This window comes from Kineococcus rubinsiae (assembly GCF_011839805.1).
Classification (GTDB): domain Bacteria; phylum Actinomycetota; class Actinomycetes; order Actinomycetales; family Kineococcaceae; genus Kineococcus; species Kineococcus rubinsiae.
In genome coordinates, this window is the sequence record NZ_VWPY01000007.1 from 57,672 (window position 1) to 114,485 (window position 56,814).

The window sequence follows — 56,814 nt, forward strand, 5'->3', positions numbered from 1 at the left end:
TTCGTGAGCGAGACCTCGCAGCAGAACTTCGTGGAGATCTACGACGTGCTGCACCCGCTGCAGCCCAGGACCTCCCCGCGGGGCCTGCGGCTCTCCCCGTTCCACGCCCGCGAGGTGGAGCTGGGGGCGGTGTTCACCGAGGGCGGCGGCTGGGAGCGGCCGCTCTGGTACGAGGCGAACGCCGCGCTGCTGCCGGAGGTGCCTGACGCGTGGCGCGAACCCGAGCGCGAACCGTGGGCCGCGCAGTTCCACTCGCCCGTCGTGGCCGTCGAGGCCTGGAAGACCCGCACGGCCGTGGCGCTGTACGACATGACGCCGCTGCGCCGGGTCCGGGTCGACGGGCCGGGCGCCCTCGCCCTGCTGCAGCGCCTCACGACGAACCAGCTGGACAGGAAGGTCGGGTCCGTCACCTACACGCTGGCGCTGGAGGCCGCGGGCGGGGTGCGGTCGGACTGGACCGTGGCGCGCCTGGCCGCCGACGAGTTCCAGGTCGGCGTGAACACCGGGACCGACGAGGACCTCCTGCGCCGCGCGGCCCGCGAGCAGCGCGAGGAGCACCCGGAGCTCGGCTGGGTCGACGTGCGCGACGTCACCGGGGGCACGTGCTGCGTCGGCGTCTGGGGCCCGCTGGCCCGGGAGCTGGTGGAACCGCTGACCCGCGACGACGTCTCGCACCGCGGGTTCCGCTACTTCGGCGCCCGCCGGATCGTCGTGGCCGGGATCCCCGTCACGGCGCTGCGCGTCTCCTACGTCGGCGAGCTCGGCTGGGAGCTGTACGCGTCGGCGGAGAACGGCGCGGCGCTCTGGGACGCGCTGTTCGCGGCGGGGCAGCCGCTGGGCGTCGTGGCGGCCGGGCGGGCCGCGTTCTCGAGCCTGCGGCTGGAGAAGGGCTACCGGCTCTCCGGCGGCGACGTCACGTCCGAGCACCAGCCGCCCGAGGCCGGCCTGGAGTTCGCGGTCAAGCTCGACAAGGGGGACTTCGTCGGCCGCGACGCCCTCCTGGCGGCGGCCGGGACACCGCCGGCGCGCCGGCTGTGCGCGCTGACCGTCGACGACCGGAGCACCGTCGTGCTGGGCAGGGAGCCGGTGTTCGTGGCCGGCGGGGCCGACGCGGTCGGCTACGTGACGTCCGCGGCGTGGAGCCACACCCTCGGTACGCCGATCGCCTGCGCGTGGCTGCCGGCGGCCGCCGCGGAGGTCGGGACGGCCGTCGAGGTCGAGTACTTCGGGCGCCGCGTGGCCGCCACCGTGGCCGCGGAACCCCTCGTCGACCCGGGGATGGAGCGCCTGCGCCGCTGAGGCGCCGCCGCCCGCCCGCGTGCGCTCCGGAGGTGGGCGCCGCGGGCGCGGTGGCATGCTGGCGCCATGAGCGCGCAGCCGGACGACGCCTCCGGCGTGCGGCCGCGCCCGGCGGTGGTGCCCGCCGTCCCCGCGGTGCGCGTCAGCCCCGTGCAGTCCGTCGACCGAGCCGTGACGATCCTCGAGGTCCTCGCCGAGCTCGGGGAGGCGGGCGTCACGGAGATCGCCGCCCGCCTGGACGTGCACAAGTCGACGGCCTTCCGGCTCGTGACGGCCCTGGAGGGCCGGGGGCTCGTCGAGCAGATCGGCGACCGCGGCAAGTACCGGCTCGGCATGGGCGTCGTGCGCCTCGCCGGGGCCGTCGCCGACCAGCTCGAGGTGACCCGGCGCAGCCGCCCCGCGTGCGAGGAGCTCGCGACCCTCGTCGGGGAGACCGTGAACGTGGCCGTCGCCGACGGCGACGCCGCCATCAACGTGGACCAGGTCCGCGGGGCCTCGTCGGTGATCACCCACAACTGGGTGGGGGAGCGGACCCCGCTGCACGCCACGTCCAGCGGCAAGGTCCTGCTGGCCTTCTGCCCGCCCGTGCGCCGCACCGGCCTGCCCGCGCGGCTGGCGCGGCTGACCGAGCGCACCCTGGTGCGGCGCAAGGACCTCGACGCCGAGCTGGCCCGCGTCGAGGCCGCCGGGTACGCCACGACGTCGGAGGAGCTGGAGCTCGGCCTGAACGCCGTCGCCGCCCCGGTCCGCGGCCCCGACGGCGTCGTCGTCGCCGCGATCAGCGTCTCCGGCCCCGCCTACCGCCTCAGCGAGCAGCGGATGGCCGAGGTCGTGCCCGCCGTCGTCGCGGCGGCCGACGCGGCCTCCGCGGCCCTGGGGTGGCGCGGCAGGCCCTGACGGCCCACCGCGCCCTCCGCCTCAGCTGCGGGGCGTGCCCACGTGGACGACGACGTCGCCGTCGACGACGGAGACCGCGTGCGTGCGGACCGGGACGATCGCGGGCGGGCCCGACGGGGCGCCCGTGCGCAGGTCGAACGTCGCGGCGTGCAGGGGGCACTCCACCTGGCAGTCCTCGACCCAGCCCTCGGACAGCGAGGCGTCCTGGTGCGTGCAGGTGTCGTCGAGGGCGTACAGCTCGCCCTCGACGTTGAAGACGACGACGGGGACGTCGAGGTCGACGCGGACCGCTTCGCCGTCGGGGAGGTCGCTCAGGGCACAGGCGACGACGTCGTTCGACACGCTCGGGTTCCTCTCGTGGGGGTCCTGCTCTCGCAGGAGATGGTGCCTCACCCCGGGCCCCGGCGCCCCGCCGGGAGCGGACGCGCGGGCTGGGCGCGTGTTGCGGGCCTGTGACGTCCTGGCCGGAGTCATTGCGCGTGACGCAACGCGGTTCGTACAGTGCACCACCGACGCGGGCGAAGATCACCGACCGCGCAGCAGCACCGCGAACCACCGTGGAGGACACGTGCCCGAGCTCTTCGTGGACGGCGAGTGGCGCTCCGCTGCCGAGGGCGGAACCCGCGACCTCGTCAACCCCTACGACGGCGAGGTGTTCCGCACCGTCGACGAGGCGAGCGCCGCGGACGCCGAGGCCGCCGTCCTCGCCGCCCGCCGCTGCTTCGACGAGGGCGCCTGGCCCGCGACACCGGTCGCCGAGCGCGCCGCCCTGCTGCAGCGGACCGCGGACCTGCTGCAGCGCGACCGCGAGGAGATCGCCCGCACCGAGACCCTCGACACCGGCAAGACCCTGGCCGAGAGCCGCATCGACGTCGACGACGTCACCGCCGTGTTCCGCTACTACGCCGAGCAGGTCCTCGTCGAGGTCGACCGCACGGTCGACGCGGGCCGCGGCGACGTCGTGAGCCGCGTCGTGCACCTGCCCGTCGGCGTGTGCAGCCTCATCGCACCCTGGAACTACCCGCTGCTGCAGATGTCGTGGAAGGTCGCGCCCGCGCTGGCCGCCGGCAACACCGTCGTCCTCAAGCCCAGCGAGGTCACCCCGCTCACGACCGTCCACCTGGTCCGGCTCCTCGCCGAGGCCGGCGTGCCGGACGGCGCCGTGAACCTCGTGCTCGGCGGCGGGGCCGCGGTCGGGCCCGTCCTCACGAGCCACCCGGCCGTCGACCTCGTGTCGTTCACGGGTGGCCTCGCCACCGGGCGGGGGATCCTCAAGGCGGCCGCGGACACCGTCAAGCGCGTCACGGTCGAGCTGGGCGGCAAGAACCCGAACATCGTCTTCGCCGACGTCGACCTCGACACCGCGATCGACGTCGTGCTCACGGGGGTGTTCCTGCACTCGGGCCAGGTGTGCTCCTCCGGCACCCGCCTCATCGTCGAGGACTCCATCGCCGACGCCCTCCTCGCGGGCGTGGCCGAGCGCGCGCCGCGCATCCGGTTCGGCAACGGCTTCACCGAGGGCGTCGAGTCGGGTCCGCTCGTCTCCGCGGCCCACCGGGAGAAGGTCGAGAGCTACGTCGCCATCGGGCTCGCCGAGGGCGCGCAGCTGGTCACCGGCGGCAAGCGGCCGGACGACCCCGAGCTGCAGCGGGGCTTCTTCTTCGAACCGACGATCTTCGACCGCTGCGACCGGTCCATGCGGATCGTGCGGGAGGAGAACTTCGGGCCCATCCTCACGGTCGAGCGGTTCACGACCGAGGCCGAGGCGATCGAGCTCGGCAACGACACCGAGTACGGGCTCGCGGGCGGCGTCCAGACCGCCGACGTCGAGCGGGGCGAGCGCGTCGCCGCGGCGCTGCGCCACGGGACCGTCTGGATCAACGACTTCGGGCCGTACGTCCCCCAGGCGGAGTGGGGCGGCATGAAGATGTCCGGCAACGGCCGCGAACTGGGCCCCGCGGGGCTCGCGGAGTACCGGGAGACCAAGCACGTGTGGCGCAACACCACGCCTGCAGTCGCAGGGTGGTTCAAGGGCTGACTCCCCCCACGGAGGACACGATGGACAGCTCGGCAACGGGTTCGCCGGCCAAGCCGGTCGGCACCGAGGACTCGCACGGTCTCGACGAGTACGGCTACAAGCCCGGGCTGGAACGCAGCATCGGGTCGTTCGCGAGCTTCGCCGCGGGCGTCAGCTACATCTCCATCCTCACCGGGACGTTCCAGCTGTTCTACTTCGGCTACGGCACCGGCGGCCCGGCCTACCTGTGGTCCTGGCCGATGGTGTTCGTGGGCCAGCTGATGGTCGCGCTGTGCTTCGCCGAGCTCTCCAGCCGCTACGCCGTCGCCGGCTCCCTCTACAACTGGACCAAGCGCCTCGCGTCGCCGACGGTCGCGTGGGCCGCCGGCTGGACGATGCTCGTGGCGTCCATCGTCACGCTCGCGGCCGTCGTCCTCGCCGTGCAGCTGACGCTGCCGCAGCTGTGGTCGGGGTTCCAGTTCTTCGACACCGGTGACGCCACCCGCGACTACGCGCTGAACGCCGTCGTCCTCGGCACGGTGGTCATCGTGTTCACGACCCTCGTCAACGCCTTCGGGGTCAAGCTCATGTCCCGCATCAACTCCTCGGGCGTGTTCATCGAGCTCATCGCGGCCGTCGTCATCGTGGTGCTGCTGGCCGTGCACGTGACGCGCGGCCCGGACGTCGTCCTGGAGAACCGGGGCGTCGGCACCGACCACGTCGGCGGCTACTTCGGCGCCTTCCTCGTCGCGGCCCTCGCCTCGGGCTACGTCATGTACGGGTTCGACACCGCCAGCTCGCTGGGCGAGGAGACGAAGGACCCGCGGCGCACCGCCCCCCGGGCCGTCCTGCGCGCCGTCATCGCCTCCTTCGTCCTGGGCGGGCTCATCCTGCTCCTCGGCCTCATGGCCGTGCCGGACCTGGACGACCCGGAGCTCGCCAGCGCGTCCGGCGGCCTGCAGCACCTCGTGCTCACCACGGTCGGCTCGGGGTTCGGCAAGCCGTTCCTCGTCTGCGTCGTCGTCGCCGTCCTCGTGTGCTCCCTGGCCGTGCACACCGCGACGATCCGCATGATGTTCGCCATGGCCCGCGACAACAACCTCCCCGCCGGGGAGCGGCTGGCCCGCGTCAGCCCGAAGCACCACACGCCCGTCGTGCCCGCGGTGGTCATCGGGGTCCTGGCGATCCTCGTGCTCGTCGTGAACGTCGGGCAGCCCGCGATCTTCCTCGTGCTCACGAGCCTCGCGGTCGGCATGATCTACCTGGCCTACCTGCTGGTGACGATCCCGCTGCTCGTCGCGCGGCTGCGCGGGCGCTGGCCGGCGGACATGCCCGACGGCAGCAAGGCGCCGTTCAGCCTCGGCCGCTGGGGCCTGCCCGTCAACGTGCTCGCGGTGCTGTGGGGCGTGGGCATGATGGTCAACCTGCTCTGGCCCCGGCGCGAGGTCTACAACCCCGAACCGGCCGCCTACCACTGGTACCTGACCTACGGCGCGGTCCTGTTCATCGCCGTCGTCCTCGGAGGGGGAGTCCTGTACTACCGCGCCAAGCTCCGCCACACCTCGGGCACCCTGGAGAGCCACCGCAGCGAGGCGACCCGGTGAGCGGGTTCCTGGGCGAGCGGTCCCTCGACGAGTTCGACTACGTCATCGCGGGCGGCGGCACCGCGGGGTGCGTCGTCGCGGCCCGGCTGTCGGAGGACCCGGACGTCACCGTCTGCCTCCTCGAGGCGGGCCCCAGCGACGTGGGGGACGAGAACATCCTCGTCCTCGCCGACTGGATGCACCTGCTCGACTCCGGCTACGACTGGGACTACCCCGTCGAGCCGCAGGAGAACGGCAACAGCTTCCTGCGCCACGCCCGCGCGAAGGTCCTGGGCGGCTGCTCCTCGCACAACTCCTGCATCGCCTTCCACCCGCCCCGCGAGGGCCTCGACGCCTGGGAGGCCGCGGGCTGCACGGGCTGGGGCGCCGACGCGGTGCTGCCCCTGGTGCGGCGGCTGGAGAACAACGCCGGCCCGGGCGAGCACCACGGCCGCAGCGGGCCCGTCCGGCTGCGGACCATCCCGCCCGTCGACCCGTGCGGCGTCGCGCTGCTCGAGGCCGCGGCCGCGGCCGGCCTGCCCACCGTGCAGTTCAACGAGGGCCCGACGGTGCTCAACGGCGCCGGGTGGTTCCAGATCAACGCCGGCGAGGCGGGGGACCGGATGTCGTCCTCCCACGCCTACCTGCACCCCGTGCTCGACCAGCGCCCCAACCTCGAGGTCCGCACCGGGCACTGGGTGGAGCGCGTCGTCGTCGAGCCGGGCCCCGACGGGGCGCTGCGCGCCACGGGCGTCGAGTTCCTGGCCCCGGACCTCGTGCACCACGGCCGGGTCACCGCGCGCCGCGAGGTGATCGTGTCGGCGGGGTCCATCGACACCCCGAAGCTGCTGATGCTCTCGGGCATCGGGCCCGCGACCCAGCTGAAGGAGTTCGGCCTCGACGTCCTCGTCGACGCCCCCGGGGTGGGGGAGAACCTCGACGACCACGTCGAGGGGCTGGTGTTCTGGGACGCCCTGCAGCCGATGGTCACCGCGTCCTCGCAGTGGTGGGAGATCGGCGTCTTCGCGACCACGGAACCGGGCCTGCGGGTGCCCGACCTGATGATGCACTACGGCTCGGTGCCCTTCGACATGAACACCGTGCGCTGGGGCTACCCGACCACGGACAACGGATTCTGCCTGACCCCCAACGTCACTCAGGGCCGGTCGCGGGGGACGGTGAAGCTGCGCTCGCGCGACTTCCGGGACCGCCCGAAGGTGGACCCCCGCTACTTCACCGACCCCGAGGGTCACGACCTGCGGGTCATGACGGCGGGGGTGCGGCTGGCGCGGACCATCGTCGAGCAGTCGCCGATGGCGGCCTGGGCCGGCGTCGAGCTCGCGCCCGGAAGGGACGTCGTCACCGACGATGAGATCGCCGACTACGTCGTCAAGACGCACAACACCGTCTACCACCCCAGCTGCACGGCGAAGATGGGCAGCGACGACGACCCGATGGCCGTGTGCGACCCGCGCCTGCGCGTCCGCGGCGTCGCGGGCCTGCGCATCGCCGACGGCTCGGTCATGCCGTTCCTCGGTGCGGTGAACCCCAACATCACGACGATGGCGATCGGGGAGAAGTGCGCGGACATGCTCAAGGAGGACGCGCGCGGCTGACCGCCGGGACGGGCTGACAGTTCCGCTGCACGCGAGCTCCGCGGGGCGCTCCGCAAGCGTTTACCGGCACCTTGCGAGCAGCGGAACTGTCAGCCGCGCCGCCTGCCGGTGCCGGGCGTGCGACGTCCGGCCCGGCCGCCGCGGGAAGAGGGCGAACGGAGGGCTCGACGGGTCAGACCGCGGCGGTCTGCTTCGCGAGCTGGCGACGCCACTTGGTGAAGGTGCGGGAGCTCGACAGGGCCAGCACCGCGGTGGGGACGCCGTCGCGCTCCCAGACCACGACGAACTTCTCCTCGTCGGCGCTGCCCTCGACGAAGACGGGGACGTCGCCGGGCTCGCGGTGGCCCGCGAACTGCAGCCGCTCGCCGTAGAGGTCGGACCAGAAGTAGGGGATCCCGGTGAAGCGGCCCTCGGCCGAGCCGCCGGAGAGCAGCGTCCGGACCGCGACGGCGGGGCGCTCCGCGGCCGTCGTCCAGTGCTCGTGGCGGACGGCCCCGCCCTCGGGGTCGACCACGGTGGCGCAATCGCCGACGGCCACCACGAGGGGCGAGCTCGTGGCGCCGCGGTCGTCGGTGCGGACGCCGTCCACGACCTCGATGCCGCTGCCGCGCAGCCACTCCACGTTGGGGTGCGCGCCCACCGCGACGAGCACGACGTCGGCCGGGACGACCTCACCGCCGGCGAGCTCCACGCCGGTGACGCGGGGCGCGCCGTCGGGTCCCGGCTCGCTCGCGAAGCCGGCCACGTCGACCCCGCCGCGCACGGTGGTGCCGCCGCGGGCGTGCAGCGCGCCGATCAGGGCGCCGACGTCCTCGCCGAACTGGCGCGCGAACGGCCGGGTGCCGCGCTCGAGGACGGTGACCTCCACGTCGCGCGTGCGGGCGGCGGCCGCGACCTCGCTGCCGAGGAAGCCGCCGCCGATCACGACGAGGCGCCGCCCGGGCTGCAGCTCCCCGCCCAGCGCGGCGGCGTCGTCGAGGGTCCGCAGCACGTGCACGCCCGCGGTCCCGTCCGCGCCCGGCAGGCGGCGGGCGCGGGCCCCGGTCGCCAGGACGAAGCCGTCGGCGACCAGGCGGGTGCCGTCGGCGAGGGTCAGCGTGCGGGTGGTGAGGTCGAGGCCGGTCGCGGGGACGCCGAGCACCCACCGCGCGTCCAGGCCCTCGTCGGCGGCCTCGAGGGCGAGCTGGTCCGTCGTCCAGGTGCCCAGCAGGAGCTGCTTGGACAGCGGCGGCCGGTCGTAGGGGCGGTGGACCTCCTCGCCGACGACCACCACCTCGCCGTCGTAGCCCTCGGCGCGCAGCGCGCGGACGGCACCCAGCCCGGCGAGCGAGGCGCCGACCACCACGATCCGGCGCACGTCGTCCATCGGGCCAGCATCGACGGCGCCCGCGCCGGTGGTCAAGCCGGTGGTCGAGCCGGTGGTCGAGCCGGTCCCGGACGCCCCCGCGGTGTTTCCCGCCCGTCAGCTCTTCGTTGCGATCGTGTGTCGGGTGTTGCCCATGGCGGAACGGAGTTCGTACTGTGCAACGAGCACCGTCGCTGTGATCCACCTCACCACCCCTCACCACCCTGCATCCCCCCGACGTCCGAGGTGAAGTCCGATGAGCACCGACACCACGCGCGCCCCCCTGTCCGAGAGCCTCATGCCCACGCTGGGCGGCCGCTGGTACACGGATCCCGAGATCTTCGCCCGGGAGCAGGAGCGGATCTTCGAGCAGATGTGGTTCTGCGCCGTGCGCGCCGCGGACCTCGACGCCCCGGGGCGCTTCCAGACGGTGCAGGTGGGCCGGGAGTCGATCCTCGTCACGCGCACCCGCAAGGGCGCGATCAAGGCCTTCTTCAACGTCTGCCGGCACCGCGGCGTCCAGCTGTGCACGGAGGAGTCGGGCACCCACCGGCGCAACATCCAGTGCATGTACCACGCGTGGACCTACGACCTGGACGGCAAGCTCGTCGCCGCCCCCAACCTCACGAAGATGCCCGACGTGGGTCGCGAGGAGTACGGGCTGCGCGCCGTGCACGTGCGCGAGTGGCTCGGCTACGTCTGGCTGTGCCTGGCCGAGGAGCCGCCGAGCTTCGAGGCGGACGTCGAGGGCGCCGTCGTGGAGCGTCTGGGCGACCTGGGCCTCATCGACGCGTACGGGGTGGAGACGCTCGGCCTCGGCCGCCGGATCACCTACGACGTGAAGGCCAACTGGAAGCTCATCATCGAGAACTTCATGGAGTGCTACCACTGCGCCACGATCCACCCCGAGCTCACCGAGGTGCTGCCCGAGTTCGCCGACGGCTACGCGGCCCAGTACTTCGTGGGGCACGGCGCCGAGTTCGGCGCGGACGTGCAGGGCTTCACCGTGGACGGCTCCGAGGGCTTCGACCGCATCGCGACCATCTCCGAGGACCAGGACCGGCGCTACTACGCGATCACGGTCAAGCCGACGGTCTTCATCAACCTGGTGCCCGACCACGTGATCGTGCACCGGATGTTCCCCACCGCGCACGACCGCACCACGGTGGTCTGCGACTGGCTCTACACCCGCGACGTGGTCGAGCAGGGGCGCGACGTCGAGCGCTCGGTCGAGCTGTTCCACCGCGTGAACGAGCAGGACTTCGACGCCTGCGAGCGCTGCCAGCCCGGGATGTCCTCGCGCGTGTACCGCGACGGCGGCGTCCTCGTGCCCTCCGAGCACCACATCGGAGCGTTCCACGCGTGGGTGGAGCAGCGACTAGCCTGACGCACCACCGACCGCAGCAACCGCACCAGCGCGCCGCGAGAGTGGTGACGCCAGCAGCTGGAGAGGACCGCTCATGGCCGTCAAGGAACCCGAAGGACGTCTCGCCCCACCGGGCACCCGCGAGGGGGTGGGCCACCGGCGCAGGCCGGTCGACCGCCCCGTGCTCGTCGTCTCCCTCGCCGTGGTGCTCGTGCTCCTCGTCATCGGCGTCACGATCCCTGAGCAGCTGGCCTCGGGCAGCGCGACGCTGCTCACCGGCATCACCACCAACGTCGGCTGGGCCTTCGTCATCGGCGCGTCGGGTTTCGTGGTCTTCGCCCTGGTGCTGGCGTTCAGCCGGATCGGCACGATCCGCCTCGGGTCCGACGACGAGCGGCCCGAGCACTCCCGCGCGTCGTGGATCGCCATGATGTTCTCCGCGGGCATGGGCATCGGGCTGATGTTCTACGGCGTCACCGAACCCGCCACGCACCTCATGACGCCGCCCGAGGCGGGCGTCGTCGCGGGCAGCGACGCGGCCGCGGCGATGTCGATGAACTACTCGCTCTTCCACTGGGGCCTGCACCCCTGGGCGATCTACGCCGTCGTCGGGCTCGCGCTGGCGTACTCCAGCTACCGCAAGGGCCGCCACGGCGGGTTCAGCGCCGCGTTCGCACCGCTGCTGCGCGGCCGCCGCGCCAAGGGGGCGGCGCGCGCCATCGACGTCCTCGCCATCTTCGCGACGATCTTCGGGTCCGCAGTCTCGCTCGGACTCGGTGCGGCGCAGATGAACGGCGGCCTGACCGAGCTGTTCGGCACGGCCAGCGGCACGGGCGTCCAGATCGCGATCATCGCCGTCCTGACCCTGTGCTTCGTGATCTCGGCGATCAGCGGCATCGAGCGCGGCGTGAAGTGGCTGTCCAACACCAACATGGTGCTCGCGCTGGCCCTGCTGTTCTTCCTGTTCGTCGTCGGCCCGACGGTCTACATCCTCGACCTGATCCCGAACGCGGCGGGCGACTACCTCGCCGCGCTGCCCGGCATGAGCGTGCGGACCGGTGCCTTCGGCGGCGGCGAGTGGCTGTCCGGCTGGACGATCTTCTACTGGGCGTGGTGGATCTCGTGGACGCCCTTCGTCGGCGCGTTCCTCGCGAAGATCTCCCGCGGCCGCACGATCCGCGAGTTCGTCGTGGGCGTCATGCTCGTCCCGACGCTGGTCAGCCTCGTCTGGTTCGGCGTCTTCGGCGGCACCGCGATGAACCTGCAGATGAGCGGTGCGCTCGACGTCCTCGGCCAGGGGGCGCAGGAGTCGCAGATGTTCGCGGTCCTGCAGCAGTACCCGATCGCGACGGTCACGTCCGCGGTCGTCGTGCTCCTCGTCGCGATCTTCTTCGTCTCGGGTGCGGACGCGGCCAGCATCGTCATGGCCTCGCTGTGCTCCTTCGGCGACGACGAGCCGCGCCGCTGGCTCATCGCGCTGTGGGGTCTGCTCACCGGCGCCGTCGCGGTCGTGCTCCTGCAGGCCGGCGGACTCGCCGCGCTGCAGAACGTCACGATCATCGTCGCGACGCCGTTCCTCGTGGTCATGGTCGCGCTCTGCGTCGCCATCGTCCGCGACCTGCGGACCGAGCCCGCCCTGAAGCTCGTCAAGCTCGCCCCGGGGCAGCGCGTGGTCACGCTCCCCGAGCACGAGCGCGAGGACTCCCACCGCTGAACCCGTCCACTGCGCGGTCGTGCCGGAACCTCGGCACGGCCGCGCAGCCGCGTCGGCGGGGCACGTCCGGCCGTAGGGTCGTCGCGTGCGCACCGGTGACCTCCTGCACCCCGACGCCGCCGCGGTCTGGGCCGCGCTGCACGAGGTCTACGCCGGGTACCTGACGGGCGACCCGGCGCGGGGCGACGCCCACCTGCACCCCGACGTCACGCTCTGGGACTCCGCGAGCGAGCCGCTCGTCCTCGGGCTCGACGGCCTCGCCCGGCTGCGCGCCCAGCGCCCCGGGGCTGACACGAGCGAAGTGGGCGCCGCCGAGGTGGGCGCCGCGCAGGTGACGGCGATCGAGGCCACCGACCCGCTGCTGGACCTGCTGGGGGACACCGCCGTCCTGCGGCACCGGCTGACGGTGCGCCTGTCCGCCGGCCCCGACGAGCGGGTGCGCAACACGAGCGTCTGGCGCCGCGTCGAGGGCCGCTGGCTGATGCTGCACAACCACGAGGACGTCCTGACCTGACGGCTGTGGCCCCGGCCCGGACGCGGAACGGCGCCGCCCCCCGGACCGGGGGACGGCGCCGCGTGCGGTCGGGTCAGCCCAGGCGGAAGCCCGCGACCAGGTCGTTCAGCTCCGTCGCGGCGCGGGAGACCTCGCCGGCGGTCGTGGCCGTCTGCGACGCACCCGAGGTCGTCTGGTCGGCGGCCGCGGCGATGCCGGAGATGTTCGTGGCGATCTCCTGCGAGCCGGTGGACACCTCGTTGACGTTGCGGACCATCTCCGAGGTGGTGGCCGACTGCTCCTCCACGGCGGCGGCGATGGTGGCCTGCAGGCCGTCGATGCGGGCGATGACCTCGCTGATCTCGGCGATCGCGGCGGCGGCCTCGGTCGCGTCGGTCTGCGTCGCGTTGACGCGGGTGATGATCGACTCGGTGGCGCGGGCCGTCTGCTGGGCGAGCTCCTTGACCTCGCCGGCGACGACCGCGAAGCCCTTGCCCATCTCGCCGGCGCGGGCCGCCTCGATGGTCGCGTTCAGGGCCAGCAGGTTGGTCTGCTCGGCGATCGAGGTGATGAGCTTGACGACGTCGCCGATCTCGCGGCTGGAGGCCGACAGGCGCTCCAGCGTGGTGCCGGCGCTGGTCGCGGCGCTGACCGCGGAGGCGGCGGTGGCCGACGCCTCGGAGGTGGAGGCGGCGATCTCGCGGATGGCGGAGGTCATCTGCTCACCGGCCGCGGCGACGGTGGAGATGTTCGCGGAGATCTCCTCGGTGGCCGCGGACACGACCTGGGTCTGGGCGGAGGACTCCTCCGCGCCGGAGGACAGCTGCGTGGCGACGGCGGACAGCTCCTCGCTGGACGCGGCCAGCGTCACGGCCGAGCCGGTGATGCGGCGCATCGTGTCGCTGAGGCGCTCCATGGTGGCGTCCAGCGCGGCGGCCACGCGGCCGACCTCGTCGGCGCTGCTGATGCCGACGCGCTGGTCCAGGCGGCCGTCGGCGAGGCCGGTGACCACCGTCAGGGTGCGGGCCAGGGGGCCGGCGATCGAGCGGGAGATGACGACGGCGACGGCGACCGCGACGGCGATGGCGGCGGCGCCGATGATCAGCATCAGGACGACCGCGCTGCGGTAGGACGAGGCGCCCTCGGCGGCCATGGTCGCGGCCGCGTCCTGCTCGGTGGTGGCGATCGCGTCCAGCTGGGCGTTCAGCGCCTTGATCAGCGGAGCCGACGTCTTCGAGCGCGCGTTCCAGAAGCCCAGCGCGTCGTTCGCCTTCACGAACGGCAGGAGCGTCTCGCGGTCGGCCCGGTACTGGGCCATGAGGTCCTGGGCCTTGGCCCGGTCGGCGTCCGAGGAGTACGGGGAGGACTTCAGGTACTGCGCCCAGGCGGCGTCGTAGGCGGCGTCGTCGTCGCCCATCGTCTTCAGGGCTGCGTCGGTCGAGGCGGCATCGGGGGCCAGAGCGGCGCTCAGCAGGTCGATCCGCGCGCTGGAGAACACGGTCTTGGCGGTGCCGATGCTCTGCACGCCGGCGATGCCGCTCGACGACATCGACGCGAGGTCGTCCTGCGCGGAGCCGAGGCGGGAGATGCCGAGGGCCACGACCGCGGCCAGCAGGAGGCAGACCACGCCGAAGCCGGCGAAGAGCTTGGGGGCGACGTTCAGGTTTCTCAGGGCGTTCATCGAGAACGGACTCCTCTGGTTCAAGAGCACTCGCGGCGCGGGACGACCACGCGCCTGTCCCTCCTCCATCGGCCGCCGGCTCCTCCGGCTGAGCCCCCCCTCCCCGGGAACCGACGCGGTCACGTCACCGACGCCGCGGTGCCGTGGCCGGGACGCGCCCGACCTGAGCGGCGGGCCGGGTGGCCTCGGTCACCCGGGTGGTCGGTGCAGCCGGGTGCCGCAGCCGCCGATGTCCTCCCCGAACCCTCCCGTCGGCGAGGGGAGGGAGCTCCGCCCCCGCGGGTGGCGGAGCGTCCCGGTGACGTCGGACGAGCGGCAGGGGAGTGCGTGTTCCAGGAGTTCGCGGTCCGAGGTGACGCGGCCGGTCCCGTCCCGATCGCCGGGGAGCCCGCCACCCACCCGGCCCCGCACGCGGCCCCCCACGCGGCCCCGCACCTGGCCCCGCTGCACCCGCAGGAGGACGACCGCCGGGCCAGCGTCCTCAGCTACCGCGTCGAGGACGCCGTGGACGACCCGTCCCTGCAGGCCCTGGTCACCGCGGTCAGCCGCGTGCTGGACGTCCCCGTCGCCGGGATCGTGGTCATGGGCCTGGAGCAGCACTACCTGGCGCGGGTCGGCGTCCCCGTCGTGAACCTGCCGCGGGAGCTGTCCCTGTGCACCCACACCGTCCACGACGCCCGGCCCGTCGTCGTCGCCGACACCCGCGCCGACGCCCGCTTCGCCACCCACCCCCTCGTGGTGGGGGAGCCGCAGGTGCGCGCCTACGCGGGGGTGCCGCTGCTGACCCGCGACGGGCTGCCGCTGGGCACCCTGTGCGCGGTGGACGTGCGGCCCCGCGACTTCACGGCCGAGGACGTGGCCCTGATGCAGCAGCTGGCCCGCGCCGCGACCGGGGTGCTGGAGCTGCTGCGGCACAACGCCGGCGCGGGCCTGGCCGGCCGCGACGTGCTCGGCGAGGGCCTGCGGCTGCGCCGCGGCATCGACGACGGTGAGCTGCGGGTGCACTACCAGCCCGTCCTCGACCTGCAGCGCGGACGGCTCGCGGGGGTGGAGGCGCTGGTGCGCTGGCAGCACCCGGAGCGCGGGCTGCTGCCCCCGGCGGCGTTCGTGCCCGTCGCGGAGGTCAGCAACCTCGTCGTCGCGCTGGGGCGCGAGGTGCTGGGCGCCGCCTGCCGGCAGGTGGCGCGGTGGCGACGCGCTCACCCCCACGCGAGCGACCTGACCGTGGCCGTCAACGTCTCCGGCCGGCAGCTCGTCGACCCCGACTTCGCGGCGACCGTCGAGGAGGCCCTCGCGGGCAGCGGGCTGCCGCCGTCGGCGCTCACGCTCGAGCTGACCGAGACGGCGCTCGTCGGCGGCGACCGGGTGCAGCCGGTGCTCCAGCGGCTGCGCGCCCGAGGGGTGCGGCTGGCCCTGGACGACTTCGGCACCGGGTACTCCTCGCTGGCGTACCTGCGCGACTTCCCCGTCGACGAGGTGAAGATCGACCGTGGGTTCACCACCGCGCTCGGCGGCGGTTCCCCCAGCGACGTCATCACCGCCGCGGCCGTCGGGCTGGCCCACGAGCTCGGCTGCGACGTCGTGGTCGAGGGCGTCGAGGACCGGCTCCAGCTCGAGCACGTCCGGCGGCTCGGGGCGCGCTACGCCCAGGGTTACCTGTTCTCCCGGCCCCGTTCCGCGGAGGACTTCACGCGCTACCTCGCGGAGGGCCCGCAGCCCGTCTGAGGGTCAGGCGGACTTGCGGGCCGTCGTCTTGCGGGGCGTCGACGTGCTCTTCGCGGTCGTCGCCTTCTTGGTGGTGCTCTTCGCGGCGGTCTTCTTCGCCGGGGCCTTCTTCGCCGCCGTCTTGGTGGCGGCCGTCTTCTTCGCCGGAGCGCTCGTCCGCTTCGCGGCGGCCGGCGGCGCGTCCTCCTCCGCCACCTCGGCGGAGCGCTCCTGCGCCTTCGGGGCCGCTCCGCGCGCGCGGTCCACGCTGCGCTGCAGCGCGGTGAGCAGGTCGACGACCTCGCCGCCTCGGTTGCCCCCGTCGTCCGCGGCCGCGACGGCCGGCGCCGCGTCGGCGTCCTCCAGGCGGGCGTCGATGAGGTTGCGCACCGCGACGGAGTACTCGTCCTCGAACTCCTCGGGGTGGAAGTCCGCCGCGAGGGACTCCACGAGCGAGGCGGCCATCTGCATCTCCTGGGGACGCAGCTCGACCTCGCTGTCGAGGACCTCGAACTCCGCCTCGCGCACCTCGTCCGGCCACAGCATGGTCTGCAGGACGATGGCCTTGCCGCGCACGCGCAGCACCGCGAGGGTCTCGCGCTGGCGCAGCGCGACCTTGACCACGGCCATCCGGTCGGTCTCCGCCAGCGCCTCGCGCAGCAGCGCGTAGGGCTTGGCGGCGCGCGCCTCGGGCTCCAGGTAGTACGGCTTCGCCAGCAGCACGGGGTCGACCTGGTCGGCGGGCACGAACTGGATCACGTCGATCTCGTGGCCGCTCGCGACCGGCAGCTCCGCCAGGTCCTCGTCGGTGAGCACGACGAGCTTGCCGTCCGGGCTCTCGTAGCCCTTGGCGACCTGGTCGTAGCCGACCTCCTCGCCGTCCACCGAGCAGGTCCGCTTCATCTTGATGCGGCCACCGTCGCTACGGTGGACCTGGTGGAAGCGGATGTCGTGCTCGCCGGTGGCGGCGTAGAGCCGCACGGGCACGTTGACCAGGCCGAAGGACACCGCGCCCTTCCAGATCGCGCGCATGTTGCACCCCTTCGGACGTCCGGATCACCACCGTACGGCTCAGACCCCGCAGGCGCCCGGGATTCATCGTTGGACGAGGCTGTCTGGACCGCGCGCGCCGCCGCCCACGCCGAGCGCGCCGACGCCCTCACCGCCGGGGCCCGCGAACGCCGCCAGCGCCACGAGGCCCACCCCGTCGAGGACTTCCTGCACACCTACTACAGCTGGGCGCCGGGCCGGCTGCGCCGCTGGCACCCCGGCCTGGGCGTCGAGCTGCTCGGGGACGGGCCGGACGTCGAGGAGCGCGCGGGCTGGGCCCACCACCGCCGCACCCGCGACGGGGTCGTCGTCGACGGCGCCTCGCTGGTGGCGCAGCGCGGTGCGACGGTCCGCCAGGCGCGCGCGGTGCTCGCCGGGACCCTCGGCCGCCCCGCGCAGCTGGGCTGCTTCGGGCTGCACGAGTGGGCGATGGTGCACCGCGCGACGCCGGAGGAGGTCCGGCACGCGGGCCTGCCGCTGCGCCTGGGCCACGCGGGCACCGACGAGGTCGTGGAGACCCACCGCCTCCGGTGCAGCCACATCGACGCGTTCCGCTTCTTCACGCCGAGCGCCGTGCCCCGCAACGAGCTGCAGCCCACCCGGGCGACGCAGGCCGCGCTGGAGCAGCCGGGCTGCCTGCACGCCACGATGGACTGCTACCGCTGGGCCATGAAGCTCTCGCCGGCCGTGCCGGGGGAGGTGGTGCTGGACTGCTACGAGCTCGCGCGCGACGTCCGCGTCCTGGACATGCGGGCCTCGCCGTACGACGTCACCTCGCTGGGCCTGGAGCCGGTCGCCATCGAGACGCCGGACGGCAAGGCCGCCTACGTGCGCGCCCAGCGGGCCTTCGCGGCCCGCGCGGAGCCGTTGCGGCGCGCGCTGCTCGCGGTGTGCGACGCGCTGCTCGCGGGACCCGCCTGAGCCGTGCGGCCCCGGCGGGTCCCGCGTCGCGTCAGGACTCCGCGCCCTCCTGCGTGAGCGCCCCGGCGCCGCGGCCGGGCTGCAGGACGTCGGTGCCGGGGCCGCCCACGAGGACGTCGTCGCCGTTGTCGCCCGCGAGGACGTCGTCGCCGAACCCGCCGAGCAGCGTGTCGCCCCCGTTGCCGCCCGCGAGCCGGTCGGAGCCGGCGCCGCCGCACAGCACGTCGTCGCCGTTGCCGCCGGTGATCGTGTCGTTCCCGCCGAGACCCACGATCACGTCGCGGCCGTTGGTGCCCTTGAGCACGTCGTCGCGCGCGGTGCCGCGGATCGTCGGCACCAGGCCGCCGCAGCGCTCGTCGAGGTCGAGGCCGAGGACCAGCGGGTCGTGGTCGCTGGCGCGGTAGGGGTTCGGCGCGTACAGCGCCTCGTCGCCCGCGTACTGGTAGGCGAAGGACTCCACCGAGTTGATGTTCCAGTGCGTCACCCCGGTCACCTTCGCCGTGAGCTCCTTCGTGCCCAGCGCGTGGTCGAGGGAGCCGGAGCGCGCGTCGAAGACGTAGCTGTAGCGGCCCGGGTCGAACGTGCTGCCGAGGTCGGTGAGCCCAGCCCCGCGCAGCGTCTCGATCGGGTCCTCGCGCGTGTACGCGTTGAAGTCGCCGAGGGCGACGACGTCGGGGTCGCCGCTGCTCGCGCGCAGCCGCTGCACGAAGGCCGCGAGCGAGCGGGCCTGGCGGACCCGGTCGCCGTTCCACTGCCCCTGCCCGTCACCCGCGTCGACGTTGTCGCCCGTGGCCGCGCCCGTGCTCTTGGACTTGAAGTGGTTGGCCACCACGGTGAAGCGGTCCCCGTCCTTCGCGAACGTCTGGGCGATCGGCTCGCGGGCGTTGGACCAGACGGTCTCGTCGACCAGGCCGACGGGGGCGCCGACGGGCTGCACGACCCCGGGCTTGTAGATGATCGCGCTGCGGATGACGTCGCGGTCGACGGCGTACAGCTCGGCGGGCATCGGCACGTACGCCCACTCCGTCGTCCCGGCCGCGGCGTTCAGCCGCCGGACCAGGTCGGCCAGCGCGCCGTCTGCGTTCCCGGGGCTCGCGCCGGTGGAGTCGGTGTCCTCGATCTCCATGAGGGTCACGACGTCCGCGCCCAGCGCGCGGATCGCCGGGACGATCTTCCCGGCCTGCTGCTCGAACTCGGCCGGGCTCGTCGCACCCCGGCCGGGCTCCTGCAGCGTCGTGAAGTAGTTCAGGACGTTGAACGCCCCGACGTGGACGTCCCCGCCGACCTTCGCGGGGGTCGCCGGGCGGGTGTCCTGCGGCGCGAAGACGCCGTCGGCGGTGCCGTCGGCCGGGATCAGCCGCCAGGCCGAGAACCCGTAGCCGAGCACGAGCGGCTCGGTGAACCGCACCTCGTCACCCACCCGCACGGGGGTGGTGGGACTCAGGTACGGACGCGACGTGGTGCTCGTGCGCGCGCCGGCGGCGTCGTCGAGCAGGATCGAGCGGGCGGTGTTCGCGGCGGCGATCGCGGCCGCCTCGGGGGTGCCCGGGCGCGCGAGCTCGGTGGGCTGCACCAGCAGCCCGCCCTCGGACAGGGTCAGCTCCCCGTAGCTCGTCAGCGCGAACACCTCGCTGACCGTGAGCCGGTCGACCGGCGCCACGCGCATGCCCTCGACGCGCTCGCGGGCCGCGTCGTCGGCGGGCAGGTCCAGCGGGGCCGCGGCGGGCAGGTCCGCGGCGCTGCCCGGGGTGACGACCGCGACGGTGGAGGCCGTGACCTGGGTCTGGCCGAACGCCTCCTCCGCCCGGCCGGTGACCGTGACGGTGTCGCCGAGGGCGACCGCGGCCGAGCTCGCGACGAAGACGCCGTCCGAGGTGGCCGCGTCGCCGTCGCCGTCGCGGTCCTGCAGGAAGAAGCCGGCCAGGCCCGGGGTGTCGCCGACCACGACGCCCGTGACGGCGACCTGCTTCCCGGCCAGCGGCGTCGCCGCGCCGCGGCCCTGCACGGCGCCGATCTCGACGGGCGTCGCGGGGGCGGGCGGCTGCGGAGCGGCGGCCGGGGCGTTGACCTGGCCACGCGTGGCGGCGGCCGGGCCGGACCACACGAGCGCGTCGGCGGTGACGTCGTAGGTGCGGGAGAGCGACTGCCCAGCGGGCGTGGTCGTGCTCTCCTTCACGCCGATGTCGGTGCTCGTCCGCCCCGCGGCGGCGCCGCCGACCGCGGTGAACGTGCCGCCGTAGGAGAGCAGCTCGAGCACCTGCCCATCGCGCACGAGGGCGACGGCGTCCGGGTCGCCGTTCTGCAGACCGGGGAAGTCGACGACGGCGACGGCCGAGGCGTCGGCAGGGGCGTTGACCGCCGGCAGGGCGCGGGTGCCGTACGAGGTGCCGTTGCTGCCGTTGTAGGCGACGACCGACAACCCGGCGGAGGAGGTGCCGGCGGGCAGCTGGACCTCGACGAACTCCCCGGTGTCGGTGCCGGCGTTGTCGTAGTGCAGCTCGGCGATGAACGGGGTGGCGGGGGCGGCGGCGACGGCCGCCGCGGGCAGGCCGAGCGCGGTGAGCGAGAGGGCGCCGACGACGGCGCAGGCGCGGCCGAGCCGGGCGCGCCCCGGACGGCTCGCGAGGACGGGGGGCAGGGCGGGCATGACGGGTCCTTCCGGCAGGTACACGGACAGTGCGACCCTAGGTGCGCACAGCGACAGCACAGCGCCCGCAGGGTGAACACCGGGAGCCGCCTCAGGAGGCTCCGGGAATGGATCGTGGCCGCGTGACCGTTGTCACCCTCGCCCCGTGGACGTGGAGCCACGGGCCCCCTGCGCGCGCGGCGCCCGCCTCAGCCCGCGACGGAAGACCCCCCATGACCTCCTCCACGGACCTCACCGCCGCCCCCGACGCGCCTCCCACCGAGCCCGCCGCTCCGAGCCGGGGCCGCACCGCCCTCGTCCTGGGCACGTTCGTCGCCGTCGGGCCGCTGACCATCGACATGTACCTGCCGGCCCTGCCGACGATCGTCACCGAGCTGCAGACGACCGAGGCTGCGGTGCAGCTGACGCTCACCGGCACCCTGGTCGGCCTGGCCCTCGGTCAGCTCGTGATCGGCCCGCTCTCCGACGCGCTGGGCCGGCGGCGGCCGCTGCTGGCCGGGACCGCCCTGCACGTCATCGCCTCGCTGCTCGTCCTGCTGGCGCCGAACGTCGCGACCCTGGGGATCCTGCGCGTGCTGCAGGGCGTCGGCGCGGCGGCCGGCGGCGTCATCGCCCTCGCGATCGTGCGCGACCTCTACGACGGCCGCGCCGCGGCGACCATGCTGTCCCGGCTGTTCCTCGTGATGGGTGCGGCGCCCGTGCTCGCCCCCACCATCGGCGGTGAGGTGCTGCGCTTCACGTCCTGGCGCGGGGTCTTCGTGCTCCTCGCCGTCTACGGGGTCGTCCTGCTCGCGGCCGGGGGCCGGGCGCTGCGCGAGACCCTGCCGCCTGCGCGCCGCCGCCCGCTGCGCCTGGGCGCCACCCTGGCGACGTACCGCGACCTGCTGGGTGACCGCACCTACCTCGGCCTGGTCCTCGTGGCCGGCCTCACCATGGCCGCGCTCTTCAGCTACGTCGCCGGCGCCTCGTTCGTCTACCAGGACGAGTACGGCCTGGACCAGCAGCAGTTCGGGCTCCTCTTCGGCGCCGGCGCGGTGTGGCTGATCGCCGCGACGCAGCTCAACCCGCTCGCCCTGCGCCGCTTCGCGCCGTCCCAGGTGCTGCTCGCCGGGGTGGCCGTCGGCCTGCTCGCCGGGGTCGTGCTGCTCGTGCTCGCCGCCACCTCCACCGGGGGCCTGGCCGGGGTGGTCGCGCCCCTGTGGGTGATCCTCTTCTCCTCGGGGCTGGCGCTGCCGAACGCCCCGGCGCTCGCGCTGTCCCGCCACGGCGAGGCGGCCGGCGCGGCCGCGGCGCTGCTCGGCGCCGTCCAGTTCGGCGTCGGCGCGCTGGTGTCGCCCCTCGTGGGCCTGCTCGGCAACGACGCCCGCGCCCTGGGGATCGTCATCGTCGCCTCGCTCGCGCTGGCCGTGGTCGTGCTGGTGGTGCTGGTGAAGCCCTGGCGGCTCGAGGTCGACGCCGACGTCGAGGTCGCCGTCGCGCACTGAGGCCGCGGACTGCTGGAGGTCGCTGCCGGTCACCCTCCGGCGGCGGCCGTCAGGCGCGCGGCCGTGGCGCGCACGAGGTCGCGCAGGGCCTCGGGACCCTCCACGACGACGGGGACGCCCAGCCCGGCGAGCAGGCCGGGGACCCAGTCGAGGCGCTCGGCCCGGAACGTGACCCGCACCCACCCGGGGTGCTCGGGCACGGGCTCGACGGTGACCAGCCCGGCGGGGAACAGCGCCGCGGCCTCCTCCGCGGGGCTGCGCACCCGCAGGGACACCCCGTGCCGCCAGGGGACCCGGGCGAGCGCGGCCGCCACCTCCTCGGCGGCGTCCACGCCCGGCGGCGGGTCGAAGCGGCTCGCCAGCACCTCGGCCGCGTCGACGCGGTCCACCCGGAAGGTCCGCACGTCACCGCCCGCGGGGTCGCCGGCGCTCAGGTACCAGTGCCCGGACCGGGCGACGAGCCCGTGCGGGTGCACCGTGCGCCGGGTGCGCCGGCCGTCGGCGGCGGTGTGGGTCAGGTCCACCGCCCGCCGCTCGCGCACCGCGTCGGCCAGGGCCAGCAGGACGTCGGTCGGAGCGGCGCCCCCGCGCGCCGGGGGGAGCGCGGCGTCCGCCGTCGCGAGCAGGCCGTCCAGGCGGTCCTGCAGGGCGACCGGCAGGACCCGCCGCACCTTGGCGACGGCGCTGTCGACGACCCCCGCGGACGCCGCGACGACGCCCGCCCGGCGGCCGGCCACCAGCCCCAGCAGGACGGCGAGCGCCTCCTCGCCGGTGAGCATCAGCGGGGGCATCCGGTACCCCGGCTCGAGCCGGATGCCGCCGTGCGGGCCGCGCACCGAGCGGACGGGGACGTCGAGGTCGCCCAGGTGGGCCACGTAGCGGCGCACGGTCCGCTCGTCGACGCCCAGCCGGTCGGCGAGCTCCCCGACGGTGCGCGTGCGGGAGCTGGACTGCAGAAGCTCCAGCAGGGCGAGCACGCGGGCGGTCGGGCGGGGCACGCGGAGGATGCTGTCACGTACCGGGCGGATCCTGTCCGGTACCGGTCCTAGCGTCGTGCTCATGTCCAACACCACGTCGTCCACCGTCCCCGTCCCGCGCCTGATGTCGGTGCGCCTGATCACCGACGACGTCGCCCGCCTCGTCGCCTTCTACGAGCACGTCACCGGCGCCGCCGCGCGGTGGTCGACCCCGGACTTCGCCGAGGTGGCCACCCCCGTGGGCGCCGTGGCGATCGGCAGCACCCGCACCGTCGCCCTGTTCGGGGAGGGCGCGGCCCGCGCCGCGGACAACCGCTCGGCGATCGTCGAGTTCCTCGTGGCGGACGTGGACGCCGAGGGTGCGCGCCTGCGCGGCGTGCTGGAGGTCGCCGTCGCGGAGCCGGTCACGATGCCGTGGGGCAACCGCTCGCTGCTGCTGCGCGACCCCGACGGCAACCTCGTGAACCTGTTCACGCCCGTCACCGCGGAGGCCGTCGCGCGGTTCGGCGGCTGACCCGGGGCCGTCCGGGCGGACCGCGCGGGTCAGGCGGGGGCGGTCGCGTCGTCCCGCTCGACCGCGGCCTTCCAGTCCGCCTTCTCGGTGCGCCAGCCCTCCTCGGTGCGCCCGCGCCGCCAGTAGCCCGACGCCGAGGTGAGCTCGCGCGGCACGTGCAGCTCGTTGCGCACGAAGCGCCGCACCAGGCGGACGCTGTCGGCCTCGCCGTGCAGGAAGGCCTGCGGCACCCCGGCCGGCAGGTCCAGCGCGGCGAGCGCCGCGGCGAGCGCGCCGTCGTCGGCGGTGGGGGAGTGCACCCAGTGCAGGCGCAGGTCCGCGGGGCTCGTCAGCGGCTGCTGCTCCTGCGGGCCGGCGACCTCGACGACCGCGACGGCCGTGGCCCCGGCGGGCATCGCGGCCAGGGACGCGGCGATGGCGGGCAGCGCGCTCGCGTCGCCCACGAGCAGGTGCCACGGCGCGTCGGGCGAGGGGGAGTACTCCCCGCCCGGGCCCAGCAGCCAGATCTCGTCGCCGGGCTGTGCCGAGGCCGCCCACGGGCCCGCGAGGCCCTCGTCGCCGTGGTGGACGAAGTCGATGGTGACCTCCGAGGCCGCGGGGTCGACGGCCCGGACCGTGTAGGTGCGCTGCGCCGGCCACTCCTCGCGCGGGCGCGTGGCCCGCTCGGCGGCCACGTCGAGCGGCTGCGCGTACGTCACCCCCGGCACGGGGAAGATCAGCTTGACGTAGGAGTCGGCCTGCGGGGCCGTGAAGTCCGCGAGGTCGTCGCCGCCGAGGACGACCCGCACCACGTGCGGCGTCAGCCGCTCGACCCGCTGGACGACGCCGCGCCGCTGCCGGCGCACCGGGGCGTCCGGGTCCGGGGCGGGCTTGCGGCGGAACGGGTTCGGCACGGAGGAGCTCCTCGGGGTGGTGCGGTGGGCGGTGGTCGTCGTGCGCGGGGGCCGGACGGAGGGCGTCACTCGCCCTCGCGGCGACCCTCCCGCCAGTAGCCCATGAAGGCCACGGACGCGCGGGGCACGCCGACCTCGCTGACCAGGTGGCGGCGCAGCTGCTTCACGACGCCGGCCTCGCCCGCGAGCCAGGCGTACAGGCACTCCGGGCCGCTCGCGACGGCCTGCTCGGGCACGTCCCACAGCACGCCCTCGTCGGCGCCCGTCTCGTCCTCGGCGGCGGCAGGGGCGGCGGCGGTCTCCTCGTCGACGAGCCGGGCGGCGACCTCGCGCACGCGCGCCACCAGGCGCTCGCCGTGCGCGTGCGCCCCCTGCGACCGGGCCCGGGGCAGCCACTCGACCGTGAGGTCGGCCGCCGAGCGCACGTCCAGCACGTCCCCGGCCTCGGGGACCTCGAGCAGGGCCGTGGCGCGGACCCCCGCCGGCAGCTGCTCCAGGACGGCGCACACCGCGGGCACGGCCGTCTCGTCCGCCGCGAGCAGCAGGGTGCGGGCCTCGGCGGGCGGCGCCCACTCCACGCCCCACATCCGGCCCGTCCCCGGCGCGCTCGGGCCGACCAGCACGACGCGGTCGCCCGCGCAGGCGCGCGCGGCCCACGCCGACGCCGGGCCCGCGTGACCCTCGGCCACGCCGTGCAGCACGAAGTCGACGTCCAGCTCGCCCAGCTCGGGGCGCACGGCCCGCACCGTGTAGGTCCGCATGACGGGGCGGTCGGCGTCCGGCAGGGCGCGCCACCAGCCGTACCAGTCTGTCGCCGGGGCCTGCGCGAGGTCGAAGGCCCCCTGCGGCAGGAGCACCTTGAGCCGCTGGTCGTGGCCGCCGGCGCCGAAGGCCGGCAGCTGCGGCCCACCGAAGGTGACCCGCACGAAGCTGGTGCCCACGCGGTGCACGCGGCGGACCGCGACGTCGAAGAGCCGGTAGGCGGGGTCGGGCGCGGCGACGCGGACGTCGTCGGTGGCGCGCGTCCTGTCGGTGGCGCGGGTCCGGACGGCCGTGCTCGCGGCCATGGCCGCCCCCTCTCGTCGTGGTGAGGCCAGGCTAACCTGCCCTCCGGCCGTCCGGGGGCCGGGTGTCGTGCGCGTCACTCCCGCCGCCGCGTCGCCACTGGTCACGGGCCCGGCCTGGCCGCAGAGTGGGGAGGGTGCTCCCGATGCTCGCGACCCCCGCGCCCGCGGCCGGGGTGCCCCGCGACGGGGCGCTGTGGGCCTACGAGGTCAAGTGGGACGGCATGCGCGTGCTGGCCGACGTCCACGAGGGCACCGTCGTGCTCACCTCCCGCACGGGCCGCGACGTCACCGCGACCTTCCCCGAGTTCGCGGCCCTGGCCGAGGCCCACGCCGACGTCCTGCTCGACGGCGAGGTCGTCGCCCTCGCCGACGGCGTCCCGTCCTTCGCGGCGCTCGCCGACCGCATGCACGTGCGCGACGCCCGGCAGGCGGCGCTCGCGGCCCGCCGCACCCCGGTGACCCTCATCGCCTTCGACGTCCTGCGCCTGTACGGCGTCGCGCTGGTCGACCGCTCGTGGCAGGAGCGCCGGGAGTCCCTGGACCGGCTGACCTCGGGCGGCGGGGCCTGGCAGGTCTCGCCCGTCTACCCCGACGCGGACGTGCTGCTCACCGCCACGCAGGAGCAGGGCCTGGAGGGGGTCGTGGCCAAGCGCCGCGACGCGCTCTACCAGCCGGGGCGCCGCAGCGCGGACTGGGTCAAGCACGCGCACCGGATGCTGCAGTCGTGCGTCGTCGTCGGCTGGCGCGGGGTCGAGGGCCGCGGCACGCAGGACGCCGACCGGATCGGCGCGCTGCTCCTGGCCGTGCCCCGCGCCGACGGGAGCCTGCGCTTCGCGGGCCGTGCGGGCAGCGGCCTGGGCGCGGCGATGGAGAAGGACCTGCGGGCCGCGCTGCGCGGCTCCGACGTCGAGCGTCCCGTGGTCGAGATGCCGCGCGTCGACGCCGCCGGGGCCCGGTTCGTGGCCCCCACGACCGTCGTGGAGGTGCGCCACCTGGGCCGCACGCCCGGCGGACGCCTGCGCCACCCGGTCCTGCGCGGCGTGCGCAGCGACCTGCGACCCGACGACGTCCGGGAGGAGTGAGCCGTGGTCTCCGCCGAGGAGCAGGTGGTCGACGTGGAGGGACGTCGCCTCGTGCTGCGCCGCCTCGAGAAGGTGCTGTACCCGGCGACGGGCACGACGAAGGCCGAGGTGATCGGCTACGTCCAGGCCGTCGCCCCGGCCCTGCTGGCCCAGCTGCGGCAGCGGCCCGTGACCCGCAAGCGCTGGGTCGACGGGGTCCGCGGGCCCACGTTCTTCGAGAAGAACGTGCCGCGCGGGGTGCCGGACTGGGTGCGCACCGTGGAGGTCGACTCGCCCGGCAGCACGAAGAAGCGCGAGACCGTCGTGTACCCGCTCGTCGACGACCTCGCGGGCCTGGTGTGGCTGGTCAACCTCGCGGCGCTGGAGCTGCACGTCCCGCAGTGGTCGGTGACCGACGGCGGCGACGTCCTCCCGCCCGACCGGCTGGTGGTCGACCTCGACCCGGGCGAGGGCGCGGGCCTGCCCGAGTGCGCGGAGGTCGCGCACCTGGTGCGCGAGCGGATGGCCGAGGACGGCTTCACCTGCCACCCCGTGACGTCGGGCAGCAAGGGCATGCAGCTGTACGCCCGCCTCGCGGGCGACCAGGACGGCGAGCTGGTGCGCCAGTACGCCAAGCGGCTCGCCGAGGAGCTGGAGGCCCGCCACCCCGCGCTCGTCGTGAGCCGGATGACGAAGGTCCTGCGCGGCGGGAAGGTGCTCCTGGACTGGAGCCAGAACAACACCGCCAAGACGACCATCGCGCCGTACTCACCGCGGGGGCGGGAGAACCCCTGCGCCGCGGCGCCCCGCACGTGGGACGAGCTCGACGACCCGGGCTCGCTGCGGCAGCTGTCCCTCGTGGACGTCGCGGAGCGCTACGCCGACGAGGGCGACCTGCTCACCGACCTCGCGGCCGGCTCCACCCCGGGCCCGCAGGTTCCGGAGACCTGACGCCACCGTGATCATGCAGGTGATCCCTGCATGATCACGGAGGGGTGGGGTCAGAGGCGCCTGTCCGTGCGGCACGCTGCGGGGGTGTCCTCGCGTGAGCTGACCTGGTGCACCGCCCCGCAGGACGTCTCCGCGGCCCTGCACGGGGATGTGCTGCGGTGCTGGGTGGAGGTCAGCAACGCGGGTGGAGCGGTGGGCTTCCCGGATCTCCCCGTGAGGGCAGCCGACGTCGAGCCGACGCTCGACGCGCTCGTCGCCGGTCTCTCCCCGCAGCACGTCGGTCTGCTCACGGCGCACGTGGACGGCGAGCTCGCCGGCTGGCTCGCCCTGACCCGGCCCCGCAGCCGGATCGCAGGTCACTGGGGCAGCGTCACCCGGGTGCAGACCGCGCCGGCCTTCCGTGGGACGGGGGTCGGCACCCTCCTCATGACCGAGGTGGCCCGCTGCGCTGCAGACGACTGGGGGCTGGACCACCTCGTGCTGACGGTGCGCGGCGGCACCGGGACCGAGCGGTTCTACGAGCGGCTCGGCTGGCGCGAGCACGGCCGGCACCCCCGCGCGCTGCGCCTCGGCCCGGACGACCTGCGCGACGAAATCCAGCTCTGGCTGCCACTCAGCGGTGACGGACCCTCGTCCCCACCGTGATCATGCAGGTAATCCCTGCATGATCACGGAGCGGGTGAGGGGCTCAGAAGACGCCGTACTGCTTGACGTGCATGGCCTTGGCGCGCACGGAGCCGAGCAGCAGGAGGATGCCGAGGAAGAGGTGGAAGTAGTTGCTGGCCTCGTTGACGGGCAGCGGCGGCGACGGGTTGACGACCAGGCCGGCCCCGCCGATCGCGACGATGATCAGCAGGTTCCCGGTGAGCACGACGGCCTTGTGGCCCTGGCGCGGCGACGTCGAGAAGGCGATGCAGCACGCACCCGCGGTCAAGTACACCGCGGCGGCGACGATCGACGTCGTGAACAGCCCGAAGAGCTGCGCCTCGGAGGAGTAGAAGCCCATCCCCGAGTAGTTCGTCGTGACGCCGGGGACCAGGCTCAGGACGCCGAGGAGGCCCAGGAACCCCCCCACGCCGCGGGCGTACTTCGTGATGGGCCCGTTGGTGGTCGAGGCCCCTTCGATCGCGAGCGTGCTCATGCGCGGCATCTTTCCAGAGACCGCCCGCCGGGGCGCTCCCGTGCGGCGCAGGTCACCGGGGCAGCAGCCGGTGGGACTCCTCCGGGGGCACGCCCTGGGCCTGCAGCAGGTCCACGACCGCCGAGCGCAGCTGGGCCACGACCACCGTCGCGGACAGCGACGTCGCGCCGAGCGTGTGCGGCCCGAGCTGCACCGCCAGCTCCTGCAGCGCCCCCACCGCGGGCGGGACGCTCTCGCCCGGGTAGGCCGGCTCGCCCAGCGTGCGGATCGCGGCGGCCAGCTCCTCGAAGGCGCCCGCGAGCGCCGGCGGGAGCTGCTCCCCGTACTCCAGGGCGGTGCCGACCCGGCGGATCGCGACGCGCAGGTTGCGGGTCGCGCGGTCCATCCCGTCGAGCAGGTCGTGCTGCTGGACGAGCTCGGGGCGGCCCCGGCGCCGCAGGGGCGAGAGCCGGTGCACCTCCTCGCCCGCGGCGACCGACGTGGCCCAGCCGTCGAGCTTCGGCTGCGTGCCGCGCGCCGTGGCCAGGGCGGCCTCGGCGACGCCCGCGTCGGAGGAGCGCACCGCGCGCGCCGCGTCCTCCAGCAGGTCCGCGAGGTGCGCGGCGTAGGACATGGCCCGGCCGCGGACGTCCTGGCGGGGGTCGGCCGGCAGGACCAGGGCGATGGCCAGCGCGACCGCCACGCCCGTCATGGCGTCCAGCCACCGGCCCGTGCCGCCGCCCTGCGCCGGGGGCAGCGCCAGGATGAACACCGACTGCAGCGCGGCCTGGTTGACGATGAGGTTGCCGCCGTCGAGGAAGCGCGCGATCGCCATCGTGACGACCACGATGACCGCGATCTGCCACGGGCCGTGCCCGATGACGCGGGCGATGAGGGTGCCCAGGAGCACGCCGAGGGAGACGCCCACGCCGAGCTCGCCGACGCGGCGCAGCCGCTGGTTGTTGGACACCCCGAGGCAGACGACGACGGCGACGCACGCGAAGACGGGGTACGGCTGGCCCCACAGGGCGACCGCGAGGACCCACGCGAGACCCGCGCCGAGACCGCACTGCAGGATCTGCCACCACGAGCCCTTCCAGCGCTGCGTCCCGGCGCGCAGCCGGCGACGCACCGCCAGGGGGAGGGGGACGCTGCGGGGCACGTCGGTGATCCTCTCGCACCACCGCCAGGCCCTAGGCTCCCTCGACGTGGACGTCCTCGTCATCGGCTCCGGAGCACGGGAGCACGCACTCGTGCGGGCCCTGCTCGACGACCCGGGGGTGGACCGCGTCCTCGCGGCCCCCGGCAACGCGGGGATCGCCGAGGTGGCGCCGTGCGAACCCGTCGCCGCGGGCGACCCGGCGGCCGTGACGGCCCTGGCGCAGCGCCTGGGCGCGGACCTGGTCGTCGTCGGCCCCGAGGTGCCGCTGGTCGCGGGCGTCGCCGACGCCGTCCGGGCCGCGGGCATCGCGTGCTTCGGCCCGTCCGGCGCCGCCGCCCGGCTCGAGGGGTCCAAGGCCTTCGCCAAGGAGGTCATGGCGTCCGCGGGCGTCCCGACCGCCATGGCGCACCTGTGCACCACCGAGCAGGAGGTCGCCGACGCCCTCGACGCCTTCGGCGCGCCGCACGTCGTCAAGGACGACGGCCTGGCCGCGGGCAAGGGCGTCGTCGTCACCGACGACCGCGAGGAGGCCCTCGCCCACGCGCGGCGCTGCCTCGGCCACGGCCCCGTCGTCGTGGAGGAGTTCCTCGACGGGCCCGAGGTGTCGGTGTTCTGCCTCTCCGACGGCGAGCACGTGGTGGCGCTGGCCCCGGCGCAGGACTTCAAGCGCGCGGGCGACGGCGACACGGGCCCCAACACGGGCGGGATGGGCGCCTACTCGCCCCTGCCCTGGGCGCCGGCCGACCTGCAGCAGCAGGTCGTCGAGCGCGTCGCGCAGCCCGTGGTCACCGAGATGGCCCGGCGCGGCACGCCGTTCAGCGGCGTCCTCTTCTGCGGGCTCGCCCTGACCTCGCGCGGCGTGCGGGTCATCGAGTTCAACGTCCGCTTCGGCGACCCGGAGACGCAGGTCGTCCTCGCCCGCCTCGCGACGCCGCTGGGCCGGCTGCTGCACGCCGCGGCGACGGGCGCGCTCGAGGGCCAGCCCGCGCTGCGCTGGCGGGAGGACGCGGCCGTGACCGTGGTGCTCGCCGCCCCCGGCTACCCCGAGGACCCGCAGCTCGGGGGGACGCTGCGCGGCCTCGACGCGGCCGGCCGGGTCGAGGGCGCCGCCGTCCTGCACGCGGGGACGCGCGCCGCCCCCGACGGGAGCGGGGTCGTCTCCTCGGGCGGCCGGGTCCTCTCCGTCCTCGGCACGGGCCGCGACCTGGGCGAGGCCCGGGCCAGCGCCTACGAGGCGCTGGAGCTCATCGACCTGGAGGGCTCGCGGTTCCGCCGCGACATCGCGCTCGAGGCGGCGACGGCGTGAGCGGCTTCGACACGACGCCCGTGCAGCTCCCCGGCTGGCGGCACACCTACTCCGGCAAGGTCCGCGACCTCTACGTGCCCGACGGCCCCGGCGCGGCGGACGACGTCGTCCTCGTCGTCGCGAGCGATCGCATCTCCGCCTACGACCACGTCCTGGCCAGCACGATCCCCGACAAGGGCCGCGTCCTGACGGCCCTGTCGCTGTTCTGGTTCGACCTGCTGGCCGACCTGGTCCCGCACCACGTCGTGTCCACCGACGTCCCCGACGCGGTCAGCGGCCGGGCCATGGTCTGCCGGCGCCTGGAGATGTTCCCCGTCGAGTGCGTGGCCCGCGGCTACCTCACGGGCTCCGGCCTCGCCGAGTACCGCGCCGGCGGGGCCGTGTGCGGGGTCCCGCTGCCGGGCGGCCTCGTCGACGGCTCCCGGCTGCCCGAGCCGATCTTCACGCCCGCCACCAAGGCGGAGCTCGGCGAGCACGACGAGAACGTCTCCTTCGAGGTCGTGGCCGCCACCATCGGCGCCGACGCCGCGCAGGAGCTGCGGGAGCTCACCCTGTCGGTGTACCGGCGGGCGGAGCAGGTGGCGGCGCTGCAGGGGATCGTCCTGGCCGACACCAAGCTGGAGTTCGGCCGCCACGCCGGCCGCACGGTGCTGGGCGACGAGGTCCTCACGCCCGACTCGTCGCGGTTCTGGCCGCTGACGGAGTGGGAGCCCGGCCGCTCGCAGCCCAGCTTCGACAAGCAGATCGTCCGCGACTGGCTGACCTCGCCCGCCTCGGGCTGGGACCGCGCCTCCGACGCGCCGCCGCCGCCGCTGCCCGCGGAGGTCGTCGAGCGCACCCGCGCCCGTTACGTCGAGGCCTACGAGCTGCTCACGGGCGAGGTCTTCGCCTGACGCGGGACGGGGCGCCGTGCCGCAGCACGACGCTCCGTCCGCTCCTCGCGCAGGAGCTCAGGGCAGCCGGACGTGCTGCGGGCCCAGCTCCTCGATCCGGTTCACGCCGAGCAGCTGCATCGTCCGCACGACCTCCTTGCGCAGGATGTCGACCGCGCGCTGCACGCCGCGCTCGCCGCCGGCCATGAGCCCGTACAGGTAGGCGCGCCCGACCATCGTGGCGTCGGCGCCCAGGGCGATCGCGGCCACGACGTCCGCGCCGCTGGTGATGCCCGTGTCCAGCCACACCTCGGTGCGCCCGCCGACGGCGTCCTTCACGTCGGGCAGCAGCCGCAGCGGCACGGGGGCGCGGTCGAGCTGGCGGCCGCCGTGGTTGGACAGCACGATCGCGTCCGCGCCGGCCTCGGTCACCTTGATCGCGTCGTCGACGGTCTGGATGCCCTTGATGACGAGCGGGCCGTCCCACGAGCCGCGCAGCCACTCCAGGTCGGCCATCGTCATGGTCGGGTCGAACAGCTTGTCGAGGAGTTCCGCGACGGTGCCGTCCCACGCGTTCAGCGACGCGAACGTCAGGGGCTCGGTGGTCAGCAGGTTCATCCACCACGCCGGGTGCATCGACGCGTCGAGGACGGTCTTCGCGGTCAGCGCCGGCGGGATCGAGAACCCGTTGCGGGTGTCGCGCAGCCGGGCCCCGGCGACGGGCACGTCCACCGTGAGCTGCAGCGCGTCGTAGCCCGCGGCCTTGGCGCGGGCCATGAGGTCCTCGCCCGCCGAGCGGTCCTTCCAGACGTAGAGCTGGAACCACTTGCGGGCGTTCGGGGCCTCCTTCGCCACGTCCTCGATCGACGTGGTGCCCATGGTCGAGAGCGCGTAGGGGATCCCGTTGCGCTCGGCCACGCGGGCGACCGCGCGCTCACCCTCGTGGTGCATCATCCGCGTGAACCCGGTGGGGGCGAACGAGAACGGCAGCGCCGTGGGCTTGCCCAGCATCGTCGTGGTCGTGTCGACGGTGGACACGTCCTGCAGGATCGCGGGGCGGAACTCCAGGTCGGCGAACAGGCCGCGCGCCCGCCCGAGGCTGATCTCGCGCTCGGCCGCGCCGTCGGTGTAGTCGAACACCGAGCGCGGCGTGCGCCGCTTGGCGACGGCGCGCAGGTCGCCGATGGTCAGGGCCGCGTCCAGGCGGCGCTTGGTGGCGTCGAGCTCGACGGGCTTGGGGCGCATGAGGGGCTTCAGCTCGGACCACTTGGGGATCTGGCGCTGGACCTTGGGCATGGGGCGTCTCCTCCACGGCGGCGTGCGGTCGCAACGACGGTACCCCTGTGGTCTGACCACAGGCAAGGGTTGTCTCCGAGCCGGCCGGACGCCCGGCTGGCACCCTGTCCCCGTGTCCGCTGCTCCTCCCGAGGCCGCCCGCCGCCCGGGGGGCTGGGGCGCGCACGTCCCGGCCGTCCTCGCCGGCCTCGGCGTCCTCCTGCTGCTGCAGCTGCTCGGCACGCTGCTCGTGGCGCTGCTGCACCTGCCGGTCCCCGGCGCCGTCGTCGGGCTCGTCCTGCTCGTGGCCCTCGGCGTGCGCCACCGCGGCCTCGTGCGCCGGGTCGAGCCCGCGGGCGACCCGCTGCTGCGGCACCTGCAGCTCCTCTTCGTCCCGCCGGGGGTGGGCGTCGTGACGGAGGCCTCGCGCCTGGCGGACGCGGCCGGGCCGCTGGCCCTGGCCGTGGGCGGGTCGTTCGCGGCGGGGCTGGTCGTCGCGGGGCTCCTGCTCCAGGCGCTGCTGCGGCGCGGCCGGGCGGGGTCGCGGTGAACGCCGTCGTGCACGCCCCCGTGTTCGGGCTCGCGCTGACGCTGCTCGCCTACCTGGGCGCGGGGGAGCTGCACCGCCGCTGGCGCCCCGCCCTGCTCGCGCCCGTCCTGGTCGCCACCGCGGTCGTCGCCGTCGCGCTGGAGGTCCTCGGGATCGGCTACGACGAGTACCTCGCCTCGGTCTCGATCCTCACGCTGCTGCTCGGCCCGGCCACCGTCGCGCTGGCCCTGCCGCTGCTGCGCGCGGGCCGGGCGCTGCTCGCCTCGCGCGTCGCCGTGCTCGTGACGCTGCTGGTCACGGGATTCGTCAGCGTCACGGTCACGGTGGGGGCGCTGGAGCTGTTCGGCGTCGCCGACGACCTCGTCCGCACGGCGCTGCCCCGCTCGGTGACGACGCCGGTGGCCCTCACCGTGGCCGGCACGATCGGCGCGGGCGCCACCCTGACGGTCGTGCTCACGCTCGTCTCCGGCGTCCTCGGGGCGGTCGCCGGGCCGGCGCTGCTGACGCTCGTGCGGGTCACCGACCTGCGGGCGCGCGGCTTCGCGATCGGGATGACGTCGCACGGCATCGGGACGTCGCGGGCCCTGGCCGAGTCGGAGGTCGCGGGCGGCTGGTCCAGCGCGGCGATGGTCCTCAACGCCCTCGCGATGACGATCGCCCTGCCCCTGGTGGCGCGCGCCTTCGGCGGCTGACCCTTCCGCCGGGAGGGCTGCCGTGGAACGCTTCCCGCCATGCAGCTCCTGCGCCAGCTGGTCGTGTTCGACGCCGCCGACCTCGCCGCCGAGAGCGGGTTCTGGGCCCGGTTGCTGGGCGGCTCCGTGGACGCGGGGGAGGACTGGCACACCGTCTCCGTCGACGGCGAGGACCGCGTCGCCGTGCAGCTCGCCCCGGGCCACGTCCCGCCGCAGTGGCCGGACGGCCGGCCGCAGCAGGTGCACCTGGACCTGATCGTGGCCGACATCCGGGAGGCGCACGAGGACGCCGTCGGCGCCGGGGCGCGGCTGCTGCAGGCCGCCGACGACCTCGACGCCGAGGAGGGCTTCCAGGTCTACGCCGACCCGGCCGGCCACCCGTTCTGCCTCTGCTGGTGACCCCCGTCCCCCCGTGATCTTGCAGGTATTACCTGCATGATCACGGTGGGCGGGGGTCAGGGGGTGGTCAGGAGGGCGCCGAGGCCCTCGCGCTGCGCCCACGCCCGCGTCTCGGCGACGTCGAGCAGCAGCTGGTCGACGAGCGCGGCCGCGCCCGCGTAGGCGCGCTGCGGCCGCAGCCGGACGTGCAGGCGCACGAGGACCGTGCGGTCGTAGAGGTCGCCCTCGAAGTCGAGGAGGTGGGCCTCCAGCAGCCGCTCCCCGTCCCGGCCGTAGAAGGTGGGGCGGTGCCCGATCGAGACGGCGGCGACGTGGACGGGGCCGTCCTCGGCGGGCCCGACCTGCACGGTCCCGGCCCAGACCCCGTCGCGCAGGCCGTGCTCGGGGACCGCGACGTTGGCCGTCGGGAAGCCCAGCAGGCGACCGCGCTCGTCACCGTGCTCCACCGTGCCGAGCACCTCGAGGACGGCGTCGCGGGCGGCGTCACGAGCGGGGCCGCGGCGCTGGGCGCCGACGAGCGGGGACGGCGGCGCCTCGACGTGCGCAGGCCGGGCGGCGGTCATCGGATCTCCTGGGGCTGGGTGCTGCGACGGCGGGCTGGGCTGCGACGGCGGGCTGGGCGCTCCCGTGCAGGCCACAGCACCGGCGCCGCCGCAGGTGTTCCGCACCGCGCGCTCCGGGTGGTCCGGGCGGCTGACAGTTGCGCTGCGCGGAAGGCGCCGAATGGGCCAGGCAGGCGCTTGCCGCGGCCCTGCGGGCAGCGGAACTGTCAGCCGCCCCCTCAGGGGCGGGGCAGCACGAGCTTGAAGCCCGTGTGCGACGCGGCGAAGCCGAGCCGCTCGTAGAAGCGGCGGGCGTCCGTGCGGCGGGCGTCGCTCGTCAGCTGCACCTGGGAGCAGCCGCGCTGCGCGGCCTCCTCGACGACCCGGCCCAGCATCGCGGCGCCCAGGCCCTGACCGCGCAGGTCCGCGGCGACGCGGACCGCTTCGACCTGCGCGCGCCACGCGCCGCCGCGGGAGAGCCCCGGGATGAACGTCAGCTGCAGCGTCCCGACGACCCGGCCGTCCTGCTCGGCCACCAGGAGCAGCTGCGAAGGGTCCGCGTCGATGGCGTCGAAGCCCGCGAGGTGGCCCGCGGTGACGCCGCCGGCCGCGTCGGCGAAGTCCCCGCGGGCGCGGCTGAGGTCGTCGTCGGCGAGCAGCGCGAGGACGGCGGCCACGTCCTCGCGGCGCGCGCGGCGCAGCGACGCGGTCGTGGTGGCCAGGGGGACGGTGATCGGCAGGGGCTCCACGGCGCAGCAGTCTGCCGCGCGCCGTCAGCGCCGCCCCACCGCGCGGGTGTGCTCGAAGATCAGGCTCGTCTCGGTCAGCGCGACGTCGGCGTCGCGGTTGAGGTGCTCGGCCACGAAGTCGCGCAGGTCGGAGGTGCCCGGCACGGCGACGTGGAGCAGGTAGTCGTTCGCGCCCGCGACGAAGTAGACGTCGACCACCTCGGGCCGGCGGCGGATGCGGGCCACGAACGGGCCCATGCTTCCGCGGGCGTGCGCCGCGAGGCGGACGGCGATCATGGCCTGCAGCTCCAGCCCGAGGGCGGCCGGGTCCACGTCGGCGTGGAAGCCGCGGATCGCGCCCGACTCGCGCAGCGCCCGGACCCGCACGAGGCACGTCGAGGCGGCGATGCCGACCTGCTGCGCCAGCGACTGGTTGGTGGTGCGGGCGTCCTCCGCGAGGACCCGCAGGATCGCGCGGTCGACCGGGTCCACGACGGCTCGCAGGTTCTTCGGTGCCGCGCCCCGCGCAGGCCCGGTTTCCGCATCGGTGACGTCCATCGGCCGACGCTACCGAATCTCCTGCGGATCCGTTGCGTCTCTGAGAGGGGATCTTCATGCTGGACGAGTCCGTCCCCGCCCAGCCAGGAGGTCTCGTCGTGCGCATCGGTGTCCCCCGCGAGGTGAAGAACCGCGAGTACCGCGTCGCCCTGACGCCGGCGGGCGTCCACGAGCTCGTGGTCCAGGGCCACGAGGTCCTCGTCGAGGCCGGGGCGGGGGCCGGCAGCTCCCTGCCCGACGCCGAGTTCGAGCACGCCGGCGCCAAGGTCCTCGCCGACGTCGACGAGGTCTGGGGCAGCGCGGACCTGCTGCTGAAGGTCAAGGAGCCCGTGGCGGAGGAGTACCACCGCCTGCGCCGCGACCAGGTCCTGTTCACCTACCTGCACCTCGCCGCGTCGCGCCCGTGCACCGACGCACTGCTCGCCTCGGGCACCACGGCGATCGCCTACGAGACCGTGCAGCTGCCCGACCGCTCGCTGCCGCTGCTGGCCCCCATGAGCGAGGTCGCCGGCCGGCTCGCCCCGCAGGTCGGCGCCTACCACCTGATGCGCGCGGCCGGCGGCCGCGGCGTCCTCATGGGCGGGGTGCCCGGGGTCCGCGGCGCCGACGTCGTCGTCATCGGTGCGGGCGTCTCGGGCCAGAACGCCGCGCAGATCGCGCTCGGCATGGGCGCCGAGGTCACCGTCCTGGACCTCTCGATCCCCAAGCTGCGCGAGGTCGACGCCCGCTTCGGCGGGGCCGTGCGGACCATCGCCTCCAACGCCTTCGAGCTGGCCCGCGCCGTGCGCAGCGCCGACCTCGTCGTGGGCGCCGTCCTCGTGCCCGGGGCCCGCGCGCCGAAGCTCGTCAGCAACCAGCTGGTGTCCGAGATGCGCCCCGGCTCGGTGCTCGTCGACATCGCCATCGACCAGGGCGGCTGCTTCGAGGACTCCCACCCCACGACGCACGACGACCCGACGTTCGAGGTCCACGGGTCGGTCTTCTACTGCGTCGCGAACATGCCGGGCGCCGTCCCGCACACCTCGACGTACGCGCTGACGAACGCCACGCTGCCCTACGTCGTGAAGCTCGCGCGCCACGGCTGGAAGCCCGCGCTGAACTCCGACGCCTCGCTGGCGCACGGCCTGTCGACCCACGGCGGCGCGCTGACCAGCCCGGAGGTCGCGGCGGCGCACGGCATGGAGGCCGTGTCGCTCGAGGACGCGCTCGCGTCCTAGTCGGACCTCAGAGGGGGGTGCCCGCTCGCATCTCGGCGACGAGGGAGTCGACGACGGCGACGAGCGGGTCCTCCGCGGTGGCGGCCGCGACGGCGCGCTGGCGCTGGTAGCTCGCCCCGCGCGCCGGGATCCGCTCGACGAGCGCGAGGTCGTCGGCGCAGTGCAGCCGGGCCGCCACGGGCTCCAGCCGGTTCAGCAGCTCGGTGAGGTCGTCCGTGACGAGCCGCTCCGCGCCCGCGGCGGAGACGATCACCTCGGCGTCCAGGCCGTAGCGCGCGGCGCGCCACTTGTTCTCCTGCACGTGCCACGGCGGCATGGTCGGCAGCGTCTCACCCGCCTCCAGGCGGTCGTCGAGGTGCACGACGAGGCAGTGGACGAGGGCCGTCAGGGCCCGCAGCTCCTGCAGCGTCGGCGTCCCGTCGCACACGCGGACCTCGATGGTCCCGAGGGTGGGGGAGGGCCGGATGTCCCAGCGCACGTCGCTCAGGCCGTCGATGACGCCGGTCACGAGCATGTCGTCGACGTAGGACTCGAACTCGTCCCACCGCCCGAACTGGAACGGCAGCCCCGCGGTCGGCAGCTGCTGGAACATCAGCGCCCGGTTGCTGGCGTAGCCCGTGTCCGTGCCGGCCCAGAAGGGCGAGGACCCCGACAGCGCCTGCAGGTGGGGGTAGTAGTTCAGGAGGCTGTTCAGCAGCGGCAGCACCTTGTGCACCGAGTTGATCCCGACGTGCACGTGCACGCCCCAGATCAGCATCTGCCGGCCCCACATCTGCGTGCGCTCGATGAGCTCGGCGTAGCGGGGGCTCTCGGTGACCTGCTGCACGTCCCACTGGGCGAACGGGTGCGTCCCGCTGCACATGAGCTCCAGACCCATCGGGTCGGTGACGCGCCGGATGCCGCGCAGCGAGTCGGTCAGGTCGTCCGCGGCCTCGGCGACGGTGTCGCAGATGCCCGTGACGACCTCGAGGGTGTTGCGCAGCAGCTCCTTCTGGACCTTCTCGCCCGCCGCGTCGTCCGCGGCGTGCACGGCGTCGATGACCTCCGCCGCGGAGGAGACGAGGTCCCGGCTGCGGCGGTCGACGAGGGCCATCTCCCACTCGACGCCGAGCGTCGGGCGGGGGGAGGACGCGAAGTCGATGACCACGCCGACGATCAGACCACACGCACCCCGCGCGGCGCGCGCTACCGTCCGGGCGTGAGCGATGAGCAGCGCGAGGTGGACGTCGTCGTCGTCGGGGCCGGGGCGGTGGGCGAGAACGTCGCCGATCGCGCGGGTCGCGGCGGCCTCGAGGTGGTCGTGGTCGAGAAGGAGCTCGTGGGCGGCGAGTGCTCCTACTGGGCGTGCATGCCCAGCAAGGCGCTGCTGCTCTCGGGCCACGCGCTCGCCGCGGCGAAGCGGCTGCCGGGGGCGGCCGAGGCGGTCACCGGGACGCTCGACGCGGCGGCGGTCCTGAAGCGCCGCACCACCTTCACCCACGACTGGGACGACTCCTCGCAGGCGGACTGGGTCTCCTCCGCGGGCATGTCGCTGGTGCGGGGCTCCGCGCGGCTCACGGGCCCGCGCCGCCTCGAGGTCGAGACCGCCGACGGCACGGTGACCCTCGTGGCCCGCCAGGCCGTCGTCCTGGCCACCGGCTCGGTGCCCGTGCTGCCCGACGTCGAGGGCCTGGCCACCGCGCTGCCGTGGACGAGCCGCGAGGCGACCAGCGCCGACGCCGTCCCGCCGCGGCTCGCGGTCCTCGGCGGCGGGGTCGTGGCCGTCGAGCTCGCGCAGGCCTACGCGCGGCTGGGGTCCACGGTGACGCTGCTGGCGCGCTCCGCGCTGCTGCGCGGGCAGGAGGACTTCGCGGGCGAGATCGTCGCCGAGGCCCTGCGCGCCGACGGCGTGGACGTGCGCTTCGGGGCGAACCCGTCGTCGGTGTCCCGCACCGGCTCCGAGACGACGATCACGCTGGACGACGGGTCCACCGTGGTCGCCGACGAGCTGCTCGTCGCGACGGGCCGCACCCCCGTGACGTCCGACATCGGGCTGGAGACCGTGGGCCTGGAGGACGGCGGGCGCATCACCGTCGACGACTCAGGTCTCGTCGAGGGCGTCGACGGCGGCTGGCTGTACGCCGTGGGCGACGTCACCGGCCGGGCGCCGCTGACCCACCAGGGCAAGTACGACGCCCGCGCGGCGGGCGACGCGATCGCGGCCCGCGCCGCGGGGGACCTCGTGGGCGAGGCGCCCGCGTGGTCGCGCTACGCCGGCACCGCGACGCGCACGGCGGTGCCGTCGGTGGTGTTCACCGACCCCGAGGTCGCGAGCGTCGGGCGCACCGAGCAGCAGGCGCGCGACGCGGGGATCGACGTCAAGGTCGTCGACTACGAGATCGGGAACGTGGCCGGCGCGTCGCTCGTCGCGGACGGGTACGCGGGCCGCGCCCGGATGGTCGTCGACGAGCAGCGCGGCGTCGTCGTCGGCGTGACGTTCGTCGGTCAGGGCGTCTCGGAGCTGCTGCACTCCGCGACCGTCGCGATCGTCGGCGAGGTCCCGCTGCACCGGCTCTGGCACGCCGTGCCCAGCTACCCCACGATCAGCGAGGTGTGGCTGCGGCTGCTGGAGACCTACGGCCTCTGAGGGGCGAGACTCCTCTCGTGACGACCACCGACGCCGACCCGGCCACGCTGCTGAGCATCGCCGAGGCCGGGCAGCGGCTGGGCCTGAGCACCTCGGCGCTGCGCTACTACGAGACCGAGGGCCTCATGCGGGAGCCGGTCGCGCGGACCACCGCGGGCCGGCGCCGCTACGACGAGGGCGACCTGCGCTGGATCGAGACGCTGCAGCGCCTGCGCGCCACGGGGATGCCCATCCGCGAGGTGCGCGAGTACGCCGCCCTGTGCCGGGCGGGCGAGGGCAACGAGGCGCAGCGCCTGCGCCTGCTGCGCGAGCACCGGGCGCGCGTGCTCGCCGAGCTCGACGAGGTCAATCGCCACCTCGGCGCCATCACCGCGAAGATCGACCTCTACGAGGACGCGCTCCGCAGCTCCTCCGCTTGACTTCGACCGCGCTCGAAGTCGGACCGTAGGGGCATGACGACGTCCCCCTTCCCCACCCGCACCCTCGGCAGCGCCGCGAACGGCACGGCCCTGGAGGTCTCCGCGCTCGGCCTCGGCTGCATGGGCATGTCGGAGTTCTACGGCGCCGGCGACGAGACCGAGTCGCTGGCCACCATCGCCGCCGCGCTCGACGCGGGCGTGACCCTGCTGGACACCGCGGACATGTACGGCCCGTTCACCAACGAGGAGCTCGTCGGGCGGGCCATCGCCTCGCGCCGCGACGAGGTCGTCCTGGCCACGAAGTTCGGCAACGAGCGCCACCCCGACGGCAGCCGCGGCATCAACGGCCGGCCCGAGTACGTCCGCTCGGCGTGCGACGCGAGCCTGCGCCGCCTGGGCGTCGACCACATCGACCTCTACTACCAGCACCGCGTCGACACGACCGTGCCCGTGGAGGAGACCTGGGGTGCGCTGGGCGAGCTGGTCGCGGCCGGCAAGGTCCGCCACCTCGGCATCAGCGAGGCCGCGCCCGAGACGATCCGCCGTGCGCACGCGACGTCGCCCGTCACGGCGCTGCAGACGGAGTGGTCCCTGTGGACGCGCGACGTGGAGGAGGACGGCGTCCTCGCCACGGTGCGCGAGCTGGGGATCGGGTTCGTCGCCTACAGCCCGCTCGGCCGCGGGTTCCTGTCCGGCGCGATCACCAGCGTCGACGACCTGGCGCCGGACGACTTCCGCCGCCACAACCCGCGCTTCCAGGGCGAGAACCTGCAGAAGAACCTCCAGCTCGTCGACGAGGTGCGCGCCCTGGCCGCCGCCAAGGGGGCCACGGCGGGGCAGGTCGCGCTCGCCTGGCTGCTGGCGCAGGGCCCGGACGTCGTCCCGATCCCCGGCACCAAGCGGCGGACCTACCTCGCCGAGAACGTCGCCGCGGCGGACGTCGAGCTCACGGCCGACGAGCTCGCCCGCCTCGACGCGGTGCTGCCCGTCGGCGCGGGTTCCGGCGACCGCTACCCGGACATGAGCAGCATCCGCCGCTGACGGCACGGGTGGGCGCGGGTCAGAACTCCACGGGGCCCGCGCCCGCCAGGTCGCGCAGCTCGAGGTGGCCGAGGGTGCGGGCCTGGTTCACGTAGAGCCCCCGCCCGAGGGGCGAGAGCAGCGCGTCGTGGATCGGGAACCCCGCTCCCGCCCCGACGGCGCGGCAGAAGTCGATCATCTCCTTGCTCGCCGCCCACGGGGCGCTGAGCGGCAGCGCCAGGACGTCGACGCCGGCGGGCGCCGTGGCGTAGGAGTCGCCGGGGTGGAACAGCGTCGGCTCACCCTCGGCGCGCACGAGCAGCCCGACGTTGCCGATGCGGGGCACGTCGGCGTGGATGACGGCGTGCTCCCCGCCCACGGCCTCGACCCGGACGCCGGCGACCTCGAGCACGTCGCCGGGGTGCAGCGGTGCGACCCCGAGACCCGAGTCGAGCAGCGACGCGGCCGTCTCAGGCTCGGCGCGCAGCACGGCACCGTCGTTGGCCTCCAGCAGCACGGGCAGGCGCTCGACGTCGAGGTGGTCGGGGTGGGCGTGGGTGACGACGACGGCGTCGAGGCCCTGCAGCTCCTCGAACCCGTGGCTGAACGTGCCGGGGTCGAGCAGGATCCGCGCCCCGGCGGTCTCCACGAGGATGCAGGCGTGTCCCAGGTGTGTGATGCGCATGGGCCCCATGGTGGACCCGGCCCCCGCCAGATATATCCGCGGGGTTACGTGGACGAAACGCACCTCTCCTAGCGTGGTCGGCACGCACCGTCCGGAGCCACCGCGACCCGCACAGGAGAGTTCCATGGCTGACGTGAAACGCGCCCCCGGCGGGGTCGTCGAGGCTTCCGGGCACCCCGTGGGTTCGGGGGTGGTCAAGCCCGGCTACGACCCGAGCCTCGCCAACGAGGACCTCGCGCCGCTGGGCCGGCAGAGCTGGAAGTCCTACAACTTCTTCGCGTTCTGGATGTCCGACGTGCACAGCGTCGGCGGGTACGTGACGGCCGGCAGCCTCTTCGCCCTCGGCCTCGCGGCCTGGCAGGTCCTCATCGCCCTGCTCGTGGGCATCGTCATCGTCTACCTCCTCTGCAACCTCGTCGCGCGGCCCAGCCAGGCCACGGGCACCCCGTACCCGGTCGTGTCCCGCGTGACGTTCGGCGTCCGCGGCGCGAACGTGCCCGCGATCATCCGCGGGCTCATCGCCGTCGCCTGGTACGGCATCCAGACCTACCTCGCGTCGAACTCGCTCGTCATCCTCGCGCTCAAGCTGCAGCCCGGCTGGGGCCCGTACGCGGAGGTCGAGTCCCACGGGTTCGCGGGCCTCAGCACCCTCGGGTGGGCGGCGTTCGGGCTCATGTGGGTCCTGCAGGCCGTGGTGTTCTGGCGCGGCATGGAGGCGATCCGGAAGTTCATCGACTTCTGCGGCCCCGCCGTCTACGTCGTGATGTTCGCCCTGGCCGCCTACCTCGTGGTGCAGGCCGGGCCGACGAACGTCGACCTCAACCTCGGCAGCATCACCCACACCGGCTGGGGCGCAGCGGGGGTCATGGTCACCGCGATCGCGCTGGTCGTGTCCTACTTCTCCGGCCCGATGCTGAACTACGGCGACTTCGCCCGCTACGGGCGCACGATGGGCGACGTGAAGAAGGGAAACCTCCTCGGCCTCCCGGTGAACTTCCTGGTCTTCGCCCTCCTCGTCACGGTGACCGCGTCCGCCACCGTCCCGGTGTTCGGCTCGATGATCACCGACCCGGTCGAGACGGTCGCCCGCCTGGACTCCACGACCGCCGTCGTCCTGGGCTGCCTCACCTTCATCATCGCCACGATCGGCATCAACATCGTCGCGAACTTCGTCTCGCCGGCCTTCGACTTCTCCAACGTGAGCCCGCAGCGGATCAGCTGGCGCATGGGAGGGATGATCGCCGCCGTCGGGTCGGTCCTGCTCACCCCGTGGAACCTCTACAACAGCCCCGACACGATCCACTACACGCTCGACGTCCTGGGCGCGTTCATCGGGCCGCTGTACGGCGTGCTGATCGCGGACTACTACCTGATCAAGCGCCAGCGCATCGTCGTCGACGACCTGTACACGATGAGCCCGCGCGGTCGCTACCACTACCGCGCCGGCTGGAACCCCGTCGCGGTCGGCGCCACCGCCGTCGGCGCCGTGGTCGCCCTGGTCCCCGTGCTGAGCCACCACACGACGACCGCCACGTTCAGCTGGTTCATCGGGGCCGGTCTCGGCTTCGCGGTGTACCTGCTGTTCCGCCGCTCGATCCCCGCGGTCGCCGCGGACCTCACCGTCGTCCCGGAACCGCGGTGACTCCTCCCCGCGCGCCGCAGCCCCACCTGCAGCTGGCCGCCCCCGCCCCGTCCGCCGTCGCGGACGGGGCGGGGGCGGCCGCCTGCACGATCCTCGTCGTCAACGTCAACACCTCCGAGGCCGTGACGGCCACGATCCGCGCGAGCGCCGTGGCCGCCGCCGGGCCGGGGACGGAGATCGTCGCGCTCACCCCGCACTTCGGGCCCGAGTCGGTCGAGTCGAACTTCGAGAGCTACCTGTCGGCGGTCGCGGTCATGGACCGCGTCGTCACCCACGACGGCCCCTGCGACGCCGTCGTGCTCGCGGGGTTCGGCGAGCACGGCCGCGAGGGCCTGCAGGACCTGCTCGACGTCCCGGTCGTGGACATCACCGAGGCGGCGGCCCACGTCGCGTGCCTGCTGGGCCGCACGTTCGGGGTGGTCACCTCCCTGGACCGCGCGGCGCCCGCCATCGAGGACCGGCTGCGGCTCGCGGGCCTGGCGGGCCGCTGCAGCGGCGTCCGCGCGGTGGACCTGCCCGTGCTCGACCTGGAGGCCGACCCGCGCGGCACGGCCGAGGCCTTCGTCGCGCAGGCGCGGCGCTGCGTGGAGGACGACGGCGCCGAGGTCGTCTGCCTGGGCTGTGCCGGGATGGCCGGGGTCACCGACGCGGTGCGCGACGCCCTCGACGTGCCCGTGGTCGACGGGGTCGCGGCCGCGGTGCGGCTCGCGGAGTCCCTCGTCGCGCTGGGCCTGAGCACGTCCAAGGTGCGCAGCTACGCTGCGCCCCGGCCCAAGCGGGTGTCGGGCTGGCCGGTGTCGCGGCCGGCGGGGGGACGGGGGACGGGTGGCGAGCGCCGCAGCGGGACGCCCTGACGCCCCCGCCGGGCCCCGGCCCGTGCTGGACGCGATCCGCCGGGCCATCGTCGACGGCGGCGTCGCCCCGGGCACCCACCTCGAGGTCGACGTGCTGGCCCGCGAGCACGACGTCAGCCGCATCCCCGTGCGCGAGGCCCTCATGACGCTGGTCGGCGAGGGGCTCGTCGAGCACCTGCCGCGCCGCGGCTACACCGTCTCCCGCCTCGCCGAGGGCGAGCTCGCCGAGCTGTTCTCGGTGCGGGGGACCCTGGAGCTCGCCGCGCTCGCGGTGGCCGTGACCACCGGCGGCCCCGCGGACGTGCTGGCCGCGCGGTCGGCGCACGAGGCGCTGGAGCGCGCGGTCCTCGCGGGCGACGAGCGGGAGTACCACCGCTGGAGCCGCGCCTTCCACGTCGCGCTGACCCGCCCCTCGGGCATGCCCCGGCTGCTGGGCGTCTTCGACCGGGTCTGGGACCTCACGGAGCCGTACCGCCCGATGGAGGACCTCGGCCCGGAGGAGGCGGCGACGCTGCACGGCGAGCACTCCGCCATGCTGGCCGCGTTCGCGGCGGGCGACGCCGGCCGGCTGCTGGCGGTCGCGGCGGAGCACCAGCGGCACCTGTCCGACCGGGTGCGGACCCGGGAGTGGCCCGACCCGCCCCTGCCGGTGTCGCTGCGGCGGGCGCGGCGACGAGTCGACGGCAGCGAGGAGCAGCGGTGAGCAGCACGGAGCGGGACGCGGAGTTCGAGGCACCGGTGGACCTGGCGGGGCGGGACGCAGAGTTCCAGGGACCGGTGGACCTGGTGGTGCGGGCGCGGCGCGCGCTCGTCGACGGGGCCTTCCGGTCGGTCGCGGTGGCGGTGCGCGGCGGCCGGGTGGTCGCGGTGAGCGGGTTCGACGCGGCCGTCGACGCCGCGCGCGAGGTGGTCCTCGCGGACGACGAGGTGCTGCTGCCGGGCCTCGTGGACACCCACGTCCACGTCAACGAACCCGGGCGCACCGAGTGGGAGGGTTTCGCCTCCGCGACCCGCGCGGCCGCCGCGGGCGGCGTCACGACGATCCTCGACATGCCGCTGAACAGCGTCCCTGCGACGCTCGACCCGGCCGCGCTGGACGTCAAGCGCGCTGCGGCGCAGGGCAGCTGCTTCGTCGACGTCGGGTTCTGGGGCGGGGCCGTGCCCGGGAACGCCGGTGAGCTGGCGCCGCTGCACGAGGCCGGGGTGTTCGGGGTCAAGTGCTTCCTGCTCGACTCGGGCGTCGAGGAGTTCCCCGCCCTGGACGCGGCCGGCCTCGAGGAGGCCCTGACCGAGCTCGCCCGGTTCGACGGGCTGCTGCTGGCCCACGCCGAGGACGCCGACGAGATCGCGGCCGCGGCGAACGCGGGTGGCCCGCGCTTCGCGGACTTCGTCGACTCCCGCCCGCCGCGCGCGGAGGCGCTCGCGGTGCGCGCGGTCGCGGAGGCCGCCGCCCGCACCGGGGCCCGCGCCCACGTCGTGCACCTGTCCTCGGCCGCGGGGCTCGCGGAGGTCGCCGCCGCCAAGGCCGCGGGGACCCGCCTCACGGTGGAGACGTGCCCGCACTACCTGGCCCTGGACGCCGGGCACGTGCCCGACGGCGCGACGCCCTTCAAGTGCTGCCCGCCGATCCGCGACCGCGCCGAGCAGGACGCCCTCTGGCGCGGCCTGCTGGACGGCACGATCGACTGCGTCGTCTCCGACCACTCGCCCTGCACCGCCGAGCTCAAGCTGCTGGAGGCGGGCGACTTCGGCGCCGCCTGGGGCGGGATCGCGTCGCTGCAGATCGGGTTGCCGGTGGTCTGGACCGCGGCGCGCGAGCGCGGCGTCCCGCTCGAGACCGTCGTGGGCTGGATGTCCGCGGCCACGGCGGACCTCGCGGGCTTCGGCGACCGCGGCCGCATCGCGGCCGGCTGCGTCGCGGACTTCGCGGTCTTCGCCCCCGAGGAGGAGTGGACCGTCGCGGCGCAGGCGCTGCAGCACAAGAACAAGGTCACGCCCTACGACGGGCGCACGCTCACGGGCGCGGTCCGCGGGACGTGGCGGCGCGGTGAGCTGCTCGACCTCGCGGCCGACCCGGTCGGGGAGCTGCTGACCGCCCCGGTGCGGGTGGCCGGCTGACGCCGGCCTCTGCGGACGGAGGCCGGACGCCGCGAGCTCAGCGCCTCAGGGGCGGGCCTGGCCGTGCGCGAGCACCGCGAGGTGCAGCGTGAGGCGCGTCTCGGGGTCGTCGAGGTCGCGGCCCAGGCGCGCGCGCAGCCGCTCCACGCGCCCGTAGGTCGCCGGGCGGCTGAGGTGCAGCCGGGCGGCGAGGCGGGTCATCGACCCCGAGCACTCCAGGTGCGCGCGCAGCAGGGCCAGCGCCTCCTCACCGTCGGGTCCGGCCAGCAGCGGAGCCAGGTGCGCCTCGACGAACCCCTGCAGCCGCGGGTCGTCGCGCAGCCACCACAGCAGGCCGCGGGCCCCGAGGTCGCCCGCGCGGTAGGGAACCGCGGGGTCGTGGTGGGGCAGCGATGCCGCGACGACCGCGACGTGCCCGGCCTCGGCGAAGCCCTCCCCGGCCGCCGTCAGCGTCGTCCCGGGCGGGGCGGTGCCGAGCGTCGCCGCGGGCAGGCCCAGCCGCCGCTCCACCTCCAGCAGGGCGCGGGCGAGGCGGGGCAGGACGTCGCCCGCCAGCTCGGGGACGGGCGCGCTGACGAGGACGCCCACGAGCCCCGGCTCCAGCACCCCGACGAGGCCCGCCGTGCGCGTCTCGGCCAGCGCCCGCTCGGCTGCGTCCGCGGTGGCCGCGTCTCCCTCGGGGCCCCCCGCGGTCCCCTCGCCCGGGACGTGCGCGACCACCGGCGCGAACCCGCCGCGCAGGGGCAGCCCGAGCGCGCGCGCCCGGGCCCGCAGCTCGGCCTCGTCGGCCCGCCGGCCCCGGCGCAGGTCGCGCAGGAGGCTCTCGTGGGCCTCCTGGGCGATGTCGCCGCGGTGCTCGGGCGCCTCGCGGTCCAGGAGCCGGGCGATGGTCAGGGTCTCCGCGGCGCGCTCCAGGACCAGCTCGACCTGGGGGGCGTCGCCGGGACCGCCCGCGCCGCCCGGACCCGCGGAGGTGCTGTCCTGCAGGGCGACGTCCTCGGGCAGGACGAGGCGCCCCCACCGCTGCCCGACGACCCCGACCGGGGTGGTGAGCCACCGCTGCGGGCCGCCGACGGCCGTGCCGGCGGCCACGGGGACCAGGCGCGAGCGGGCCGTCCAGTCCAGCAGCACCTCCTGCGCGGGCCCGCCGCCGGCGAACGCCACGGCGTGGTGGCCGAGGTCCTCGAGCACGACGACGCGGCCGGTGAGGGCGCTCGCCTGCTCCAGCACCTCCGCGACCCGCGCGCCGCCCACGCTCATCGAGGCGAACGTCTCGTGCACGAGCTCGGAGAAGCGCAGCCGCTCGTACTGCTCGTGCAGGATCCGGGCGTGCACCTGCTCGGTGACGGCGACGAAGCGCACCACCTTCGACAGCTCGACGAGGGGGAAGCGCGCCGCGGCGGCCGCGTGGACGAGGGCCTCGGGCAGCGCGCGCACGTGCTGCCCGAGCTCGACGACCAGGCCCACGGCGCCCGCGCCCGCGAGCGAGGCCAGGTAGCGGCCGGCGTCGAAGCCGGGCTCCAGCAGGCCCATGCCCGTCGACAGCAGCAGCTCGCCGCCGCCGAGGGTGCCCGCCACCTCGGTCTGCTCGCTGACGTGCACCCAGCGCACCTGCGCCGCCAGGCCCGTCCCGCCCGCGCGCACGCGGGGTCCGCCGGCGGCCAGCACCGGCAGGGCGAGGACGTCGGCGACGGTCAGCGGCACCGCGCCAGCCTAGCGACGCACCCGACGGAACGTCGGTGACAGCGCTCCGGCCTTGACACTCCGTCGCTTCCGCCGGAGCCGCCGGAGGAGTCACGCTGGGAGCGGTGCCGCAGGCGCCGCGCACGACCCGCAGCACCGAGAGGGGAACCCCCGTGACCGTCACCGAGCAGGCCGGCGCACCCGCCGAACCCGACCGCAGGTCGACGGCCGCCCGCGACCACCTCTGGATGCACTTCGCCCGGATGGGCGCCTACCAGGACAAGGCCGCCCCCGTCATCGTCAAGGGCGACGGCGCCTGGATCTGGGACTCGCACGGCCACAAGGTGCTCGACGGCCTCTCGGGGCTGTTCGTCGTGCAGGTCGGGCACGGCCGGGCGGAGCTCGCCGAGGTCATGGCCAAGCAGGCCGAGACCCTCGCGTTCTTCCCCGTCTGGGGCTACGCGACGGAACCCGCGATCGAGCTGGCGGACCGGGTCGCCTCCTACGCCCCGGGCGACCTCAACCGCGTGTTCTTCACGACGGGCGGCGGCGAGGCCGTCGAGAGCGCCTGGAAGGTCGCCAAGCAGTTCTTCAAGCTCACCGGCAAGCCGATGAAGCACAAGGTCATCAGCCGGGCGACCGCCTACCACGGCACCCCGCAGGGGGCGCTGGCCATCACGGGCCTGCCGATGATGAAGCAGGCGTTCGAGCCGCTGACGCCGGGTGGTTTCCGCGTGCCGAACACGAACATCTACCGCGCCGAGCGGATGGGTGCCCCGACCGACCCCGTCGAGTTCGGCGTCTGGGCGGCCGACCGCATCGAGGAGGCGATCCTCTTCGAGGGCGCCGACACGGTCGCTGCGGTGTTCCTCGAACCCGTGCAGAACTCCGGCGGCTGCTTCACGCCGCCGCCCGGCTACTTCCAGCGCGTCCGCGAGATCTGCGACCGCCACGACGTCCTGCTCGTCTCGGACGAGGTCATCTGCGGCTTCGGCCGGCACGGGACGATGTTCGCCTGCGAGAAGTTCGGCTACCAGCCCGACATCATCACGTGCGCCAAGGGCATGAGCTCCGGCTACGGCCCGATCGGCGCGATGATCGCCTCCGATCGCATCATGGAGCCGTTCCTGGAGGGCAAGAACTTCTTCCCCCACGGCTACACGTTCGGCGGGCACCCGGTCTCGGCCGCGGTGTCGCTGGCCAACCTCGACATCTTCGAGCGCGAGGGCCTGAACCAGCACGTGCTGGACAACGAGGCTGCGCTGGAGACGACGCTGCGCAAGCTGCTCGACCTCGACATCGTCGGCGACGTCCGCGGTGACGGGTACTTCTGGGCGCTGGAACTGGTCAAGGACAAGTCGACGAAGGAGACGTTCGGGCCGGCCGAGCGCGAACTGCTCATCAAGCAGTTCCTGCCGGGCGCGCTGTTCGCCAACGGCCTCTACGCCCGTCCCGACGACCGGGGCGAGCCCGTCATCCAGGTGGCGCCGGCGCTGACCGCGGGCCAGGCCGAGTTCGACGAGATGGAGCGGATCCTGCGCACGACGCTGCAGCAGGCGCAGCACCTGCTCTGACCCTCCCCGCACGCAGTTCGGGGCCCGTCACCCCCCAGGGGGTGGCGGGCCCGCGGCGTCAGAGGAGCCGGCCGGCCCCTGCGGCGAGCAGGGCCAGCAGCGGCAGCGTGCCCTGCCGCAGGGCGCTGCCGCGGTGGGCGGCCCCCGTGACGGCGAGCACCGTGGCGGCCGCGAGCATGCTGGCGCAGGAGGCGACCACGAGCGTCCAGCCCGGCTCGGTGACCCCGAGCAGGACGAGCAGGACGCCGAGCACCGCGCCCACGGCGAGGAACAGGTTGTAGAAGCCCTGGTTGAACGCGAGGAACTGCGTCGCGCGCGCGTCCTCCTCGCTGCCGGTCCCGAAGATCGCCCGGACCCGCGGCGTCGTCCACAGCACCGACTCGAACACGAAGATCATCACGTGCAGGAACCCCGCCAGGGTGGCGAGCACCAGGGCGACGGACGACAGCAGGGCCATGGCGCCCATCATGCCGCCGGGCCGGGCACCACCTGCCCGAGCAGGCCGAGAAGCGCCGTGTCCTCGCCGCGCGGGGCGAGGACGCACAGGCCGACGGGCAGCGCGCCGACCCGGCCCCACGGCAGGCCGAGCGCCGGGACGCCCGCGGCCGAGGCCAGCGAGGTCAGCGCCAGGGTGGCCGCGCGCACGCGGTCCTGCTCCGCCGGGGAGGCGTCCGCGGCCGGGGCGGGGGCGGCCGTGCTGGGCAGGCCCAGCCAGCCCTGCGCGAGGACGGCGTCCAGCCGCTGCCGCACGCCCCGCAGCACGGCCCGCGCGTCGTCGACCGCCGCGGCGCTCACCCCGGCACCCGCGCGGAAGCGCCCCTCCACCGGCGCGGACAGGGCGCCGGGGTTCCCCTCGACGAAGGACCCGTGCGCCGCCCAGGCCTCCGCGGCCTGGACCGTGCGGAAGGCCGCCGTCCACGCCGTGACCTCGGCGGGGGTGAAGTCGTCGTCGAGGTCGAGCAGGGGCAGGCCCGTCTGCACCGACAGCGCGGCGAGCGCGGCGTCCACCGCGAGCGCCGTCGGCGCCTCGGCGAGGCCCGTGAGGGTGGCGCTGCGCAGCAGAGCCCGGGGTGCCGCCGCCCCTCCCGTGGTCCCGCCCAGCAGGACCCGCGCGGCGGCGTGCAGCACGCCGGCCTCGCGCGCGAGCAGCCCCACGGTGTCGAAGGACGGGGCCAGCGGCAGGACGCCCGCGGTGTCGACGGCCCCGTGCGTCGGGCGCCAGGCGAGGAGCCCGCAGAAGGAGCCGGGCACGCGCAGGGAGCCGGCCGTGTCGGTGCCCAGCCCGAGGTCGGCGCTGCCCGCGGCGACGGCGGCCGCCGGGCCGCTCGTGGACCCGCCGGTGGTCCGGCCGGGCGCGGCCGGGTTCGGCGGTGTCCCGTAGTGGGCGTTGGTGCCCAGCAGCGAGAACGCCAGCTCGTCGGTCTGCGCGAGGCCGTTCACCTGCGCGCCCGCGTCGAGCAGGGCCCGCAGGGCCGGGGCCGTCGCCGTCTCGACGGGGGCCGCGGCGAGCCAGCCGGGCACGCCCGCCCCGACCCGCTGCCCGGCGACGGCGACGAGGTCCTTCACCGCGGTGCGCACCCCGGCGAGGGGCCCGGCACCGGACCCGGCGACCAGCGGGCCGTCCGCCGGGGGCGGCACGCGCCAGGTCGCGGGACCGCCGTCGGCCGGTGGGCCGGTCGGCGCGGGAGCGGGGGCGCCCGAGACGTGGGCCGTCGTGATCCGCCACCCCTGCTCGCCGCGGTGCCACACCTGCGTCTGGAGCCCGGAGCCGCCGTCGCGCCGCTCGGTCTCGGTGACGGTCACCGCGTCCCGCGGCCCGAGCGCGCGGACGTGCACCCGGCGGACGGCGCGCGGCGGGGCCCCGCCGCGGGTGGCCCGGAAGGCGGAGATCTCCGCGTGGCCCGCGAGCGCCGCGCCGCCCTCGGCGCGCAGGGTCGCGGGGCCGTCGGCGAACAGCTCGTCGAGGACCGCGAGGTCGTCCTCGCGCAGCGCGCGCTCGTAGCGGGCGGCGGCCGCCAGCAGGCCGGGGACGGCGGCGGGGGAGGGCGGCGGGGGCGCGGACGGGGCCAACGGGTCCTCCGGGTCGGGTCGCTGCGGGGGTGGTCAGTGGAACGATCGTTGCATAGGATGACGCCGTGGAACAGACGATCCGTCCGGCGCTGCCCGTGAACCCGCCGCCCCGCCTGCTCATGGGGCCGGGGCCGATCACCGTGGACCCGCGCGTCCTGCGGGCCATGTCGGCGCAGCTGCTGGGGCAGTACGACCCGGCCATGACCGCCTACATGAACGAGACGATGGCGCTGTACCGGTCGGTGTTCCGCACCCAGAACCAGCAGACGTTCCTCGTCGACGGCACGTCGCGCGCGGGGATCGAAGCCGCGCTGGTGTCGCTGCTGAGCCCGGGCGACCGCGTGCTCGTCCCGGTCTTCGGCCGCTTCGGCCACCTGCTGCGCGAGATCGCCGAGCGGTGCGGTGCCGAGGTGCACGTCCGGGAGGTGCCGTGGGGCGAGGTGTTCTCCCTCGCCCAGCTCGAGGACGCCGTCCGCGAGGTGCGCCCGAAGCTCGTCGCGATGGTCCAGGGCGACACCTCGACCACGATGAACCAGCCGCTGGAGGGCGTCGGCGAGGTCTGCCACCGCCACGGCGCCCTGCTCTACGTCGACGTCACGGCGTCGCTGGGCGGCAACGCCTTCGAGATGGACGCCTGGGGCGTCGACGCGGTCACCGCCGGGCTGCAGAAGTGCCTCAGCGGGCCCTCGGGCAGCGCGCCCATCAGCCTGTCCCCGCGAGCGGTCGACGTCATCGGCGCGCGCCGCAGCACCGAGGCCGGCCTGCGCGCCGACCCGGACGCCGAGGACGGCGCGGCGCCGCCCGCGGCCCGCATCCGGTCGAACTACTTCGACCTCGCCATGGTCATGGACTACTGGAGCGAGAAGCGCCTCAACCACCACACCGAGGCCACGACGATGCTCTACTGCGCCCGCGAGTGCGCCCGGCTGCTGCTGGAGGAGGGCCTCGACGCGGCCGTCGCCCGCCACCACCTGCACGGCCGCGCGATGCTGGCCGGCGTGCAGGGGCTGGGGCTGCGGGTCTTCGGGGACCCGGCGCACAAGATGAACAACGTCGTGGCGGTCTGGATCCCCGACGGGGTCGACGGCGACGCGGTGCGCGCGGGGATGCTGGGCGACTACGGCATCGAGATCGGCACGTCGTTCGGGCCGCTGGCCGGGAAGACCTGGCGCATCGGCACCATGGGCTACAACGCCCGCAAGGACGCCGTGCTCGTGACCCTCGCGGCGCTGGAGCAGGTGCTGCGCGCCGCGGGCGCGGCGGTGCCCGTGGGCGGCGGGGTGCTGGCGGCGCAGGAGGTCTACGCGTGAGCGTCCCCGCCGCGCCGGGGGACGCGACGCGCGCCGCGGCCGAGCGCCTGCTGCGGCGCTGCGACGAGCTCGCGGCGGTCTCCGCGAGCCCCGACGGCATCGAGCGCGTGCACCTGTCCGCCGAGCACGCCCGCGTCAACGCGGTCGCGGCGGGCTGGCTGCGCGAGGCGGGCCTCGCGACGTGGCAGGACGCGGCCGGCAACCAGTGGGGCCGCCTGGAGGGCGCGGAACCCGGCCTGCCCGCGCTCGTCCTCGGCTCCCACCTCGACACGGTGCCCGACGCGGGGCGCTACGACGGGATCCTCGGCGTCGTGACGGCGATCGAGGTCGCCGCCCGCCTCGCGCCGCACCGCGCGCAGCTGCCCTTCGCCGTCGAGGTCGTGGCCTTCGGCGACGAGGAGGGCACCCGCTTCGGCACCGCCCTGCTCGGCAGCCGGGCCGTGGCGGGCACCTGGCTCGACGGCTGGTGGGACGTCGCCGACGCCGCGGGCACCACGCTGCGCGAGGCCTCGACCGCCTTCGGCCTCGACCCGGCCGCGATCGCCGACGCGGCGCGGCGCCCCGAGGACCTCGTGGGCTACCTGGAGCTGCACATCGAGCAGGGCCCGCACCTGGAGGCCGCCGGCCGCGCCCTCGGCGTGGTCACCTCCATCGCGGGCGCGCGCCGGTTCGCCGGCCGCGTCGTCGGCGAGGCGCGCCACGCCGGCGGCACCCCGTACGCCAAGCGCCGCGACGCGCTCGTGGGCGCCGGTCAGGTCGTCGTCGCCCTCGAGCGGCTCGCCGTCGAGACGGGCGGCATCGCCACCGTCGGCCGCCTGCAGGCGCACCCCGGCGGCGTCAACGTCGTGCCCGGGCTCGTCGAGTTCTCCCTCGACGTGCGCGCCGAGCACGACGCGACGCGCGACGACCTCGTGGCCCGCATCGAGGCCTACGCGCGCGAGACGTGCGCGGCGCGCGGCCTGGGCTTCGAGCTGCAGGAGACGCACCGCGCCCCGGGCGTCTACTGCGACGCCGGGCTCACGGAGTCCGTCGTCGCGGGCATCGCCGCCACGGGCGACGACGACCCGGTCCAGCTGTTCAGCCGCGCGGGCCACGACGCGATGGCCGTCGCGGCGATCACGCCCGTGGCGATGCTGTTCGTGCGCTGCGAGGACGGCATCAGCCACCACCCGGCCGAGGCCGTCACCCTCGACGACGTCGGCCTGGGCCTCGACGCGCTGGAGGCGGCCGTGCGCGACCTGGCCCGCCGGCGTTCCGCGGCGCGCTGAGACCCGTGGACACCCGCCCCCCCGCCCCGACTCCCGCACCGCCCGCCGAGACGCCCGCGTCCGAGGCCCGGGCGCGGCCCGGCTTCCACCCCCGCGCCGAGCCACCCGGCGACGCGGCGGAGGACCGCCGTCTCGAAGCCCTCATCGAGGCGTCGTGGGACACGATGGGGCCGGTCGAGCGGCACCTCGCGGGCGTCGTCCTGGACCACCTCGACGACCTCGCGGCGTACAGCGCCGCGGAGCTGGCGTCCCTGTCGGGGGCGTCGAAGGCCACGGTGAGCCGCTTCTTCCGCCGGCTCGGCTTCGAGACGTTCGCCGAGGCCCGGCACCGGGCGCGGTCGCTGCGGGCCGCGGGCGTCCCCGTGCCCGGCCGGCCGGCCGCCGACCCGTCCGCCGCCCACGTGGGCGCTGCGCAGGCCAACCTCGCGCGCGCCGGGGCGGCGCTGGACCCGGCGGTGATCGGGCCGGTCGCGGACCTGCTCGCGTCGGCCGCCCAGGTCGTCGTCGTGGGCTTCCGCAACAGCTACCCCGTCGCCCTGCACCTGCGCGAGCAGCTGCTGCAGGCGCGCCCGCGGGTCGCGCTGGCCCCGCAGCCGGGGCAGTCGGTGGGGGAGGAGCTGGCGCAGCTGGGGCCGGGCGACGCGGTCGTCTGCGTCGGGTTCCGCCGGCGCCCGGCGGGGTTCGGGGCCGTGGTCGACCTGGTCCTGGACGCGGGCGTGCCGACGGTCCTGCTCGTCGACCCGGGGGCCCGCCGGCACGTGCCGCGGGCCACCCACCGCCTCGAGGTACCCGTCGACGGGTGCGGCGCCTTCGACGACTACGGCGCGGCCATGACCACGGTCTGCGTGCTCGCCGACGCGGTGCTGGACCGCGTGGGCGCGGCCGGCCGGGAGCGGATCGACGCGCTGACGAGCTCCTACCGCTCCTCGGGGGAGCTCGAGGAGGGCTGAGGGGCGGGCTCGCGGTCCGCGAGGACGGCGCGCCGGCCGCCGGCGCGCTTGGCGCGGTACATCGCGCGGTCGGCGTGGGAGAGCAGCGCGTCCGGGTCGTCCCCGGGGGCGCCGGTGGCCGCACCGACGCTCGCGCCGATCGTCGCGGGGCCCGCGAGGAGCGCGAAGGGCGCGCGCAGGGCGGTCACCACGCGGTCGCAGACACCGGCCGCGACGGCCACGTCCTGCCCGGCGAGCAGGACGGCGAACTCGTCCCCGCCGAGGCGGTGGCCGGTGCCGCCGTCGCCCACGGCCTCGCGCAGCCGCCCGGCGACCGCCGTCAGCAGCTCGTCGCCCGCCGCGTGCCCCAGCTCGTCGTTGACGGTCTTGAACCCGTCGAGGTCGACGAACAGCACGGTCGCGCCGCCGCCCGCCGCACCGGGGGCGAGCGCGGCGGCCAGCCGGGTCGCGAGGCTGCGCCGGTTCGGCAGCCCGGTCAGCTCGTCGTGCCCCGCGCGGTGCTCGACGGCCTCGGTGAGGACCACGCGCTCCAGGGCCGCCGCACCCAGCGAGGCGAGCGACTCCAGCGCGGCCTCGTCGTAGCGCCGGCTCGCCTGGGACCTCGGGATCCCCGTGACGAGCCAGAGGGCGGGGTCGGCCGCGGGCAGCCTGCGGCCCACCTCCCCGGCGCCCGGGGGCGTGCCGCGGATCGCGAGCCGGCCGGAGGAGACGACCGCCGCGCCGTGGCGCTGCAGCGCGTCCAGCAGGTCCTCGCGCGTCGACGCGTCGTGCACCTCCACCGAGGCGCGGAACAGCTGGTGCTGCTGCGTGCGGCGGTCCTCGGACGTCCGGGAGGCGGAGGCGGCGACCACGACGGCGAGGATGGGCACGAGCATGAGCAGCGCCGTCCACGCG

52 protein-coding genes (2 of these 52 running past the window's edge) are annotated in these 56,814 nt (G+C 75.2%); 32 read left to right on the top strand and 20 right to left on the bottom strand.

Translation table 11 applies throughout. From position 1 onward, the window contains the following. Together F1544_RS06240 and F1544_RS06245 are read left to right on the top strand one after the other, a co-directional pair. Window positions 1-1,299, top strand: the 3' portion of a protein-coding gene (locus tag F1544_RS06240) for a GcvT family protein (RefSeq protein ID WP_167583357.1). The gene continues 1,200 nt to the left of window position 1, outside the view; the window shows 1,299 of its 2,499 coding nt (coding positions 1,201-2,499); its start codon lies off the left edge, out of view; it ends in the stop codon at window positions 1,297-1,299. Between the two features lie 150 nt (window positions 1,300-1,449). Continuing rightward, entirely contained in the window at window positions 1,450-2,196 is a 747-nt protein-coding gene (locus tag F1544_RS06245) for an IclR family transcriptional regulator (RefSeq protein ID WP_167583505.1), read from the top strand. A 21-nt stretch (window positions 2,197-2,217) separates the two neighbouring features. Here F1544_RS06245 and F1544_RS25265 read toward each other — a convergent pair whose 3' ends face one another. Further along, entirely contained in the window at window positions 2,218-2,538 is a 321-nt protein-coding gene (locus F1544_RS25265) for a bifunctional 3-phenylpropionate/cinnamic acid dioxygenase ferredoxin subunit (protein WP_308469904.1), read from the bottom strand. A 226-nt stretch (window positions 2,539-2,764) separates the two neighbouring features. On the opposite strand from F1544_RS25265, the gene F1544_RS06255 reads away from it, so the two are divergent. From F1544_RS06255 to F1544_RS06265, 3 genes are read left to right on the top strand one after another with little or no spacing between them, the layout of a single operon-like run. Next, a complete protein-coding gene (locus F1544_RS06255) occupies window positions 2,765-4,234 on the top strand; it encodes an aldehyde dehydrogenase family protein (RefSeq protein WP_167583361.1) in 1,470 nt (489 codons plus the stop codon). Window positions 4,235-4,254: 20 nt separating this feature from the next. Beyond that, a complete protein-coding gene (locus F1544_RS06260) occupies window positions 4,255-5,817 on the top strand; it encodes an APC family permease (RefSeq protein WP_167583363.1) in 1,563 nt (520 codons plus the stop codon). Further along, complete coding sequence (locus tag F1544_RS06265; RefSeq protein ID WP_308469905.1) at window positions 5,814-7,412, top strand: GMC family oxidoreductase; 1,599 nt, start codon at window positions 5,814-5,816, stop codon at window positions 7,410-7,412. Before F1544_RS06260 ends, F1544_RS06265 begins: the two co-directional genes overlap by 4 nt. A 172-nt stretch (window positions 7,413-7,584) precedes the next feature. On the opposite strand, the gene F1544_RS06270 is transcribed toward F1544_RS06265, so the two are convergent. Further along, on the bottom strand, window positions 7,585-8,778 hold the full coding sequence (locus tag F1544_RS06270) for an NAD(P)/FAD-dependent oxidoreductase (protein ID WP_208971377.1): 1,194 nt from the start codon (window positions 8,776-8,778) through the stop codon (window positions 7,585-7,587). 235 nt (window positions 8,779-9,013) lie between these two features. Between F1544_RS06270 and F1544_RS06275 the strand changes: the two genes are divergently transcribed. The 3 genes from F1544_RS06275 (at window position 9,014) to F1544_RS06285 (ending at window position 12,351) form a co-directional block, all read left to right on the top strand. Then, window positions 9,014-10,144: an aromatic ring-hydroxylating oxygenase subunit alpha gene (locus F1544_RS06275; RefSeq protein ID WP_167583365.1), complete on the top strand. Its 1,131-nt coding sequence runs from the start codon at window positions 9,014-9,016 to the stop codon at window positions 10,142-10,144. Window positions 10,145-10,217: 73 nt separating this feature from the next. After that, a complete protein-coding gene (locus tag F1544_RS06280) occupies window positions 10,218-11,837 on the top strand; it encodes a BCCT family transporter (RefSeq protein WP_167583367.1) in 1,620 nt (539 codons plus the stop codon). 85 nt (window positions 11,838-11,922) lie between these two features. Beyond that, window positions 11,923-12,351 (top strand): nuclear transport factor 2 family protein, encoded by a 429-nt coding sequence (locus F1544_RS06285; protein ID WP_167583369.1) that lies wholly within the window; start codon window positions 11,923-11,925, stop codon window positions 12,349-12,351. Window positions 12,352-12,424: 73 nt separating this feature from the next. Here the strand turns inward: F1544_RS06285 and F1544_RS06290 are convergent, their stop codons facing one another. Then, the gene (locus tag F1544_RS06290; RefSeq protein ID WP_167583371.1) at window positions 12,425-14,011 is read right to left on the bottom strand and encodes a methyl-accepting chemotaxis protein; all 1,587 of its coding nucleotides are present in this window, start codon (window positions 14,009-14,011) and stop codon (window positions 12,425-12,427) included. 327 nt (window positions 14,012-14,338) lie between these two features. Here F1544_RS06290 and F1544_RS06295 point away from each other — a divergent pair, with 327 nt between their 5' ends. After that, on the top strand, window positions 14,339-15,736 hold the full coding sequence (locus F1544_RS06295; RefSeq protein ID WP_308469906.1) for a sensor domain-containing phosphodiesterase: 1,398 nt from the start codon (window positions 14,339-14,341) through the stop codon (window positions 15,734-15,736). Window positions 15,737-15,739: 3 nt separating this feature from the next. On the opposite strand, the gene ku is transcribed toward F1544_RS06295, so the two are convergent. Next, complete coding sequence (gene ku, locus F1544_RS06300; RefSeq protein ID WP_167583373.1) at window positions 15,740-16,747, bottom strand: non-homologous end joining protein Ku; 1,008 nt, start codon at window positions 16,745-16,747, stop codon at window positions 15,740-15,742. A 69-nt stretch (window positions 16,748-16,816) separates the two neighbouring features. On the opposite strand from ku, the gene F1544_RS06305 reads away from it, so the two are divergent. Further along, on the top strand, window positions 16,817-17,686 hold the full coding sequence (locus F1544_RS06305) for a 3-methyladenine DNA glycosylase (protein ID WP_167583375.1): 870 nt from the start codon (window positions 16,817-16,819) through the stop codon (window positions 17,684-17,686). Between the two features lie 31 nt (window positions 17,687-17,717). On the opposite strand, the gene F1544_RS06310 is transcribed toward F1544_RS06305, so the two are convergent. Beyond that, complete coding sequence (locus tag F1544_RS06310; protein ID WP_167583377.1) at window positions 17,718-20,333, bottom strand: ExeM/NucH family extracellular endonuclease; 2,616 nt, start codon at window positions 20,331-20,333, stop codon at window positions 17,718-17,720. Window positions 20,334-20,545: 212 nt separating this feature from the next. On the opposite strand from F1544_RS06310, the gene F1544_RS06315 reads away from it, so the two are divergent. Continuing rightward, window positions 20,546-21,817, top strand: coding sequence for a multidrug effflux MFS transporter (locus F1544_RS06315; protein ID WP_167583379.1), 1,272 nt, complete (start codon window positions 20,546-20,548; stop codon window positions 21,815-21,817). A gap of 29 nt (window positions 21,818-21,846) precedes the next feature. Here F1544_RS06315 and F1544_RS06320 read toward each other — a convergent pair whose 3' ends face one another. Next, window positions 21,847-22,815 (bottom strand): helix-turn-helix transcriptional regulator, encoded by a 969-nt coding sequence (locus F1544_RS06320; RefSeq protein WP_308469907.1) that lies wholly within the window; start codon window positions 22,813-22,815, stop codon window positions 21,847-21,849. Between the two features lie 61 nt (window positions 22,816-22,876). On the opposite strand from F1544_RS06320, the gene F1544_RS06325 reads away from it, so the two are divergent. Next, a complete protein-coding gene (locus tag F1544_RS06325) occupies window positions 22,877-23,308 on the top strand; it encodes a VOC family protein (RefSeq protein ID WP_167583381.1) in 432 nt (143 codons plus the stop codon). Window positions 23,309-23,337: 29 nt separating this feature from the next. On the opposite strand, the gene F1544_RS06330 is transcribed toward F1544_RS06325, so the two are convergent. Further along, window positions 23,338-24,153, bottom strand: a complete 816-nt coding sequence (locus tag F1544_RS06330) for a siderophore-interacting protein (protein ID WP_167583515.1) — start codon at window positions 24,151-24,153, stop codon at window positions 23,338-23,340. A 113-nt stretch (window positions 24,154-24,266) separates the two neighbouring features. After that, entirely contained in the window at window positions 24,267-25,268 is a 1,002-nt protein-coding gene (locus tag F1544_RS06335; protein WP_167583383.1) for a siderophore-interacting protein, read from the bottom strand. A gap of 143 nt (window positions 25,269-25,411) precedes the next feature. Between F1544_RS06335 and ligD (F1544_RS06340) the strand changes: the two genes are divergently transcribed. The 3 genes from ligD (F1544_RS06340) (at window position 25,412) to F1544_RS06350 (ending at window position 27,925) form a co-directional block, all read left to right on the top strand. Beyond that, window positions 25,412-26,350 (top strand): non-homologous end-joining DNA ligase, encoded by a 939-nt coding sequence (gene ligD, locus F1544_RS06340; protein ID WP_167583385.1) that lies wholly within the window; start codon window positions 25,412-25,414, stop codon window positions 26,348-26,350. A gap of 3 nt (window positions 26,351-26,353) precedes the next feature. Continuing rightward, on the top strand, window positions 26,354-27,280 hold the full coding sequence (ligD, locus tag F1544_RS06345) for a non-homologous end-joining DNA ligase (RefSeq protein WP_167583387.1): 927 nt from the start codon (window positions 26,354-26,356) through the stop codon (window positions 27,278-27,280). Between the two features lie 213 nt (window positions 27,281-27,493). Then, entirely contained in the window at window positions 27,494-27,925 is a 432-nt protein-coding gene (locus F1544_RS06350; RefSeq protein ID WP_308469909.1) for a GNAT family N-acetyltransferase, read from the top strand. A gap of 43 nt (window positions 27,926-27,968) precedes the next feature. Here the strand turns inward: F1544_RS06350 and F1544_RS06355 are convergent, their stop codons facing one another. Beyond that, window positions 27,969-28,421 carry a DUF4383 domain-containing protein gene (locus F1544_RS06355; RefSeq protein WP_167583391.1) on the bottom strand — a complete coding sequence of 151 codons (453 nt, stop codon included), beginning with the start codon at window positions 28,419-28,421 and terminating at the stop codon, window positions 27,969-27,971. 52 nt (window positions 28,422-28,473) lie between these two features. After that, on the bottom strand, window positions 28,474-29,562 hold the full coding sequence (locus F1544_RS06360; protein ID WP_167583393.1) for an FUSC family protein: 1,089 nt from the start codon (window positions 29,560-29,562) through the stop codon (window positions 28,474-28,476). Window positions 29,563-29,608: 46 nt separating this feature from the next. Between F1544_RS06360 and purD the strand changes: the two genes are divergently transcribed. Beyond that, complete coding sequence (gene purD, locus F1544_RS06365; RefSeq protein WP_167583517.1) at window positions 29,609-30,868, top strand: phosphoribosylamine--glycine ligase; 1,260 nt, start codon at window positions 29,609-29,611, stop codon at window positions 30,866-30,868. Further along, entirely contained in the window at window positions 30,865-31,761 is an 897-nt protein-coding gene (locus tag F1544_RS06370; RefSeq protein WP_167583395.1) for a phosphoribosylaminoimidazolesuccinocarboxamide synthase, read from the top strand. The genes purD and F1544_RS06370 overlap by 4 nt, the downstream gene beginning before the upstream one ends. 57 nt (window positions 31,762-31,818) lie before the next feature. On the opposite strand, the gene F1544_RS06375 is transcribed toward F1544_RS06370, so the two are convergent. Continuing rightward, on the bottom strand, window positions 31,819-33,036 hold the full coding sequence (locus tag F1544_RS06375; RefSeq protein ID WP_167583396.1) for an alpha-hydroxy acid oxidase: 1,218 nt from the start codon (window positions 33,034-33,036) through the stop codon (window positions 31,819-31,821). Between the two features lie 112 nt (window positions 33,037-33,148). Here F1544_RS06375 and F1544_RS06380 point away from each other — a divergent pair, with 112 nt between their 5' ends. Genes F1544_RS06380 through F1544_RS06390 form a run of 3 tightly spaced genes read left to right on the top strand, consistent with a single transcriptional unit; the run spans window position 33,149 to window position 34,656 of the window. Then, on the top strand, window positions 33,149-33,565 hold the full coding sequence (locus F1544_RS06380) for a CidA/LrgA family protein (RefSeq protein ID WP_308469911.1): 417 nt from the start codon (window positions 33,149-33,151) through the stop codon (window positions 33,563-33,565). Beyond that, on the top strand, window positions 33,562-34,257 hold the full coding sequence (locus F1544_RS06385) for an LrgB family protein (RefSeq protein WP_167583400.1): 696 nt from the start codon (window positions 33,562-33,564) through the stop codon (window positions 34,255-34,257). Before F1544_RS06380 ends, F1544_RS06385 begins: the two co-directional genes overlap by 4 nt. Before the next feature lie 39 nt (window positions 34,258-34,296). After that, window positions 34,297-34,656: a VOC family protein gene (locus F1544_RS06390; protein WP_167583402.1), complete on the top strand. Its 360-nt coding sequence runs from the start codon at window positions 34,297-34,299 to the stop codon at window positions 34,654-34,656. A gap of 56 nt (window positions 34,657-34,712) precedes the next feature. On the opposite strand, the gene F1544_RS06395 is transcribed toward F1544_RS06390, so the two are convergent. The 3 genes from F1544_RS06395 to F1544_RS06405 all read right to left on the bottom strand — a co-directional run bounded on the left by F1544_RS06395 (window position 34,713) and on the right by F1544_RS06405 (window position 36,484). Further along, the gene (locus F1544_RS06395) at window positions 34,713-35,219 is read right to left on the bottom strand and encodes a riboflavin kinase (protein WP_167583404.1); all 507 of its coding nucleotides are present in this window, start codon (window positions 35,217-35,219) and stop codon (window positions 34,713-34,715) included. 218 nt (window positions 35,220-35,437) lie between these two features. Further along, window positions 35,438-35,947, bottom strand: coding sequence for a GNAT family N-acetyltransferase (locus F1544_RS06400; RefSeq protein WP_308469912.1), 510 nt, complete (start codon window positions 35,945-35,947; stop codon window positions 35,438-35,440). A gap of 24 nt (window positions 35,948-35,971) precedes the next feature. Continuing rightward, window positions 35,972-36,484 (bottom strand): Lrp/AsnC family transcriptional regulator, encoded by a 513-nt coding sequence (locus F1544_RS06405; protein WP_167583406.1) that lies wholly within the window; start codon window positions 36,482-36,484, stop codon window positions 35,972-35,974. Window positions 36,485-36,540: 56 nt separating this feature from the next. Between F1544_RS06405 and ald the strand changes: the two genes are divergently transcribed. Then, complete coding sequence (gene ald, locus F1544_RS06410; protein ID WP_167583408.1) at window positions 36,541-37,701, top strand: alanine dehydrogenase; 1,161 nt, start codon at window positions 36,541-36,543, stop codon at window positions 37,699-37,701. Between the two features lie 7 nt (window positions 37,702-37,708). On the opposite strand, the gene F1544_RS06415 is transcribed toward ald, so the two are convergent. Continuing rightward, window positions 37,709-38,857, bottom strand: a complete 1,149-nt coding sequence (locus F1544_RS06415; RefSeq protein ID WP_373368061.1) for a glutamate--cysteine ligase — start codon at window positions 38,855-38,857, stop codon at window positions 37,709-37,711. Between the two features lie 42 nt (window positions 38,858-38,899). Here F1544_RS06415 and F1544_RS26175 point away from each other — a divergent pair, with 42 nt between their 5' ends. Genes F1544_RS26175 through F1544_RS06430 form a run of 3 tightly spaced genes read left to right on the top strand, consistent with a single transcriptional unit; the run spans window position 38,900 to window position 41,787 of the window. Next, window positions 38,900-40,327 (top strand): dihydrolipoyl dehydrogenase family protein, encoded by a 1,428-nt coding sequence (locus F1544_RS26175; RefSeq protein ID WP_167583412.1) that lies wholly within the window; start codon window positions 38,900-38,902, stop codon window positions 40,325-40,327. Between the two features lie 17 nt (window positions 40,328-40,344). Beyond that, a complete protein-coding gene (locus tag F1544_RS06425) occupies window positions 40,345-40,746 on the top strand; it encodes a MerR family transcriptional regulator (protein ID WP_167583414.1) in 402 nt (133 codons plus the stop codon). 33 nt (window positions 40,747-40,779) lie between these two features. Next, window positions 40,780-41,787, top strand: a complete 1,008-nt coding sequence (locus F1544_RS06430) for an aldo/keto reductase (protein WP_167583416.1) — start codon at window positions 40,780-40,782, stop codon at window positions 41,785-41,787. A gap of 19 nt (window positions 41,788-41,806) precedes the next feature. Here F1544_RS06430 and F1544_RS06435 read toward each other — a convergent pair whose 3' ends face one another. Beyond that, window positions 41,807-42,451, bottom strand: a complete 645-nt coding sequence (locus F1544_RS06435) for an MBL fold metallo-hydrolase (RefSeq protein WP_167583418.1) — start codon at window positions 42,449-42,451, stop codon at window positions 41,807-41,809. A gap of 124 nt (window positions 42,452-42,575) precedes the next feature. On the opposite strand from F1544_RS06435, the gene F1544_RS06440 reads away from it, so the two are divergent. The 4 genes from F1544_RS06440 (at window position 42,576) to allB (ending at window position 47,065) form a co-directional block, all read left to right on the top strand. Continuing rightward, entirely contained in the window at window positions 42,576-44,093 is a 1,518-nt protein-coding gene (locus F1544_RS06440; protein WP_167583420.1) for an NCS1 family nucleobase:cation symporter-1, read from the top strand. A gap of 89 nt (window positions 44,094-44,182) precedes the next feature. Further along, window positions 44,183-44,947 carry an aspartate/glutamate racemase family protein gene (locus tag F1544_RS06445; protein ID WP_167583521.1) on the top strand — a complete coding sequence of 255 codons (765 nt, stop codon included), beginning with the start codon at window positions 44,183-44,185 and terminating at the stop codon, window positions 44,945-44,947. A 22-nt stretch (window positions 44,948-44,969) separates the two neighbouring features. Then, the gene (locus tag F1544_RS06450) at window positions 44,970-45,650 is read left to right on the top strand and encodes a GntR family transcriptional regulator (protein ID WP_208971381.1); all 681 of its coding nucleotides are present in this window, start codon (window positions 44,970-44,972) and stop codon (window positions 45,648-45,650) included. A 41-nt stretch (window positions 45,651-45,691) separates the two neighbouring features. Further along, window positions 45,692-47,065 carry an allantoinase AllB gene (allB, locus tag F1544_RS06455; protein ID WP_208971402.1) on the top strand — a complete coding sequence of 458 codons (1,374 nt, stop codon included), beginning with the start codon at window positions 45,692-45,694 and terminating at the stop codon, window positions 47,063-47,065. 45 nt (window positions 47,066-47,110) lie between these two features. Here the strand turns inward: allB and F1544_RS06460 are convergent, their stop codons facing one another. Beyond that, complete coding sequence (locus F1544_RS06460; protein WP_167583424.1) at window positions 47,111-48,769, bottom strand: PucR family transcriptional regulator; 1,659 nt, start codon at window positions 48,767-48,769, stop codon at window positions 47,111-47,113. 152 nt (window positions 48,770-48,921) lie between these two features. On the opposite strand from F1544_RS06460, the gene F1544_RS06465 reads away from it, so the two are divergent. Further along, window positions 48,922-50,322 (top strand): aspartate aminotransferase family protein, encoded by a 1,401-nt coding sequence (locus tag F1544_RS06465; RefSeq protein WP_167583426.1) that lies wholly within the window; start codon window positions 48,922-48,924, stop codon window positions 50,320-50,322. 58 nt (window positions 50,323-50,380) lie between these two features. Here the strand turns inward: F1544_RS06465 and F1544_RS06470 are convergent, their stop codons facing one another. Both F1544_RS06470 and F1544_RS06475 read right to left on the bottom strand, forming a co-directional pair. Further along, complete coding sequence (locus F1544_RS06470; protein WP_167583525.1) at window positions 50,381-50,770, bottom strand: DUF1304 domain-containing protein; 390 nt, start codon at window positions 50,768-50,770, stop codon at window positions 50,381-50,383. A 17-nt stretch (window positions 50,771-50,787) separates the two neighbouring features. After that, window positions 50,788-52,392: an AtzH-like domain-containing protein gene (locus tag F1544_RS06475; protein ID WP_167583428.1), complete on the bottom strand. Its 1,605-nt coding sequence runs from the start codon at window positions 52,390-52,392 to the stop codon at window positions 50,788-50,790. Between the two features lie 119 nt (window positions 52,393-52,511). Here F1544_RS06475 and F1544_RS26180 point away from each other — a divergent pair, with 119 nt between their 5' ends. Genes F1544_RS26180 through F1544_RS06490 form a run of 3 tightly spaced genes read left to right on the top strand, consistent with a single transcriptional unit; the run spans window position 52,512 to window position 55,920 of the window. Then, entirely contained in the window at window positions 52,512-53,702 is a 1,191-nt protein-coding gene (locus F1544_RS26180) for a pyridoxal-phosphate-dependent aminotransferase family protein (protein WP_167583527.1), read from the top strand. Next, window positions 53,699-54,970: an allantoate amidohydrolase gene (locus F1544_RS06485; RefSeq protein ID WP_167583430.1), complete on the top strand. Its 1,272-nt coding sequence runs from the start codon at window positions 53,699-53,701 to the stop codon at window positions 54,968-54,970. Before F1544_RS26180 ends, F1544_RS06485 begins: the two co-directional genes overlap by 4 nt. 5 nt (window positions 54,971-54,975) lie before the next feature. Beyond that, window positions 54,976-55,920, top strand: coding sequence for a MurR/RpiR family transcriptional regulator (locus F1544_RS06490; RefSeq protein ID WP_208971384.1), 945 nt, complete (start codon window positions 54,976-54,978; stop codon window positions 55,918-55,920). Here the strand turns inward: F1544_RS06490 and F1544_RS25760 are convergent. Further along, a protein-coding gene (locus F1544_RS25760) for a diguanylate cyclase domain-containing protein (RefSeq protein WP_167583433.1) crosses the window boundary here: on the bottom strand, window positions 55,887-56,814 show its 3' portion. It continues 659 nt past the right edge of the window; 928 of the gene's 1,587 nt are visible here — the last part of the coding sequence; its start codon lies beyond the right edge, outside the window; it ends in the stop codon at window positions 55,887-55,889. The two genes, F1544_RS06490 and F1544_RS25760, sit on opposite strands and share 34 nt — an antisense overlap.

What these genes read in the sequence shown, in the direction of transcription:
- ald (WP_167583408.1), top strand. Translation starts at nt 36,541, where the DNA reads ATGCTGGACGAGTCCGTCCCCGCCCAGCCAGGAGGTCTCGTCGTGCGC.
- F1544_RS06405 (WP_167583406.1), bottom strand. Translation starts at nt 36,484, where the DNA reads ATGGACGTCACCGATGCGGAAACCGGGCCTGCGCGGGGCGCGGCACCG.
- F1544_RS06275 (WP_167583365.1), top strand. Translation starts at nt 9,014, where the DNA reads ATGAGCACCGACACCACGCGCGCCCCCCTGTCCGAGAGCCTCATGCCC.
- F1544_RS06430 (WP_167583416.1), top strand. Translation starts at nt 40,780, where the DNA reads ATGACGACGTCCCCCTTCCCCACCCGCACCCTCGGCAGCGCCGCGAAC.
- F1544_RS06315 (WP_167583379.1), top strand. Translation starts at nt 20,546, where the DNA reads ATGACCTCCTCCACGGACCTCACCGCCGCCCCCGACGCGCCTCCCACC.
- F1544_RS06435 (WP_167583418.1), bottom strand. Translation starts at nt 42,451, where the DNA reads ATGCGCATCACACACCTGGGACACGCCTGCATCCTCGTGGAGACCGCC.
- F1544_RS26180 (WP_167583527.1), top strand. Translation starts at nt 52,512, where the DNA reads ATGGGGCCGGGGCCGATCACCGTGGACCCGCGCGTCCTGCGGGCCATG.
- ku (WP_167583373.1), bottom strand. Translation starts at nt 16,747, where the DNA reads ATGCGCGCGATCTGGAAGGGCGCGGTGTCCTTCGGCCTGGTCAACGTG.
- F1544_RS06260 (WP_167583363.1), top strand. Translation starts at nt 4,255, where the DNA reads ATGGACAGCTCGGCAACGGGTTCGCCGGCCAAGCCGGTCGGCACCGAG.
- F1544_RS06310 (WP_167583377.1), bottom strand. Translation starts at nt 20,333, where the DNA reads ATGCCCGCCCTGCCCCCCGTCCTCGCGAGCCGTCCGGGGCGCGCCCGG.
- F1544_RS06395 (WP_167583404.1), bottom strand. Translation starts at nt 35,219, where the DNA reads ATGACCGCCGCCCGGCCTGCGCACGTCGAGGCGCCGCCGTCCCCGCTC.
- F1544_RS06440 (WP_167583420.1), top strand. Translation starts at nt 42,576, where the DNA reads ATGGCTGACGTGAAACGCGCCCCCGGCGGGGTCGTCGAGGCTTCCGGG.
- F1544_RS06375 (WP_167583396.1), bottom strand. Translation starts at nt 33,036, where the DNA reads ATGCCCAAGGTCCAGCGCCAGATCCCCAAGTGGTCCGAGCTGAAGCCC.
- ligD (WP_167583385.1), top strand. Translation starts at nt 25,412, where the DNA reads ATGCTCGCGACCCCCGCGCCCGCGGCCGGGGTGCCCCGCGACGGGGCG.
- F1544_RS06280 (WP_167583367.1), top strand. Translation starts at nt 10,218, where the DNA reads ATGGCCGTCAAGGAACCCGAAGGACGTCTCGCCCCACCGGGCACCCGC.
- F1544_RS06335 (WP_167583383.1), bottom strand. Translation starts at nt 25,268, where the DNA reads ATGGCCGCGAGCACGGCCGTCCGGACCCGCGCCACCGACAGGACGCGC.
- F1544_RS06290 (WP_167583371.1), bottom strand. Translation starts at nt 14,011, where the DNA reads ATGAACGCCCTGAGAAACCTGAACGTCGCCCCCAAGCTCTTCGCCGGC.
- F1544_RS06270 (WP_208971377.1), bottom strand. Translation starts at nt 8,778, where the DNA reads ATGGACGACGTGCGCCGGATCGTGGTGGTCGGCGCCTCGCTCGCCGGG.
- F1544_RS06355 (WP_167583391.1), bottom strand. Translation starts at nt 28,421, where the DNA reads ATGAGCACGCTCGCGATCGAAGGGGCCTCGACCACCAACGGGCCCATC.
- F1544_RS06390 (WP_167583402.1), top strand. Translation starts at nt 34,297, where the DNA reads ATGCAGCTCCTGCGCCAGCTGGTCGTGTTCGACGCCGCCGACCTCGCC.
- F1544_RS06325 (WP_167583381.1), top strand. Translation starts at nt 22,877, where the DNA reads ATGTCCAACACCACGTCGTCCACCGTCCCCGTCCCGCGCCTGATGTCG.